Genomic DNA, 57,671 nt, shown 5'->3' on the forward strand with positions numbered 1-57,671 from the left:
GTGTCGGTCGGTTTTTCCGGCGCGACTGCCGACAGGCAGGCTCTTGGAATGGACGCCTATCGTGATTGTTGCCGCAAAATGGGGATACGGCCATAAACATTCGGTCGTTCTCTGAAAGACCGCCCCTTCAGGGCGGTCTTTCAATTGATCGCCGCGCCTCGTCGAGATCCTTCCCGCCTGCCGAACTTGCATAGTCATCGGACTCCGCAATGCACCTTCGAAGTTCCGAAGGCGCATAGCCGAAAGGCGTCAATTGCCCAATGCTGGCTCCCTCGGTGCGACCTAAGAAGTTTCAACCGGTCGCAAGAACTGTTCCGCCGATCCGACGGGGCATGGGATATGGCCGAAGGCGGTACACGCACATTTTGCGATCCGGATGGTTACGCGGCCGCGTTTGGCAACGTAGGCGTCAACCTCACGATTGCAGGCGCCGGAGACTTCAGGGCCCGGCTGACACGGTTGAAACTGAATCATCTGGAAATTTATCGGTGTTGCGAGAGTCTCCCCCGCATAGCCTATATCTCGCTGCTCCCCGGACGGACCTTCCTGTCGTTTCCAGTCGCCAACGCATCCCTCAGATGCGGCGGATTGGCCTTGCGAAACGGCGACATGGTCCTTCACAGCGGCGGCGAGCGCGTGCATCAACGCTCCAACGGTGAGTGCCAGTGGGGCTTGCTCTCGTTACCGTCCGAGCAACTCGCCGATGGCGGCAAGGCATTGACCGGACGGCTGATCGCGTCGCCACGCCTCAACAGGATACTCCGTCCTTCGCGCGCGACAACGTCAAGATTCCAGAGCCTGTTCAGGCAAGCCTGCCATCTCGCGGAAACCCGAAAGGAGTTGACCGAGCGCCCCGAGATCGCAAGAGCGCTGGAGCAAGAAATGCTTCACGCTGTCACCCATTGCCTGGCTGCCAACGAGGCGGACGACCATCCCAGGAGAAGACATCATCATGCCGCTGTCATGGTTCGCCTCGAAGAAACACTGCGCAAACGCATTGATCAGAAGCTCAACATGCCAACGCTTTGTGCGGAGATCGGTGTAGCCGAACGAACCTTGCGGATGTGTTGCGCCGAGTTTCTTGGCGTGAGCCCTACACGATATCTTTTGTTGCAGCGCTTGAACAAGGCCCGCGCCGCGCTGCGGTCTGCCGATCCTTCAAAATCGAGCGTTGCTGAAGTCGCCCGAAATCATCAGTTCCTGGAGCTTGGCCGCTTTTCGGTGACGTATCGCACCACTTTCGGTGAATCGCCCTCGACCACACTGCAACGCGCTCGGCAGCCTGGAGCACAGGATTCTGCCGCATCGTCCTGACGCATTCACCATTCCGGAGGCCGGACCGTCGGTCCAATGTCTGCGGGCGAAGGAAGACCCGGGGCCGGCGGCTGCGGCTGGCTGGCCGGCGGCAGCAGTTCTCCCCAGTTGGTCCGCGCCCGCATTTGGTCGCGCGTCGCAGCGGTCACGAAATAGCTGTCCTCCCGTATCTGCCATCCGCCCCCGAGCGCGCGGTAGATGGCGGTGGCACCGAGTGCGACATTGGACAAGGCTGTCGCCACGCTGCTCTCCGCCTGAAACAAATTCTGCTCGGCAGTGAGCACGGTCGTGAAATCTGTAGCCCCTTGCTCGTACTGTTCCGTACCAATTCTCAAGGCGCCGCGTGCAGCGTCGGCGCTCTTGCGCAAGTATCCGACCTGCAGGCGCGACTGCCGGAAGGCGGAAATGCCGTCGTCGACCTGCTGCTGAGCTTTGAGGACCGTGTTTTGATAGTCGACCAACAACTGTTGCAGCTTGGCATCTTGCAGACGCACGTTGTTGGTGATCTGCCCGTAGTTCAGGATATTCCATTGAAACGACGGACCGGCGGCATAGGTCACGCCCCTGGAGCTGACGAGTTGGCCCAGGTTATGGCCGTTGGCAGTACTGGCCGCGCCTCCGAACGTGCCGGTGATACTGATGGCCGGATAGAGCTGCGCCTCGGCCACGCCGATCTGGGCGTTCTGCGCCAGTGCGGCAAGCTCCGCGGCGCGAACGTCCGGCCGGCGACGGAGCAGATCCGCCGGGATGCCGACGGCGATCGTGCTGGGCGGTACTGGTATCCTGCCTCTCGACCGGGCGAGTAGCGCCGCCAGCGAGACGGGTGGGAGGCCGAGCAGCACACGGAGCGCGTTCTCTCCCTGTTGCAACTGGATGGTGAGCTGTGGAATCGCCGCTCGCGTCTGCTCGAGAACGTTAGTCGCCTGAAAGACGTCGCGTTCGCTGCTGCCGCCCCCGGTGTATTTTGCCTTCGCGATCTTGAGGCTTTGCTCCTGTTTGCTGATGTTGGAATGGGCGATCGCGATCAACTGCTCCGTGGTGCGGATACCGATATACGTTGCCGCGACATCACCCAGAAGGGTCACCAGAACGTCGTCGTAGCTCGCGATCGAAGCAAGATAGGCGCCATCAGCCGATTCAACACCACGCCGAAACCTGCCCCAGAAGTCCAACTCCCAGGCAGCCTGTGCGGCAAGCGAATCGGTCCAGAACTGCGTGGGTGTTGCGTTCGGAAGGGCAAGTGGCGTAGCAGCGCTGGGCTGGGTATAGATCAACGATCCCGTCCCCTGTTGCACCTGCGGATAGAACGAGCCGATGGCGATGCCCAGCACAGCACGGGCCTGGAGCACGCGGGTCCCCGCACTCAACAAAGTGAGGTTCTGGCCGTAGGCAATCCGGACCAACTCGTTCAGCGTAGGATCGCGGAACGTCTTCCACCAATCGCGATAATCCTGGTGACCCGATCTGATCGAGCCGCTCTTCGCGCTGAGAAACTCGTCGGCGATCGGGGCTGCCGGCGGAATGAAGTCCGGACCGACCGCGCAGCCAGCCAGCGGTAGAACTAGCGCTGCCGACAGGGCGCGACGTCTTGCTCCGCGTCGGACGAGGCGGAGAATCTCCATTGACGCAACCTCCCCCCAGTTGCTCACATGCCCCCTCTCAACCCTATCAATTTTGACAATCGCCCGTGCCGGGCGTTCACGGCGTTGACTACAAAATCGCGCGCTGAGGCATTAATGTCACATGCAAATTCGGCAAATCCATCCCGGGCCGCCAAACAGGCTCGGCCTAACTCTTGGCCACGGTCGGCACGACGTACAGCAGCCACTTCTTCATCCGAATTGCGACCTTGGAGATGATGTGGGTTGGCTTGCCCACGTGGGTGTAGATGGCGGCACTTCCCCCAGAGCCGATGGACAGATTGCGTGAGACGGCCGGATCATCGAAAAGAATCTTGACCGCATAGGCGCCGGTCGATCCGACCCTCGCCGCTGTCGGGATGTCTCCGCTGGTTGTGAATTGACCGCCACCGGAGGCAGGTATGACGGCGTCCACCTTTCCGGTGAACAATCGGCCTGGATAAGGATCGAGCACCAATTCCACGTCGTCACCTGGCTTTACATTCACGAGCCAGTTCTGAGGATATACGGCCCCAACGGCGATGCTTGAGGTGTCGACGAAGGTCCCGGCTGCTGCGAGCGGCATAGGCACCAGCATGGTCCCCGCTTGGACCTGCCAGTTCACCACGTATCCATCAGCCGGCGCCGTCATCCGGCACTGCGCGAGGTTGAAGCGCGCGTCCCCCAATTGCGCCTCTACAGCGGGTACGCCGCTCTGGGCCACGACCACGGCGAAGGCGGCCTGACGCGCCGCTGCTTCCGCCTGCTGCAGCGTAGACTGAGCAGCGACCAATGCGGCCACCGCCTGTTGCTCGGCAGCCTGTGCCTGCGTGACGCCAGCCGCGGCCTGCTGAACGGCGGCATCCGCCTCCTGGCGCTGCTGCTTGGCCTCGGCCACCTTAAGCTGGCTGATTGCGGCGACGTCAGCTCGCTGAATGTTCAAGGCGATCTGTTCCTGCGTCTTGGCCAGCTCAGCAGCCGCCTTTGTTTTGTTGAGGGCGGCTTGCGCGTTGGCGACGGCCGCTTTGGCTTGTTCAACCGCGGCTTGCGCCTGAGCGACTCCGTCCTTGGATTTCGCAATATTGGCATCCGCCGCTTCCGCACTGGCCTGCGCCTGCTCGACGTTCGCCTTCGATGCCTTGAGCTGCGCCTCAAGCTGATCAACCGTATATTGGTACGGCGCCGGATCGATCTCGAGGAGCAAGTCGCCTTTCTTCATCGGCTTGTTCGCCTCGGCATGCACGGCTCGGACCTGTCCTTTCACATAGGGGACGAGTTGGACGACGTATTGCGTCGTCACCAACCGTCCCGTCAGCGGCGCCGACACCGTCCATGCCACCACCACGCCGCCGATCAGGAGGACGCCGGCTAGGATCATGCCTGCGATGAGGTAAGGCCGCGGCTTCAGGCGCAATACCTTGAAGAGCACCAGCACGACCGCGGCATAGACGATGATCAGAAATGCAATCATTGCCGCATCTCCTCGTGGGCAGGGAGGCTGCGCAGTTGAGATTGCTGTTTGGTGGCCGCCTCTGGTTCGGCCACGTCCGGTGCATTCTGATCGTTTTGGGCTCTCGAAGCGGCCGATCCGGATGGCGTGATGAAGGCCCAGATCAATGCCAGCGGCCACAGCAATCCGCCCGTCGCGATGCCGATCCAGCCGGCGACGTTGACGGCAGAAGCCTGCGGATGCCCCCATTTCCGAGCGAGTCGACCCGGTAGTTGCCCCAAGCTGACGAAGATGATCACCGCCACCACGATCAGAACGGCAAACACCACAAATGCGAATGCGTCCAATACGCCAAATGAGGCATCCATTGTTGATCCACCTTCTGCCGCGACACGACCGTCAGCGGACGAATGGCGCTTAAGGCAACCCCTCGACGTTAGCAGCGCGCCAGCTCCTTCTTGTGCCTGCTGCAGTGCATCGGCGCGCGGAGGGTGCTCCGCTGCGAAGCGAACTCGACATCTCCCTGCTCTCGATTCTGAAGTTCACCGGAGCCAGGGACGGTGGCTATGCAACTTCGGCAAATTCGTTCCCCGGCTGCCCCTCCGGGCAAAATCCTAACTGCGCCAAAGGCGATCGAGAACCGCAGCCCTGACAAAGTTCGCGAGACGGGACCGACGGCCAACGCGCGACTTACTGATCAAAGTGGAGTGCTCAACATCGGGGCTCTCGACGAAGATCTTTCGAGCTTTCATGAATCGCCAGCTAAGCGGATTTCGCTTCTGAAAAATCATCTCAACATCCTGTTGCAGGTATCCGGACAGGACGATGGGCGGCCGAGCAAACACCTCCGGCAGCACCGAGGACAGATTGCTATCGGTCAAAACCTTCCATCGCGAGTGGCCACCCATGAGCGGTGACCGCAAGCTGAACACCACGCGTCCGATCCTGGTTTCGCGGATGGCATAGGAGCACATCGCACAAGGCTCAATGGTCGAATAGAGCGTGCAATCATCGAGGCTTGTCGCGCGGAGCTTCTTCTGAGCCGAAGCAATTGCAACCATTTCGGCGTGTCGCGTAACGTCTCCTTCGACTTTGACCATATTGAGGGATTCGCAAATGAATTCGCCCCGGCGCGCAATGACGGCCGCAAACGGGTACTCCCCGCTTTTGCCTGCGCATTGCGCGAGAGCAACGCAGCGACGCATCATGATCGCATCTGATTCTGAGTCAGACATTCTCATGGCGCGAACAGGCCTTTGCGCAATCGGAGCTGTGGGCGACGCTCGTTTGGTTGCGTGCCCGCGCTACGGGGAAATGCTCCGGCTCTCGATTGCATAATCGCACTCAAAAGTACGTCAGGACAATTTTCCTTCCGATAAATGATGCAAAGCTAGTTTTGGTTCGCAGTGCTGACTATGCAGATTCGGAATCTCGAAGGCCCGCAGCGAGGCGGGAAGCGCGAGTGGCTGAGCGGAAGTTTGTTGAAGAGGGATAAGCGAATTCCGCCGGAATCGCATAGCCGGATGCTAGGCTCGCGCCCAGAATGCCGGCTCTGTGTCCTCGCGAACCACACAGTTCAAAGCGGGGCGCAAGGTCGGCTGTGCCATCCTAGGCCGGAGCGACTGGCTAAGCGCGAACGCGTGGCGAAAACCGATGCGGATTTGCGGGGCCGTTGTTTCAGTGCAGTTCTAGCAAGGGAGAATGGCCAATGTTGCGAAAGGCTTTGATTGGCTTTGCAGCCACCGTCCTTGTAAGCGCAACCTTTGTCCCCGACGACGCGTTGGCCCGCGGTGGTTTCCGTGGCGGCGGATTTCACGGTGGCGGGGTTCGCGCGGCACATTTCCGAGGGGGCGCTGTAGCCGGGCGTAGCGTGGCTTATCGCGGCGGCGCCTATCGCGGGGCGGCTTATCGTGGAGCGGCTTATCGTGGCGTCGCCTGGCGCGGAGGATATTATCCCTATCGTGGAGCGGCGGTAGGAGCGGCGGCGGTGGGTGCGGCGGCGGCCGGTTATTACGGCGCCTACGGCTACAACAGCGGCTGCTATCGTAATGCCTACGGCGCTTGGGTCTGCCCAAATCAGTACTGACGCGCCCTCAATACGCTTCGGACGGCGGCACTACCATCGGCAGTTGCCGCCGCCACATCCGTCATCTTCGGTCGTTTGCGCCCGGAGTGACGCATTGTGGCACGCTCGATACCTAGTCTAACATAGGCGTAGCGTTCTATCTGCGTTGGGGCGGCGGCAAGCCTCGTTGCCAGATGGTCCCATTGTCGAACTGAATGACCATACCATTCGGTGAATAGACCGCGCCTTCGTTGAAGGCATCAATCCAGATCCGGCTTGTCGGCGAAAACCAGTCCGGCCATGCCTGGGCGGGGACGCCTCCTTCGGTCAAGAGATTGAGCGCAGCTCCGTTCTGCGTGATATGGGCAGGTAGGTTTCCCCGGCATCTGTCGACGCAAGTATAGATGCCGGTGAGATTGATCGATTGTGCCGACGCCCCCGCGCTGGCAAGGGCGGGCAGGATTGCAATAGCTAGCCACAAATGCCTCATAACTCACTCCATTGGTCAAATCGTGAGACTGGCCTAACTGCGGCGCTAGGCTCTCGTCCGGCCCCACTCCCGCCGCCGTCCATCGTTTTCAGTCCGTGTGCAGCGTTAGCGCAAAAGCCAAAAGTACTCTTGTTTGTCAGCAGGAGGCCTCAACTTACGAAATATCTAGTATCCAGCTTGCAGCGCCGTCTATGCAGATTCGGAAGCGTCAGGTGCCGATTTACTGTCGTTTGATTGCGCTCCTACTGGCTGCCAGCGGAGCCAGCCTGCGTTGGGATCGTGGCGCGCACAATGCAGATTCGGCACGTAGCCGCTGAACGAGCCGCCGCTAAGTAGACGTTCGGAGTGGGAAACGAGCTAATCCCGACGGCGCCAACTTTGGTGTTGGCCCCTCCCCCGCGAAAATCGGAATGCCTCGGGTCGCCCAGTATTTTTTGGAAGACTGCTTCTGAGACGCCGCATTGCGCTTGCCGGAATCGCATAGCGCATCGAGGCCCCTTCAGCCAATTTCGTGCGTGCATGGCGACTGAGTGCTCGCCTGATCCTGTATGGATCGGCAAAGACCGTCAGTGGGTGGATGGGGGGCGAAGGCTGCGGCCCGGTTTCGGCAGCCGACATCAAGGAAGCCAACTATGAGCCTGTTCAGAGCAATCTGGGGCGCTATTGTCCTGGCGTGTACGGCCACGACAATGGCGAGCATTCCTGCTTCCGCCCAGCAGGGGCAGAAGCCCAACATCCTCTTTATCATGGGCGACGACATCGGTTGGATGCAGCCCAGCATCTATCACCGCGGCCTGATGGTCGGCGAAACGCCGAACATTGATCGCATCGCCAACGAAGGCGCGATGTTCACGGACTATTACGCCGAGCAGAGCTGCACGGCGGGGCGTACAGCCTTCTTCACCGGCATGCAGCCGGTCCGCGTCGGCATGACGTTGCCAGAAATTCCCGGCAGTCCATCCTATCTGCGGCCTGGGACCCCGACGCTTGCCAGGTTTCTGCTCGATCTCGGCTACACCACCGGCGAGTTCGGCAAAAATCATCTCGGCGACCACACAGAATCGCTGCCGACGGCGCACGGCTTCCAGGAATACTGGGGTTACCTCTATCACCTCGACGCCATGCAGGGGGTGAGCTTCCCCGATATCAACAAAACCCCGACCCAGCAGACCCTCGCGCCGCCATGCAAGAACACGCCGATCCCTGGATTGTCCGAGGTCCCCGGCGCGGTGGATCCCAAGACCACGGTTTGCCTGACGCCGCCGCGTCCGGTGCTCGCGTGCACGTCATCCGACGGCAGTAGCGCCAAGCAAATGTGCAAGGACGAGGGACCGCTGACACTTGAGCGTTCGAAGACGGTGGACGAGGAAATCTCGGCCAAGGTCGTTGACTTCCTCGACCGCAACGATCCGAAGAAGACCAACAAGCCATTCTTCGTCTGGTACAACCCGGCGCGCATGCACATCACGACCGTGCTTTCGGACAAATACTTGGCGATGGTTGGCGAAGCTGGCGGCAAGGACTGGGGCGTCAACGAAGCCGGCATGAAGCAGATGGATGACAATATCGGCGTGGTGCTGAAGAAGCTCGAAGACATGGGCCAAGTCAACAACACGATCGTCGTGTTCACCACCGACAATGGCGCCGAGACCATCACCTTTCCGGACGGTGGCACCACTCCGTTCAAGGGCGGCAAGCTGAGCACCTGGGAGGGCGGCATGCGGGCTCCGATGGTGATCCGCTGGCCGGGCGTCATCAAGCCCGGCACGGTCAAGAACGAAATGTTCGCCGCCCTCGACTGGCTCCCGACGCTTGTCGAGGCCGCCGGCGGACCAAAAGGCAACGCCCTGAAGCAGCGGATTGAGGCCGGCCAGTATCCCGGTATCGTCAAGACCACACTCGATGGCGTCAATCAGATCGACTATCTGAGCGGCAAGTCTGACAAGTCGGCACGCGACCACTTCTTGTATTATTCCGGCAAGGAGCCGTCGGCCGTCCGCTACAAGAACTGGAAGATGTACTTCGCAATGGTGTCCGATGCACCGTCGGGCTTCATTTCCGGAGTGCTGCCCTTCCACTGGACCCAGGTCGTCAACGTCAAGCGCGATCCCTTCGAGACTTCCATTGGCCAACAGCAGAAGACGCTGTTCGGTATGGGCGGGGCGATTGCTTCTCCGTCTACCGCGTATGTCTATGACTGGAACATGCTGCCTATCGGGCAGCAGTTGTGGCTGATGCACCTTGAGACTTTCGTCAAATTCCCGCCGCTGCAGAATCCAGCGAGCTACAATCTGGAACAGGTCATGCAGCAGGTCAGGGAGATGAAGACGAGCAGTCACGCTGGTGAATAGAGGCGTGAGCAGACGCGACGACCATGCGGACGCCCCCACGGGCGTCCGCCCACCACCGGTGAAGCGATGCGTTTCCCATGCAATCCCTGAGAGACCACCAATCTGACCGATGTGAACGTTAGGAGTCGCTCATGACCAGAAGAAATCGAGCCGGTCACATGATCATCGCTCTCCTGCTCTGCGGAGTAGCGCCCGCGCTGGCTCAGACAACGCCTTCGACACCGCAGCACGTGCCGCTGCAGAAGACGATCGGCCAGGCCAGCCCGGACATCGTGCCGTCGTTGATCGTCATGAACGCCCGCGGCGCCAGCCTGCAGGGCGGGAAGCTGACGCTGACGGGCGTTGCGCCCAACTCCATCGTTTTTGCGGACCGCCCGGTGCGGGCGGCCGGGCATGCGCTGACGACGCACCTCTTGGAGGAATGGTCGCCCAGCAATGAAAGCGATGAGAGCTTCACCAAGGATCCGCCGAACGGCACCATCTCGGTATTCAACACGGACGGATCGAAAATCCGCGATGCCGTCGTCACGCTGAAGACTGCGAAGCTCGAGGGCGACAAGCTGACCTTCGACGTTGACGTGCTCGAAGGCGAGCTCACAGGCGGCGATGGGCCTGCGGCGCTCTTCATCGATCGTTTCGGCTTCGGTGGCTTCCATGCTGGCGGCTTCCACGCCGGCGGGTTCGGTGGCTTCCATGCCGGTGGATTCCGTGCCGGCGGCTTCGATCGCGTCGGGTATGGTCACGTCGGCGCTGTCGGCTACCATCCCTACGTCGCTCGCGGTGCCTGGTATCGCGGGGCTCCGTATGCAGCCGCCGCAGTTGGTGGGGCCGCGCTGGGTGCAGCGGCATTAGGCGCCGCGGCGGCCAATCCGTATTGCGGCTATTACCCCTACCCGCCTTGCTACTGAGGCAACGCGAAATGTGCCGGCTCTGCGGCACGTTCACGCCGGTGCTCTACGATAAGGCGAGGAAGAACGGTTGGAACGTGATCAGCATGAACGATTGGAAGCGCATCTTCGCGTTCGAATAGTACGCTTGGCGGCCCACCTGCGCTCTTCTTTCGTGCAACGAGGAAAATGTCTTAGAGGAGGATCGCAATGAGTGATCTCGTCGTAATCGCATTCCCAACTGAGGCGAAGGCGGAGGAAGTCAGACAGAAATTACTGGCCATGCAGAAGGAATACTTGCTCGAATTGGGTGATGCAGTGGTCGCCGTGAAGGACGCCAAGGGCCATATCAAACTGAACCAGATGATCAACACTACCGCCGCAGGAGCCGTCGGTGGCGCTTTTTGGGGTACGCTGATTGGCCTGATCTTTTTGATGCCGCTCGCTGGCGCGGCCTTGGGCGCCGCCTCCGGGGCTGTGGGCGGTGCTTTGACCGATGCTGGCATCAATGACAAATTCATGAAAGATACGGCGGCCGCCATCCAGCCCGGGACAGCGGCGCTATTCGTCCTGGCGCGGAAGGTCACAGCAGATAAGGTGCTCGAAGGCCTCAAGGGCGAAGGCGGTACAGTGCTGAGAACCTCGCTCGATCATACGAAGGAAGCGGCCCTGCAGACGGCTCTGGCCGGCGTCCAAGCGGCCGTGCCTGCTCCGCCCTCCTGAGTTCGACCTGTTCACGAACTAACTGGGTTCCCCTTGGGCCACATGAGGGCTTCGCGTCGAAGACTTTGGCGCCACCGTCAGATGGCGCGTGCCTTAGGCCCGCGCACAGATTCCCGGGATCTGACGAGGCGAAGGTCGGCTGGACGGTGATCAGCATGAAGAATGATTGGAAGCGAGCGTTGCCGTTCGAGCAGCAGCACCGTCTCCGCAAGTACGTTTCGAGAGCGGCCCTGTCATTTGGAATGCTTCATTGGCTTCGCGTGCCACAATTCGCGCTGTCGCGTTCGCTCATCACGGCTCAATGCAAATGCCGGCGGCGCTGCCTCGGATTTGTGCTCGCGCTCGTCATGCTCCTTTGTTGCTCAGCGGGGCAAAGCTACAGTTCCGACACTCTCGAATGTCCGGAAATCGGTCCGGGATCGGTTCCCAGTCTCATCGGAGACGCTTCCGGTGGCGCGCTCTTCACCACCGAAAACCGCGTCGATCTCGCCAACGAGATCAACGAGCAGATCAACAGGCTGCAAATCGCCAGCCCCGATATCTCGTGGTCCGAGGTGCAGAATGTCCTGATCGCCGCCTATTGTCGCGTCGTCGCCCGCGAGCCGGGCTCACCGCTGCCGAGAAATGGGACCGCATGCGCCGGTTCGACAGCATCCTGGAACGCCAGATCGCGGCGAACATGATGCCGGCGGGTACGCTGATCATTGCGAACGTTCCTCTTCCTCCCGACGTCTATCGAGAACTCAAGAGGCAAGCTGTTGTCTCCAGCCAGACGGCCGCTCAGTTGATGGCAGCCATCCTGACACGTGCTGCAGGCAGGTAGTCGATCACCAAGCAACAGCCGGTGCCGGGATCATCCACCTTGGCACTTCAGCTTTGCGAGATCGACGTTGACGTTGCATTGCTCGGCGATCGTCTTGACCGCTCGCGTGAAATCGGGGTCGTGCAGCAGATCCTGGTAGCTCATTCCGCGGACGGCCGCCCTGGAAGGCTGCGAAAGATTGACGACAAGCGCAATCGCGTTCATCGCGCCCAACAAACACAACAGTGCAATCAAGGCATTCTTGATTCTGTCTGACATTACCGATCTCCCGATTTCACATCGCCGCCGAGGGCAGCGAGACGCCACGCCTGCCCGCCGGCTGAGTGGGCAGATTAACATTTGCGATGCCAGCTCGATATTGCCCATCGGCGCCAATCCCCGCGGATCGCCCGCCATGGGGAGATCGTCACGCTCGGCCTGCTCGCTTGTGATGATGTGGGTCTAGCTTCACTGCGTATGCTAACATGGCGCACAAGAGCTTGGTCGCGCATCTCACCGCGCTGAATTCAGCCGAAATCGCATAGCCCGTCGGGAAAGTTTAGGCCAGCTTTCAGAATTCGCTGTCTGAGGCAACGCGAAGACGCGGGCTCGTTGGACAACGGCGCCAGCGGCGCCGGCCGATCGGCGGAGCTGGAGTCTGATTTGGAGGACCGAAAGAACAGGAGTGCCTGCAATGCGCAACAAGAGATGCACGATTCTCATTGGTGTCGCGATCGCCGCATCAATGCTGGCGCTGACCGCGGATCCTGCAGCAGCAAGAGGAGGCTTCGGCGGCGGCGGATTCCATGGCGGCGGCTTTCATGGCGGCGGATTTGCGGGAAGAGGTTTCGGCGGCGGTTTTAGAGGCGCCGGATTCACAGGAAGCCGCGCCATGGCCGTTGGTGGCTTTCGCGGCGGCGCTCTGGTCGCGCGCCCCGGCTGGGGCGGTGGATGGCGCGGCGGATGGCGCCCGGGCTGGGGCGGAGGCTGGGCTGGATGGCGGCCCGGCTGGCGCGGTGGCTGGGGCGGATGGGGCTGGCCGATTGCGGCTGGCGTCGTCGCCGCCGGTGTCGCCGCGAGTAGCTGGGACTACGGCTATCCATATGCGGGCTACGACCAGTGCTTGTTCTGGGACGGCTTCACCTGGGTGAACGGCTGCGATCAACCTTCTGGCTACTGGTGGTGAAGCAAGCCTGAGGGAGCGCGTAATACGCATCACAATCACCTAGGGGCGGCAAAACATGAAGCTTCTCAGCGGAATGTTCGCGGCAGCGCTCTTGATCGCGTGCATAGGAGCGTGCCAGGCAGCGGTTCGGATTGCAAATGACCGTGGGGGACTGATCGACAGCTACCTGGACAGTTATGAGGAGCTGGGTGCTTCCGGCCAAAGGGTGATGATCGATGGCCTTTGCGCGTCGGCTTGCACCATCGTGCTTGCAGCGATTCCGCGCGATAAGATTTGCGTAACCTCAAGGGCCAACCTCGCCTTCCACGCCGCCTGGGAATTCGGTGCTCACCGACGCGCCATCACGAGCCTCGAAGCAACCCGGATGCTCTTTGCGATGTATCCGGTACAGGTGCGGCGCTGGATCGCGCGTCACGGCGGGTTGACTCCGAGAACAATCTTCCTCCGAGGCAGACAGCTTCAGGCGATGTATCGCCCGTGCTGACTTGATGCAGAGATCTCCGCGCGGCGCTGAGCAAGCCATCGCCCAGCGCTGGGCCTGGAGCAAAACGAGCGAAGCCTGCTGTCATGCCGATTTCTGCGTGAGAATGGTCCTGCCGAAAGTGCATAGCGCATCCAGGGCGTTTCGACCAATTTCCTGTCCGCGAGGCGTCCGACCGATTGCCGACATGTGATCCTCCATTGATCACGATGCAAATCGGTTGGTGGGTGGAGTTGGGCGAAGGCTGCGGCCCGGGTTTCTGCAGTCGGCATCAAGGAAGGCTTCCATGAGAATGTTCAGAACGATCTGGGCTGCCATTGTCGTGTTGTGTAGCGTCACGACAATGGCGAGCATTCCCGCCTTTGCCCAGCAGGAGCGAAAACCAAACATCGTTGTGATCATGGGTGACGACGTTGGCTGGTTCAACATCGGCGCCTACCACCGCGGAATGATGTCGGGCAAGACGCCAAACCTCGACAAGCTGGCGTCTGAAGGCATGATGTTCACCGACTACTACGCCGAAGCGAGCTGCACGGCGGGACGCGCCAACTTCATCACTGGCGAGTTGCCGATCCGCACGGGGCTGACGACTGTCGGTCAGGCCGGTGCCGATGTTGGCATACCGGACCAGGCCGTGACACTCGCCACCGCCCTCAGATCGCTCGGCTACGCCACCGGACAGTTCGGCAAGAACCACCTCGGCGATCTCAACAAATATCTGCCGACGGTGCACGGCTTCGACGAATTCTTCGGCTACCTGTATCACCTCGACGCGATGTCCGACCCCTACTGGTACTCGTTCCCAGTCAACCAGGACTACTACAACAAGTACGGGCCGCGCAGCCTGATCCACAGCTACGCGACGGACAAGGACGACCCCACCGAGATGCCGCGCTGGGGCAAGATCGGCAAGCAGCGGATCGTCGACGAGGGGCCGCTGCCGCCGTTTCCCGACATGCAGAACGTGCCGAATATGCATGACCTACCGTTCCTGAAGGCGAAGTACGACATGACCACCTTCGACGAGGTGTTGGTCAAGGCGTCCAGCGACTTCATGGATAAGGCCAAGCGCGACGGCAAACCCTTCTTCGTCTGGCACAACACGACGCGCATGCACGTCTGGACATTCCTGTCGAAGAAGTACAGCGCGATGCAGAACCACGAGTCGAATTACGGTCTCGAGGAAGCCGGCATGGCCCAGCTCGACGACAGCGTTGGTGCCCTGCTCAAGCATATCGACGACATCGGCGAAACCAACAACACCATCGTCATCTTCACGACGGACAACGGCGCCGAGGTGTTTACCTGGCCGGACGGCGGCATGACGCCGTTCAAGTCCACCAAAGGGACCGCCTTTGAAGGCGGCTTCCGCGTGCCGGCCATCATTCGCTGGCCCGGCCACATCAAGCCCGGTTCGGTCGAGAATGGAATCGTCTCCGGGCTCGATTGGTTCCCGACATTGACCGCTGCAGCCGGAAACCCGAACGTTACCGACCAGCTTCTCAAGGGCGTGACGCTGGAAGGCCGCACCTACAAGAATCATCTCGACGGCTACAATCAGATGGATCTTCTGACGGGCAAGGGTCCCTCCGCTCGCCATGAGATCTTCTATTTTGCCGGTCCGCATTTGGGCGCAGTTCGCCACGATGATTTCAAGTTCCAGTTCTTCCAGCAGCCATACGGGTGGCCCGGCGAGAAGGACACGACCGACATGCCAGCCATCATCAACATCCGCCAGGATCCGTTTGAGAGGCTGCCCATCCTCCGAGGCGAGACGCTGAACACCGGGTCGCCCGGCTACTTCAACGACTTCATGGCCCGCGAATTCTGGCGCTTCGTGGTTGTTCAACAGGAGGTCGCCGAATTGGCGCAAACTGCGATCGAGTTTCCTCCCATGCAGGCGCCAGCGAGCTTCAACCTTGAAACCGTAAAACGGGAGATTGAGGAGAAGATCAAACAACATCAAGGGCAGTAATCGGCCCGGTCTTTCAACACGCGGGCGCTCTCAAAAAGAGCGCTCGCCCCATAGCGAACCGGCAGGGGCAGCCGGGAGCGAACTCGCGCTGGAAGCTTCCGATCCGTGCTTCAGCGCACTCGAAGGAGGCCGCAATGAACGGGGCATTCTTGTCACTCGTACTGGTCACTCAGCTTGGAAGTCCATTGGTGGTGCCCGTCGGAGATGTGGTGCCCGTTATCGACGTCGAAAGGACATGCAAAGAAACGGCGGCCACGGACAAGGCCATGAACCTCGATCTTCCCCAATCTGTCGAGAATTGCATGCGCGACGAGAACGCCGCGCGACAGCAGCTTGCTACTATCTGGTCAAATTATTCCGCGTCCATTCGTGACCGCTGCGCCGCCGAAGCGACGCTATTGGGAACGGGCAGCTACGTTGATCTATTGACCTGCATGCAGATGAACGACCCCGCGACGTTGTCGCCAGCGACGGCGTTGAAGGGCGCGAGCAAGAATCGAAACAGGAACTGACACCAAGCCGCCACGCATGCCGACGCAGTCCGCGGCGATCACTGGTTTCACCGCGCGGCGGATGCCGAGCCAAATCTGATCCTTCAATGCTGTCAGCGGCGGCGGAGGCATCGTCACCGGCGTTCCTCCCATCCGGCTTCTCGTGGGCGAGCTCATCCTTTTTCCCGTGCGAGATGTGCCAAAGCTCATCGCTTGGTTCAGCATTCAATTCAACCAGATGCTCAATTCGTCACAAAGATGGGCGTCACCTGCGCTTCTATTTTGTGAACCTCGGCCTCGGGGACGTAGGCGGTGTTGCCGCCGTAGGCTGAAGATTGAACGTCAGCCAGACATTCCAGCCTGCTGGCCGATTTTCATTGGCGAATTCGCCATAGGCCTTCAGGTTCAGGTATCCCTGCATGTCTCCGACCGGAAAAATATAACCAACCTGCGGTCCGACGCCGGCCACTCGCGAGCGGAAGCAGCCGACGCGATCACCGGAGCCGCTGTCGCAGCCAAGCTGCTGATAAAGGTAACCTACGAGGCCGACCTGCCACTGCTTGGTCAGGAATTGCGACGCACCCCAGTCGAGATGCATGTCGACGCCGCTTTGATATTGGGTGGAGGGGTTGACGAAGTTGTATGTGAATCCCAGCACCGCCGAAGCTTCATGCCCGGTCTTTGGGTCGAAATAGGTGTAGCCGCCGCCGGCGTCGATCGCCCAGTGCCCAAGCCCCAAATTCGCAAGGCGGGTCGACTGGTAGGCGCCGACCGGGAGGTCGGCGGTAATGTAGGTCATGTAGTTGTTGACACCGGCATTCCAGCGCAGCGCGAACTGCGGGACCAGATCGCCAAATGCAATGAGCGAGCTGTCGATGCTGTCGAAGCGCGAGAAGGGGATCGTGCCGCCGCCCGGGAGCGTCAAAGCTCCAGTCAGAGATCCCGCCAGCGACGTGGAGTTGGAGCCGTAGGCCGTCAGCAAGCTGGCGGAGGCCTGACCACCGAGCACCGGCGTCTCGAAAGTGTAGGTCCCGGCCAGAAGACCAAGATTCACGTTTGCATTGACGTTCGCGCTCGCGTTGACGCTCAGATTTGCGGGAATTCGGCCAATCGTGATCTCGCGTGCCCGCGCCACATCGCCGCCGGCAGAAACCGAGGTGTGATAATAGACCGAAGTTACCGACCAGCCCGGCGCCTGCTGGGGAACAGCCGCGAGGCTGCCAAAAAATCCGGGTATCCAAAAGCTGATGCCGTCTTCATCGGCTCGCGCTGCATCATTGGGGAACGCGAGCAAAGCGGCAATTGCTGCCGCGCCTAACCGCCAAACGAAACCAGCCGTCGATAGCGATTTCCCGCCCTTTATCTGCATCTGCCGATCCCCATTCTTCGCCCTCCTGTCACAACCGAAGAACAATCGGGTCGTGCGAGGAGCCGGAAAATGAGCAGATGCTACTACAGCGCGGCTATGCAGAATCGGCACATTCTCAGCTTGTGCATATTTTGCGGGAGACTGTACCTTCCTTGCCACAATTTCCGGATGTGTAGCTCGACGTTCTTGCCGTTTTTGCATGGCACATCTTGCCGACAGAGACGTTCGACCAAAGCGACCAGTTTTGCCGCTTTTGCGAAGGCACACCGAAATCGATTATCTTACGTTTGAGAGGCGGGGTCGGCGCCTTTCGACCTGACGACGCGCTACACCATCGAGGCCATTGCCGAGCGCGACCGCATCAGGTTTGAGGTCGAAGGCGTGGACTTACTCGACAAACGTCATCCCGCCGTGATCGAGGAGATCAGCCTGCGCCACTTCGCACCGCTGTTTCGTCGCCAAGGCGGAATCACGTCCGTGACATGGATCGAGGAAGCTCGCGTCGATGCCGCTAGGCGCCTACGTGAGTTTGGGCATGAAGCAGGCGGCCAGTCATTGCGGATTTGGATTTACTGACGTGCTCGTCGTGCCGGCGTTGACGCCGCTGAGTATCCCAAATGTTTCCGAAGCGCTTCATTGGCACGAGAGTCCGCTCTCGCGAGGCACGGACTGTCACGTCCCTCTGGCAACACAACGCCAGCGGGCTCCGACCGCTACTCGCAGAAAGTACAAAATCGCGGGAAAATCGGAGTCTGGCGTGCAAAATCGCAGGATTGGTAGCGGGGGAGCGCTACCGCCTTTCCCCACACTCACCGGAGCTGCGATACCTCATCCAATCTTTCGCATGACGCAGTCGAACACCCCTTAAGCCCGTGGTGAGCGCGGCAGCTCGACTTGAAAACCTTTGACTAGCCAGTCGAACAATAGGCCATAGACCACGGCAAGCGGGAGGCCGACAATGGCGGTCGCCGCCATCAGTGCCTGCCAGTAATAGATGTCGCCGCGGATCAATTCGGTCGGCACCCCTGCGCTCACGGTGCGACTCCCGGTCGAACTGACGAACACAGCCGCATAGATGTAGTCGCTCAGCGACAGCGCGAAGGCGAAGACGACGCAAGTCGTGATGCCCGGGATGGCAAGGGGCAGCGCCACCCGGAAGAAGACGCCGACGCGGCTCCAACCGTCGGTCAAGGCCGCCTCCTCGATCTCGCGCGGGATCGAGCGGAAGAAGCTGAGCAGAAGCCAGGTGCAGAACGGAACCGTAATCGTCGGATAGACAAGGATCAACGACCACACTGTATTGGCGAGGTCGAGCAGGGTCACGACCTCGTACAGCGGGATGAAAAGCAGCGTGGGAGGAATGAGATAGACGAGGAAGATTGCGATGCTCGAATGCTCACCCCAATGCCCCATCAGCCGCGCCAGACTGTAGGCCGCAGGCACCGCGAGCACCAGCGTGATGGCGACGACGATGACGCCGATGAACAACGAATTCCAGAGAAAGACCGGATAATTCGTCTCTGTGAACAGGAAGCCGATGTGGCTCAGCGTTGGGGGAAGATTGAACAGAAACGGATTGTTGGCCGGATCGTACAGATCGGCATTGCGCTTGAAGGCCGTGATCAGCATCCACGCCGCCGGGAAGATTGCGAAGGCGCAGAACAACAGCAGCGCAGCGTAGAAGCCGACCGTGCGAAGCGTTTGTCCCGTGCGCATTGGTTGCTACTCCTGCCCGCGATAGGCCATGCGCAAGGCGAGGATGGAGACGGCGAGCAGCACTGGAAACAGAAACAGCGCGATTGCCGCGCCCTGGCTCAGCGCCCCACCCTGGATGCCTTTGAGATAGGCCCAATATGGGAGAATTTCGGTCGTATAGCCGGGTCCGCCCCTGGTGGTTAGCGCCACCACAGTCATGTCACCGAAGATCACGAGAACTGTGAACAGGATGGCGACGATGAGCAGGATCGCCAGCGCCGGCAGGGTGATCTGAAACAAGACGCGGAAATAGCCGGCGCCGTCCAGTTCGGCCTGTTCGAACAGTTCGCCCGGAATGGCCGTGCGGCCTGCCATCACGATAATCGTGGACAGCGGCAGCGTGCGCCAGACATTGATGGTCACGACCGCACCAATACCAAGCCATTCGCGCCCAAGATAGAAGAGATTGTTGGCCGGACCGAGCATGGTGCCGGGGCCGAGCAGGCCGACCGCGCGAATGATCCAGTCGATCGGGCTGAACTCCGAATCGAGCAGCCAGAGCCAGCCGACGGCGGCGAGCGCCACCGGCATTGCCCAGGGCAGGATGAGCAGGATTTGCGCAAGTCGCTTGCCGGGAAAGTCGCGGGCGAGCAACTCCACCTGGAGGATCGTCAGGATCGTGAGAAGCACCAGCGTCGCCACGGTGATGATGATGCTGTTACGCAAAGCGAACATGAACGCGGCGTCGTAGACCACGCTGATGAAATTATCGAGGCCCACAAACTGTTGAATCGTGGGATTGCCGACAGTCGCCTCACTGAGGCTTAGCGCAATGGCAAGGAAAAACGGCACCGCGACAAGTGCAATCACATAGATAACGGCTGGCGCCAGCATGATGGCACCGACAACGCCATCGCGATCGGCTATTCCGATGCGCGCCTCCCGTTGCGGCGGCTTCCCGTATCCTTCTCTCCGCCCGCCGAAGCCTTCTTCGTTTCTCACGACAACTCCTCGCCGCCAGGCCATTCGGCACGTCGCGACGCAGTGTCTTTCCGCGTCGCAGGACCGCGCTTCAAATTGGCGCGGCAGCCGTGCGCATACCGGTTTGAATGTCGAAAAACCGTAGCAGTGAACGCGGCACCACGAATTCCTGCACCTCGCCGACCTTCACTTTGCCGATCGCTTCCTGCCGTAGCTTGCACAGCACCTTGGCGTTCCTGAATTCGCCATCCGCGTTGCCGTAGGCGAGCCATTCGGAGCCGAGAAACTCGATCCGCGTGACGCGCACCTGGAACGTCGCCACGTCGTCGGATTTCGCCACAGCCGCTCGCGGCGCGAGGTGCTCCGGGCGAAAGCCGACGATTGTGGCGCCGTGCTCCAGCAGGTTCATCGGCGGCGTGCCGATGAACCCGGCGACGAACGTGTTTGCCGGCTCCGCGTAGAGCTCGTGAGGCGAGCCGATCTGGCGCAGCACGCCGGCCTGCATCACCGCGACACGATCGCCAAGGCCGATCGCCTCGACCTGATCGTGAGTGACGTAGACGGTGGTGATGCCGGTACGGTCGTGCAGCTGGCGGAGTTCGGAACGCGCTACCGCCCGCACCTGCGCGTCGAGCGAGCTGAGCGGCTCGTCGAAGATAAAGAGAGACGGTTTGCGCACGATCGCGCGGGCCAGCGCCACCTTCTGTTTCTCGCCGCCCGAAAGTCGTGCCGGGCGGCGGTGCAGGAGGCCTTCGATGCCAAGTATTCCGGCTGCCCAGCGGATCAGACGCTCTTGCTCCGCCTTCACCGCGCCGCGCGCCTTGAGGGGAAACGCGATGTTGTCGGCCACTGACATGTGCGGATAGAGCGCATAGCTTTGAAAGACCATTGCTATGTTCCGCGCCCGCGGGGGCAGCGGAGTAATGAGCCGGCCGTTGAGAAAGACGTCGCCGGCGGTCGGCTTCTCGAGGCCGGCGATCGATCGCATCAGCGTCGTCTTGCCGCAGCCGGAGGGACCGACGATGGTGAGAAACTCTCCCTCCCGCGTCGTCAGGTCGATACCCTTGAGGGCCTTGAAATCACCGAAGTGTTTCGCCAGCTCTCTGACTTCCAACACGGCCACGGCGCTGATCCTCGCTAGTCCTTGCTGGCTTCCCGACCGCACCCGACGTAGCCAAGCCGTTTCCATTTCTCGACGATCTTCTGCATCTGGGCAGCGGTATCCTTGACGGCCTGCTCTGGTGTTTTCTCGCCGCGCGCCGCCTGCGCCATCATCGTTGACAGCAGGAACGTGTTGTAGACCTCACTCGTGGCTGGATTGGCGTAGCCGGGATAGCCGAGCCATGCGGTCCAGGCGAGCGCTCCCCTGAGCACCGAAAGCTTGTCGGGCGGGTCCGAGCCCCACGGATCGTGATCGATCCAGCCGCCCTTCTGTTCGAGCTGCGGTACCGTCGGCGGATAGGCAGGGAAGTCATAGAGTTTGCTGTAGTACGTATCGCTGCTGTAATTGGCAGCGAGGTCGAGCATGAACTTCTTCGCCGCCAGAATCTGGTTCTTGTCAGTCACGTATTTCGGAAGAACGTAGATGAACCAGACATGCGCGGTCTGGCGCACGTCGCCGTTCGGCCCCTTCAGCCCCGGCCTGAAGCCGGTGTCGGTCGCATTCTTCGGGTTGGATTCCTGAGCCGTCCGATAGAAGGAGATCGAGTTCTGGATGTAGGAGGCTCGCCCGGACACGAACGCCTGATTGTTCGAAGCCGCATTCCAGGAGAACACCTCCGGAGTTTCGGCAGCGTGGAAGAGCTTGGCCTGATACTTCACCGCGTCGAGTACCTGCGGCGAATCGAGCGTTACGTTGCCGCAGGCGTCCTGCACGGTGCCGCCGAACGACCAGATCAGCGAACGCGCATAGAACTCCGAGTCGATCTCGGGCGACATGCCGACGCCGACCGGAATTCCCGTTTTCTGATAGATCTTCTGGCCGCCCTTGAAGAGATCGTCATAGGTGGCCGGTCCTTGTGGATAGCCGGCATCCTTCCACAGCGAGATGCGATAATCGCCGGGATCGACGACCCAGCCCACGCAATAGGCGTACCACTGCTGTTTGACCGGGAGATAAGCCTGATGGGTGCACGGCGCGACGCCCGCGCCATAGGCCGCCTTGGCCGCGTCATTGACGTCGTCCAAGGGCTGCAGACCCTGGATGAATGCGGCTGGCGTCGCGTTCATCTGCATCAGCGCCGGCCCCTTGTTGGCGGCAATGGCGGCCGCAAGCGTCGAGTTCAGGTCGGCATAACTGATGTGCTGCACGGAGACGTTGACGTTGTGTGCGGCTCCCCATTGTTGAGCATAGGCATCGAACCACTTGTCGTAGCGCGGAACGAAATGGCTCCATTGCGTGATCGATAGCGTCGTGCCGGCCGGGAATTTCTCGGGAAAGGTCAGCGCCCCGTATTTTACCGGGAAGTGTATCGCCGACGGCTTGACGCCAGAAGTTGGTTCATCCGGCGTTTCCGCCGCGGACAGATTTGCACTCGCTCCGAGCACACAGAGCGCAGCAGCGGCGACCGACACCGCTAGGAGCGCTGGGCTATTCCACCGCTTGGCCATGGTTTCTCTCCCTTTGTCCGAAAAATTTTGGACGGGGATCGAACTCGCAGCCCCATTTGTACACGTTTTGTTCGATCGCTTTCCGCTCATAAAGCCCGTTGGACCATCAATTAACGGGGTTCGGCGGCAGGAGTTTCTGCGACGAAGGGCTAAGCCGCTGCATCTGGCGCGCAAACGCCGTACCGTACCTTGCGATCGCCACGGTAACGGGCACCCGCAGCTTTTGAGGCTCGTCGCATGATTCCCCGCCCGGGTGGTCCTACCGCTTGCGCCATTCCATGGTCCGCACGAAATGGTGAGCCTCCGCCATCCCCCTCTCGGCCAGGCGTGACATGGACCGCTTCCGCAGAGAATTTCTCACGCTAGCCAGCAAAGCCGCCGCGTCGATCGGGTGCGCGATGATCTCGCCCGATACAAGCGCGGCCGCCGCTCCGACTTCCGGTGCCAGCACAGTCTTCGACGCGCGCAGCTTCGGGGCGATTGGGGACGGCAAAGCCATCGATTCGCCGGCAATCAATCGGGCGATCGAGGCAGCGGGCAGCATGGGCGGCACGGTATATTTTCCCGCGGGTCGCTATGCGTGCTACTCGCTTCGCCTGAAAAGCGCAGTTGCGCTTTACCTTGATGAGGGCTGCGTGATCATAGCCGCCGACACCCCGCGTGAGGGGACAGCGTCAGGCTACGATCCAGCAGAATCGAACGGACCCTGGGAGGCGTTCCAGGACTTCGGCCATAATCACTGGCACAATAGCCTGATCTGGGGCGAGAGCATCCATGACGTCGCAATCTTCGGACCGGGCTTGATCTGGGGACGGGGGCTTGCCCGCGGACACGACGACCCCGACCTGCCGCTCGCCGAGGCACCAGGCGTGGGAAACAAGGCGATCGCCCTAAAGAATTGCCACAATGTCACTCTTCGCGACCTGTCGATGCTCGCCTGCGGACACTTCGCCGTTCTGGCGACGGGTGTCGACAACCTGACGATCGACAATCTGAAGATCGATACCAATCGCGACGGAATCAACATCGATTGCTGCCGCAACGTTCGCATCTCGAACTGCAGCATCAACTCGCCCTGGGACGACGCGATCTGCCCGAAAAGCTCGTTTGCTCTCGGCTATGCGCGCCCGACCGAGAACGTCACGATCGCCAATTGCTACGTTACGGGCGGCTTCCAGGTAGGCTCGCTCATTGACGGCAGCTTCAAGCCTTTTCCCGGCACTTACGAGGACCACGGCTGGCAGCGCACCGGTCGCATCAAGTGCGGCACTGAATCGAACGGCGGATTCCGGAACATCGCCATTTCAAGCTGCGTCTTTGAAAGCTGTCGCGGCCTTGCGCTCGAGACAGTCGATGGCGGAATTATGGAGGACATCACCGTGACAGGGGTCACCATGCGCGACATCCGCAACGCGCCGCTATTCCTGCGTCTCGGATCACGCCTGCGCGGCCCCGCCGGCATTACGGTGGGCGCACTCAAGCGCGTTCTGATCAGCAATGTCACCTGCAACGCGCCACTGAACGATATGCCATCGATCATTAGCGGTGTTCCAGGACATGCGGTCGAGGACGTCAAGATCAGCGACTGTTACTTTCTGCACAAGGGTGGCGGTACTGCTGAGATGGCGGAGCTTCAACCGGTCGAGCGGCCGAACGACTATCCTGAGCCTGTTCTGTTTGGCCCTTTGCCAGCGCAGCATTTCTACATACGTCACGCTCGCAATCTCGAATTCAACAATGTGGAGCTTCGAGCTGTCACCGCCGACGCGCGCCCGTCGCTTTGGCTCGGCGACTTGAACAGCGCCGATCTCACGCACGTCAAGTTTCCCAGTTCGATCGGTCCGACCGTGTCGTTCAATGACGTTTCCGATTTCCGCGCCTTCGCCAACCGCGGACTGAAGGACGTGTCGATCGAGGGTCGGATCTCACATATGCAGCTGTGAACAGAGGGCTCACGGCTTCGGCCGTGGTGCACGACACATCGAACAAAGCGTGAGAAATCGCAGGTTGGCGTGCAAAATCGCACGTTTGGTAGCGGGGGAGGGACGCGCTACCAGGCCCAGATTCGAAGCGAAATCCTGATATTTTCCAGCACGTTGGCCGGAATGTGGTAGCGGATTTGATGGTGTTACATCCCACCCGGATGTCTCACCCGCCCGCGCCCCGGAAAGGCTGCCAACGTGGCTCGTCCCTCCTACCTCGCCCGGCGCGGCGACGGTCGTTATTTCCTGCAGATTCGGTTGGGGAAGACGATCTCGATCGAGCTAACGACGTCGCTGGTGGCGAGCGGTGAATTTGTAGGTATCCTCCCGATATCGGTCGCGCGGCGGAAAGCCAGTCAGGCCGCACTGCGCGTCCTGCCGATCAGATCGGTAGGGCCGCGGGTTTCCGCCGAAGTCGTTTTTGTCAAGAACCGGACGCTCAATCCGCCTGTGGTGTCGTTCATCGATTGCGTGCGGAATGTCGTCAAGGCTTCCCGCCTTGAGTGACGACGCCGTTCAAGTTCGGCCGGATCGGCACCTTCCGCTGATGATGCTGTGGACGGCTCCTCCGCCGACGCGAGAGCGCCAAGGAGGGGCGCCGTTTGAGGCTCCCACGATTCGGAGGAGCAGCCTATGCAGTCAATTTCGGACGAGGGGCAGCGCAAGGCGCAATCTCAAGAGACCCCCTCTTGGGAACGCTCAACCTGGTAGGAGCTGAGCACGCCATTCCTGAGCTCGAGGGACCTGTCAATCGCTTGAACCCCTTCGCGCTCGTGGGTGACGAGCAGCAGTGTCTTTCCACGTTCACGGACCGCATTCGTAAGCATTACCATAACGCTTTCTGCGCTCTGGTCATCAAGGTTTCCAGTGGGTTCGTCGGCTAGGACGAGCGCAGGATCGTTCGCCAAGGCCCTTGCAACGGCAACTCGTTGCTGCTCTCCACCGCTGAGTTGAGAAGGATTGTGATCACTGCGATCGGCGAGGCCAACAACGTCGAGCAGTTCGCGGGCTCGAGCGCGATTGGCTCGCCCCACGGCAATCATCGGGAGCAGAACGTTCTCCAAGGCGGTGAGCTGTGGGATCAGATTATAGGACTGAAAAATGATCCCGACCTCCTTGGCCCGGTACTTCGAGGCCTGGGTCATCGATAGGCGACCGATATTGATCCCGGCGACAACAATGTCCCCCTGGTCCGGGCCATCAAGGCCTGCGATAAGATTCAGAAGTGTGGTTTTGCCTGATCCGGACGGACCGCTGACGCGCACGAACTCGCCTTGCTCAATGTCGAACGAGACGTCGCGCAGCGCGCCAATGGTGGAGCGCTCACCTCGATACGTCTTCGAGACTCCGCGCACCGATACGAATGGATCTTGGGTCATGAGCGTCCTTCCGACAGGCTTGTTGCCAGGGCATGTCGCAGAAGACGGCGGCCCGTTGGTGCAAAACCGACGATAACGGCCGCGATCCCGATCGCGACGATCGATCCAACGACCATCAGATCAAGCGCGGGCTGCGTAGTGCCAAGATCAGCCATCAGCGACGGTATCGCGAAGGACCGCGGCACAAATAGAATTGCGACCACACTACCAATAGCAGATCCAGCGGCGCCCAATACCAATCCGAACACAACAGCCGGTGCGATACCCACTGCAGGCGGAAACCCGAGCGTAATCAACGTGGCGTATTGCTTGCGGCGATCAACGTAGATGTCATGCAAGAGGTTTGCGGCGAATGTTCCGGCCAATAACACGGTTGCGACGCTCACGGCCGTGAACACCGCCAATGTCAGGACGAAATCACGCACCTTGCGTTCATATTGACTATATCGCTCTGTGACGAAGATGCCCGGCTCAAGCCGGAAGGCTTCCTGCAGTTTGGCGACAAGAGAGGGCACATCGGACGTGCTCCTTGCAATCACAAGCGCGTCAGTCAGTGTCGGTCGACCAAATATATCCTCGCTCGTCTGAATGTTCACGAACGCCCCGCTCGAAACGTCGGTCGCCTCAGGGTTCAGCGAAGGGGCTTCGGCCGATCTCGGCGGTGCTCCCCGCAATTCCAGTTTGTCGAAGATCCCGATAACCGTAAGCTCCAGATCCCCTCCATCCGCTTTGCGAATCGGGAAGGTGGCGCCGACGTCGACGCCAAGCGTGCGAGCCGACACCTGATCGAGAACTGCAGCCGCGCGATCGTCTTTGCGAAGAAATCGACCACTCGCGAGCTCGAAGCGGCTCACTTCCCGCTCGACATCCGGATCGATGCCAAAGACGTAAATGTTGAGAAATCCATCGCCGGAAACAACGTTTCGAAAAAGCGATTGTCGTCTGATAACCCGATTGCTGCCTGCCGCATGTTCCAGGTCAGCCGGATCAATCAGCGGCTCGTAAACCGGTATCGTAAGAGGCGGCAGATTTCCGCTACGCGGCGTTTCGAACAAGGCACGATTAAACCGGCTCTTCACGTGAATGATGTCGGGGCGGTCCTGGTGTATGGCTCCGTTTAATGCGTTCCTGGCACCTTCGACCACCATCAGTGACGCAGCCACAGTCGCACTGGCGGCCGCTAAAATCATAATCGCAGCTATTGCCTCGACAAACCGTCGTCCCATACCTCCGAAGGTGAGCTTCACCCAAATCATGCCGATACCCGCAACAGCTGCGCCGGGCGTTGCGCGAGCGGCCAGAGTAACGCCGGCACCGTCGCGATGCTTGACGCAGCAAGCGCCATGCCCACGGCAAGAGTGAACCCTGAAACGGTTCGCGCGAATGGCAGAATGGCTATCGCCGCTGCCGCAACCAGTATGCCAGCGGCAAGGACACCGTAGAGACGCAGCGCGGAATAGCGCAGCACTTGACTCCGCGAAAAGCCAACGGCTTGCATAATTCCAAACTCGCGCCAATGGCCAAGGACCCACTGGATTTGCAGACCCGCTGCCCCGGCTGCCACCAATACAAGCAGGAGAAAGACGAAGAACGAGCCACCCATCTCCAATTTCCTTTGCTCCCGGAGTGCCGCCTTAAAGTTGTTTCGCTCCGGCACTCTTAGACAGAAGGAGGCTTCACGGGCAGCGCCGCAGTCTTGTTTAAGGCCACGCTGGTCGAGCAAGGATATCGCGTCGCGTTCGACCGGAGGCACGGCGCGAACTGAGTTGGCGCGCACGACCAGTTCCTTCGGTATCACCTGCTTCGCGGGTGGCGTGCCGCGAGCGGCCAATTGCTCGTCGACAAATCCGAGAAATTCTTTCAACACCTGTCCGTTCAGGAGGATAGGCAACGTGGTTGCCATGCCCTCTGGCGCATCCGGGCGACGCACAGTGAGGACTTCGCTGCCTTGCGCAGCCAGGCGCCAGAATGGCTCAAATCGCCCCTGATCCGGTCCGACGAGCTCGAATGTGCCGATCAGGCGTAGCTTCTCGAAGCGCCGAACTATTGGCGGATTTGCATTCACATACATCAGATCGACGGTCGCTTCGGCACCAGGTCGAACTCCGACGTAGTCCGTGACTCCCGATGGGACAACGACCTCGTTGCGATCCGGCGGACGCACCGTTCCGGATCTTGCAAACAAGGGGGCTCCGAGAACCGCCGAGGGCGCCTTCGGATTCAGATCGTGGAAATTTACATAATAGTCGCGCACTGGATCGAATGACCCATCGATGCCTAGCACGGTCGTCTGGGCACCGAGAGATTCCTGTTGCTTCTCGTTTTCAAAGACCACAAACGCGGTGTCGGCCACGAGGCCGAGTTGCGTCCCGTTGTAGGGAGCCTCGACCGACTCCACGCCGGCGGCCGACCGTAGCGTCTGGACGAGGTTTGTGACTTCGTCTGCAGGCACACGCCCGAGCTCGATAACAAATGTCGCCGCTCCGGACGCTTCATATCCGGCCAGGAGCTCCGCCCGCCGAAAGCCTATCTGCCCTACAAAGAACGTGACTGCGATCAGTGCAAGCGCGATCGCTAGTGCGGTTACCGATGACCGCAGCCACGCCCTTCTCAGATCGACGAAGGCGAGCCAAATCAGCCCGCGATTCACGACTGCTCCTACCTCAGTTCGCGCTCGATGTCTTCGTGGAGCTCGCCGATCATGCCGGAAACGGTCGATTTCACCTTGGTGGCTGGCGCGCCACTCTTAAGCTGATTGCCGAGGGAATCGAACAGTAGCTGTTGCTCGCGAGCCTCGCGCGCTGAAATCCTCGGCGCAACGCTGTTCCAGGCCGCACGCGCTTCCCTGAATCGGGTTTCAGCCTCAGTCGCGTTGCCTGACGCATAAGCTGTATCTACTGCGCGTAACGAGGTCACGATCCTATCCACGGATTCCCGCCCCTGGGACTTCTTCTGCGCGACGGCGGCGCCGCTCCAGCCAGCACCATCAATTCCGAGGCCGATCGTCACTACGCCGGCCGCCAGCACTAGGCTAATCCATGTTCGGGCAGTTCTCATCGCATCCTCCTATAAGATGACAGTCAGCACGTCGACTGGAGCAGTCGTGGACTTCTAGTCGAGCCGCTCTGAAGTCGTTGAGAATTTCTTTCTTTGCAGCAGAACAATCGTGGCCTCCGGACGGTCGTCCTTCAGCTCTGGCATTGCACTCACAACAAGCACCTCCCCTGCTTCTCCTTTCGCCTGTCCTTTCGCCTTGGTCGCGGCGTCCGCCAGCTTGACCTTTGCCCTCTCCATTGCGGCCTTCTGCGATTTGGCGTGGGCAAGATCCTCGCCCTCGGTAATCGGCTCGACTTTGGCGATAGCTCCAGTCATGTGATCGACAATGACCTCGAAGAACTTTCCTTCTTTTGCCGTATAGACGGAGAGCTGGAGCTTGCCCTTATCCATCTCGAATTTCCCGGAAATCGGCTGGCCCTCCCGTTCGCTGGTCGTGAAGCCCTGCTGCAAGGTGACCTTCACGCCACTTAGGGCGTTTGCCAATTCGGCCTGTTCCTGGTCTGGGCCGATCGCAAGAGCCGATTGATGACTGGCAAGCGAGGTCGCCAAAGCCACGATGACGAACCCATAGGCGGAGGTCAGTAGCATTTGTCGTCTAGTCATGATCTCCTCCATTGATCGGGATGCCCAGCGATCAAAAGCCGCTGTCGCACAATTACCTATGTCGGTTCCGACGATTGAGCGGCCTGGTCACGCGACATTGTCGTCGCCAATTTTTCCGCCGGTCGGACGTCTCGAGGCCGCTTTAGAGCCAGCCCGCCCGTCCAATCAGCGATTGGATTTTGGTCGTGCTTCAGCGCTGCCACCACTGAAGAGTTTCTGAAATCCCTGTCAGGAAGGCTGCGACAGGGAGGAACCGGTCTATAATACTGGCTCAAGAGCAGCTCTCTGACGGAGCAGATCGTGCGTATCCTGATCATTGAGGACGAAACGAAAGTCGCTAATGCGTTGCGCGAGGGCCTTGAAGCAGAGCACTACGAAGTCACGATCGCTCCGACTGGAGAAGAGGGCTTCTTTCTCGCCAGCCAGCGTTCTTTCGACCTTCTGTTGCTCGATCTTATGCTGCCCCGCCGCGACGGTCTCGATGTCCTCGCGACATTGCGCAGGTGTGGCAATCAGACGCCGATCCTGGTCGTCACGGCTAAGGACACGGTCCAGGACCGGGTGATCGGCCTAGACCAGGGCGCTGACGACTACCTCACAAAACCCTTTGCATTCTCCGAGCTGCTTGCCCGCATCCGGGCGCTCCTCCGTCGTGGACGCATGGACCAGATCCTCAAGCTGCAGCACGAGGATCTTGAGATGGATCTCGTCACGCATAAAGTCTGCAGGGGAGCTCAGTCTCTCGACCTGACAACGAAGGAGTTCGACCTGCTCGAATACCTGTTGCGACACAGCGGCCGCGTCGTGTCGCGGGAGATGCTTGCACATGACGTATGGCATGCAACGGCCAGGGCGACGCCGCTCGATAACGTTATTGACGTTACGATAGCGCGGTTGCGCCGCAAGGTCGACGAGCCCTACGAGAGAAAGATGCTCCACACCGTCCGCGGCCTTGGGTACCTCTTGAACGGGAGGCAAGGATGAAGATCCGCCCGCCAAGCGTGCGCGCGCGGCTTACGTTCTGGCATGCTGGCGTGCTGACCCTGATCGTATGTGTGTTTTCCGCGGGCATTCTGCTTTTCGTCCAGGCTCGCCTCTACGCCGGCCTGGACGCGCAACTCAGTCACGAGATCGCGACCATCAGTAAGATATATCGCGAGGAGCCGGACGAACTGAGGGATTTGGCCCCCGACTGGGGCATTACACTGTTCCAGGTGGACGACGGCGGCGCCCGCCAGCAGAGCGAGGCATGGGAACGAGAAGGACTATCGCGTGCGCTGCAAAGAGGCGAACCGACGTCGCCGCTGTCTTGGACCGCGCCAGACGGTCGTCGCTATCGCGTCCAGAGTGCCTCAGAATCGTCGTATCACGTGGCCGCCGCGATTGACGAGACCTCGCTGCGGGACACGCTCTGGACACTCGCAATCATCCTCGCGACTGGCATTCCGTTCGCCGCGGGCCTGGCGATCGCGGGAGGTTACTTCCTTGCGGGCCGCGTACTCTCCCCGGTCGGCGCCATGGCGCAAAAGGCTCGGGAGATCACCGCTGAATCGCTCGCCAAACGGCTTCCGGTCGATAACGCCGAGGACGAGTTCGGGCGGCTCGCGACAGTATTCAACGACACGCTATCCCGTCTGCAAGACGCGTTCGAACGATTGCGCCGTTTCACGGCCGATGCTTCGCATGAGCTGCGCACCCCACTCACCGCGATGCGCAGCGTGGGCGAGGTGGCGCTACAGAACCCGCTTGATGCTGTTGCGTATCGCGACGTCATCGGCAGCATGCTGGAGGAGGTCGACAGGCTCACGCGGCTCGTCGAGAGCCTTCTGATCCTCACGCGGGCCGATTCGGGCAAGGTCCAGCTGGCTCCCGAGGCCGTGGACCTCGGAGCGTTGACAGGACATGTTATCGATCAGCTCCGGGTGCTCGCCGACGAAAAGCACCAAGACCTCAGGTTCCGAGCTCCCGTCCGAGTCCATGTTAGAGGAGACGCCGCGCTCATTCGGCATGCGCTCATGAACCTGATACACAACGCGATCAAATACACTCCAAATGGCGGCACGATCAGCGTCGAAGTGAATGCGGCCAGCGGGCGGGCCATGATCGAGGTACGAGATACGGGACCGGGAATTCCTGCCACGCACCAGGATCGTATTTTCGATCGGTTCTATCGCGTCGACACCAGCCGCTCGAGGGAAGCGGGCGGGGTTGGACTGGGGCTCGCGATCGCTCGATGGGCGGTCGAGGCGAACGGCGGCCAAATCGAGCTCGCAAGCGATGTGACAGATGGAAGCTTGTTCCGGATCATTCTACCCGATGCTTCATTCGGGGTCAGCGACGATCGTCAGTTTCCGAATGAGCTGCGCGGAGGGAAACAAGAGATCGCGTCACCGTGAAACGGTCTGCCGCAGGCCGGTGCCATCACTCCAGAAATTCATATGCGGCCTCAATCGATCAGCGGTTGTGGGCGCCTTCGAACCGAAACGGAACAGCGAAGGTCAACCCAGCGCGAATTTCGTTAAGCGGATGAGCGTTGATAGCTGCGTGGCGGTACGCCACATCGAAGGACAGCTTATCGCTAACCTGCCAAATTAAGCCCACCAGCCCCGACACGGTCTCCGCCAAGCCGAACTCCTTCTCGTAAAAGACTTCTGCGACCGGTCGCAGCTTCCACTTCGACGGCCCTTCGACGATGGTGCCAACGAACACATCGGCGCGGTGCTCCCGCGTCAGCAAGGTTTCCACGTTGAAGTGAACTGTGCCCCAATCCCGGCGCTGGGAGACGATGCCCGCCCAACTAAGGCCAGCACCGCTACTACCCGTGCTGTTCGGCAGAAGCACGCCGAATTCCGTCGCCACGCTCGGTCCGGACTTTTCTTGAAGGCTCCCGGGCACCACGACATGCTTAAGGAACGCGCCGGCATCCATGAGTTCGGTGGGGCCGGAGGGCGAGAGGGGCGTCTCACCTCGCCCTTCGAAGACCGCCTCCCATCCTTCGCTCAATCCGATGTTCAGGACGGTCCACGGCGCAATAAGCGTGCGCGTATCCTGCTTATGTTGAACGCCCGCCGGCTGCAATTCGATCTCGAGCTCGCCAGGTGCGGCGACAGCCGCATCCGTGCCGTCAAACGGCCGATATGCGAAAGCAGGCCCAGAGCACACACTGCCGGCGAGAGCGATTAAGGAAACCGCAACGCACCGCATAGACGTCGACTTTCTGACGATCATGATCGGCGCGCCCTCATGGCGACGGGCGAAACACGAAAATAGCAGCTACGTCATCCGCTTTAGCCGGAGCAGCCACCAGCAGGCGATCGAGCTCAGGCACAAAAAGTGAAGTTCTTGCACCAGCTGCGGTGGGTATGCGATCAATTTGCCGGTAGGTGTCGCCATCCACGGCAAGCACGTCGACAAAACCATCACCGCAACTGACGTAGACCCGATCGCGCTTTGCGTCGAGGAAGACATCGTCCACATCTCCGCAGGTCGACACTCCCCCGACAAAAGCTCCATCGCTCAAAGACACCACTGCGAGTTCTGCCGGGCGCCGAAAGGCTACAAGAAGAAGCTGATGGGCTTAATCGAGCACCATGGCAAAATTCGCACTCCGACCTTCCGTAGGCCAAGATGCAACCTTTTGACGTGAGGTGCGATCAATAACATCGATCGTGCCAGCACTAGGCACGTTGACGACAATCCGGGCTGCGTCGAATTGAAAGCTCTCCGCGTTAGGCGCGGACGGTTACATGCCGTGGGATCGCCGATGTCACCTATACCTCACAACAAAGGAAGCCTACGAATCAGTCATCGTCATCGTCGTCGACGGCCGGTAGCCGACCGGTTTGCGAATTGACGGCAATCTTCGTAGTCTGCCCATCCTTCGACCCGATAGCCTCAAAATACTGCCCATCGCGCACGATCTGCACATTCGACCAGCCGTCCGCTTGGAGCTTTTGCCGTACCTGATCCTCGGTGACCGGTTGATCTCCCGCTATGAAGGCTGGGCCCTTGCTCGGCTCCGCGGTCACTACGGCTATGCCGGCTATGCCCATCAGCAACAGACCACCACCGGCCAGTATCCATCTTCGATCCATCGCAATTCTCCTCTTCGCGGTTTCAATTGCTCGAGCTCCCCGCCGACGATCATCAGTCGTCGGGCTGGGGCTCTTCCCAGAACGCATTGCGGATCTCTGAACCGTCCTGACCAAGTTGATCTTGCCCTTCTCTCAGGGCCTCACCACTGAAGAGTTTCTGAAATTCCTGTCAGGAAGCCACGGCGCAAGATCGCCTTCCTTGCAGCGCCGTCCGCTCTCGCAGGTCGCGTCAAACCTCTCGACCGGAGTGCTCTCAGCGTTTGTCGTCGGGATGCGCTCGCCAATCGCGGCCGACCGTTTGATGGTTCTCGTCCATCTTGTCCACGCTCCCTGCGCGATTGGTGTCGTTGTCCTGGGCTTTCCAGTCGCGGCCAATCTGCACTTCCTCTCCGCGCGCCCGCTCTTCCGTACGCGAGTGCTCGGCTTGTTGAGGAGTTTGGTCCGGCTGTACCGGAACCATTTGCGCCTGGTTGGTTCTTCCCATCTCCTCAGCGCTGGCGGAGCCGAGGCCACAGGACAGCAGTAGTGCCGTTATCACCGCGAGACTGCGCATGCGTTCCTCCTCCATTTGGACGAACGCTAACGATTTTCTTCAGCTCCGGTTCGAAGGTTCCGCGCTGCTTCGCTGCGTCGGCCCCAAGGCGAGTAGCCGTCAGCGACCACAAGCGGACTCGTCATTTCTCTGATGGGCGGCACATCCCGATCTGAAAAGACGACCTATCCGGCAACTGACGAAACACGGCATAGGTATTCCTATTGACGGTTCGTAAGACGCCTCGCTCGTGCCAGCTAACGGCGCGGCTAGTCACTTCCGCCGATACGACTCCTCTTCCAGTTTTGATGGTTCTGTTCGTCAAGTCGGCTTCGAAACGCGCCGCTGCCTCTTGACCGCCGATCGAGCAGTTGAGCTTGAGCGTCTCGGCATTTTGCATCGGCGACAGCCAGCGCGTCGGCGCAGAGCAGTCCCGCCGTAGCAATTGTCACAGTCAGTGCACCCATCGGTTACTCCGTCCTAAGCACGCAATATCGGGGTTGGGCGTTCAAACCATGATTGCGCTCGGCTGCTCAACTTATTTCGTCGTATCCCGTCATTTTCAGTCAGATGGCTTCCCGCCTGAGCAGGCGTCCCCTCGATCGGTCTGAGCAACCGGCGTGCACTGGCTTCCGATCACCGGACTGAGACGCCAGCTTTTTGAGCTGCGGAAGCGTTCGATGGCCCGCGCCTCGCGCCGCCAGAGATCGCGAGCGCGAATGAAGCAATGGATCAGCGCGGTCAATTCCTACGTCTACCCGTGCATGATCACGTCACGCACGAACGCCTGGTCTTCGAATCCCGTCGTGTGCCCCGTGGGCCATGCACTATCGAGTTTGAAGGCGAGTGTTGGTGTGATAGCCGCTCAAAAGCGCCGTTGATGCGGGCCTCTTCGACGTAGCTGGCCCTGCACCGGGTAGTTGAGATAGCTGAAGTTTGGGGAGGATGAGTTCATCGGCGACACCCGAGCATGCGCGAACGATCCCCAGAGGAGCGGCGCAGCGAGCATCCATCGGATAATCCGGCGATGTTAAGTGGTCGCTGCCTCGGGCGACAAGCCCTGCCTGGATTGGATCTCTCCGAGTTCGGCCAGGTAACGGTAAATGATTGGCGGCACGCGTTGACACGCCAATTGAGTTCTTCCGGCGTTCGGGTTAATGTCTTTCTGGGGACGTAGCGGCCTCGCCGTGAAGTGGGTTATCCCATGCAAGAGCTGTTCGCTTGGTGATGGAGCGAACACATGGATGGGATATCTCTTGAGATTCCGCTGTTCATTATTGCGACCTTTGCCGGTGCCCTCGTCGCGGGTCTCTCGGGCTTTGCATTCGGCCTAGTCGCCGCCTCGATCTGGCTTTACATCCTGACTCCCCTGCAGAGCGTCAGCTTAATCATTGCCTTTGGGCTGATCGTGCAGGCCTACTCCGTTTGGAAACTGCGGAGTGCGCTGGATTGGAGACGGCTCTGGCCGTTCATCCTTGGTGCAGCACTCGGCGTGCCGGTCGGCGTATCGATATTGACCTGGGGCGATCCTCGGCACGTCCGCGCTGGTGTCGGCGTGTTTCTCGTTCTCTACAGCCTCTATGCGCTATTTCGTCCTGCGATCGCGCCAGTAAAAGCAGTAAAAGCACCGGGCGCCGCGGCCGATGCCGTTGTCGGATTCCTCAATGGCGCGTTGGGCGGCATCACGGGGCTCGCCGGAATACTCGTCACGATCTGGTGTGGACTGCGCGGCTGGCCCAAGGATGTTCAGCGTGCCGTGTTTCAACCAGTCGCCGTGGCGACGTTCCTGGTTAGTGCGTTGTGGATCGGTGCCAAAGGCGTACTCGGCGCGGATACGGTCGGGCTTTTTCTGATCGGCCTGCCAGCCCTGTTCGCCGGTACCTGGCTTGGTCTCAAGTTGTTCGGCCGGCTTGATGAGGCTGCATTCCGCAAGATCGTACTGGTGTTGCTTCTGGCTACGGGCGCGGTCCTGATTGTCTAGGGTTCGCCTGTGGAGTGCCCCGCCCTGCTGGACACATGACGAATACGCAATCACATCGATCAATGAATCCGGAGTAGTTCCATGTCTAAACCCTCAACTCGCCTCGGCCGGGTCGCTATCCTCTGGCGGGGCGATGAAGAAGCGCGCCGCAGTGCCGCGCCAGAGACCAGCCGGTTCAGGAATGTCTTCGCCGCGCTCAAAGATATCGGCGTCGATGCCGAACCGGTGGTCTATGAGGACGATGTCCGCGACGCCGTCAGCGCACAGCTTGCCACGTTCGATGGCGTGCTCGTCTGGGTCAACCCTATTCACGAGGGGCGCAACCGTGCGAACCTCGACGCGCTGCTGCGCGAGGTCGCGGCGCGCGGCGTGTGGGTGAGCGCCCATCCCGACGTGATCCTCAAAATGGGCACCAAGGAGGTGCTCCATCGTACTCGCACGATGAGCTGGGGCTGCGACACGGCCCTGTATCGAACGGCCGAGGCGATGCGCGCTGAATTGCCGTCACGGCTCGCCGCCGGGCCTCGCGTCATCAAGCGCAACCGCGGCAACGGCGGTCAAGGTGTGTGGAAGCTCGAGGCGCTGGCCGGTTCTAGCAACCGACTTACGGTACGCGTGCTTGACGCAACGAAGGATGTATCAGAGGTAGTGACGCTGAACGATTTTCTCGACCGGTGCATCGCGTATTTCGAAGACGGCAGCGTGATCGATCAGCCGTTCCAGACGCGCCTGAGCGAGGGTGTGGTGCGTTGCTACATGGCAGGCGATCGCTGCGCTGGCTTCGGCCACCACAAGGTCAAAGCCCTGGTCGAGGCACTGGCCGCGCGCGCCGAAGCCGGCCCGCGGCTCTACACGTCCAAGTCCCACCCGCGCTTCCAGCGCCTGCGCCGGCTGATGGAAGACGAGTGGACGCCGCAGCTTATGTCCTCGCTAGATATTCCGATAAGCGATCTCCCGATGATCTGGGACGCCGACTTCATGCTCGGCCCGCCCGGCACCGACGGAACCGACAGCTACGTGCTCGGTGAGATCAACGTCAGTTCAGTCTTCCCGATCCCGGATGAGGCACCGGCGGAGATCGCCCGCCGAGTTGCCGATCGCTTGCAGTCGAAGCTCTGAGCAGTCAATCGTTACCGTACCGCGTCAGTGACTAGCTGGCCGCCAACAACGGTATCCGGACCACCCCACATGGGGGCGATCACGTCGTGTCTTAAAGGGGTTTTGGAACTTAGGGACCGACTTTAGAGTTTTCATCAGTTTCCCATCTGGAGGAGTGCCATGCGGAAAACGATTCTGGCTCTGACAGTCATTTTTTTGGCGCCTACGGCAGTGATGGCGTTGACGGCCAGCCGAGAGCAGGTCGGAGCCCCTGAATTGGGAGCAACTGGGGCTGCCATTCAAAAGCGCCAAGTCGCTCCCGGCGACGTCGCCGGAAGCGGTCACGGAGGCATCTTGGGAGGCAATGTGATCCTCGCCAAGGGTGACAAGTCTGGTACCGGTCCTGGTCGTGGCGGCCACAAGGGCGCCCACAAAGGTGAGCACAAGGGCGGCCAGAAGCATGATAAATCCTAAGCGTGTCTTTTAGGTCGTCTGTCGTTTTGCGCAGTCACAAGCTTCGCGCGGCAAACCTGAACACACGCCACCGCCGACACGGTGCCCTAGTCCGTGCACCGGCGCCGGATAGCCGGGAAACACGCTTGGCATCGGCGGCAGGTTGCCGACGTAGCGATTGATCACGCGGAAGAGCGCGAGGATGCTGCTAAGCGCGGCCCGAGGATAGTGCCATCTATCGCGAACTCGATCCTGACGTTATCCGGATCGCGCGCGATCCCACGCCCTCAACTTCGTGTCGGCGTCCCGACCAAACATTCCCATCGTGCAAGGCGATGCCCGGCTGATGACCGCAAACGCACCCGATGGCGGTTACGATATTATTCTTATCGACACCTCTCTCGGCGCCGCAATTCGGATGCACCTCCTCACCAATGAGGCGACGGCGGTCTATCTGCGCAAGCTCAAGCCAGGTGGCATCGTGGCTATGCACGTGTCGAACTATTACCTCTATCTTGCAACCGTCGTTGCCGGCATCGCCAACGCAAACGGCGCGATCACGCGGCTCTATGACGGCGGCGACGTTCCGGAATATGCCAGCGAGCAGAAGTGCGTCCCTACAGTCGCCGCGGTGGCGCGCAAGGATTTCGACGCACTCGCGAACTCGAGATTTTGACAGGTTCTGCCACCCGATCCCGCTCGTCACCTCTGGACCGACCTAACGTGTTGGGAGCTCTTATCCGCCGGCTGCGACAAATGCAGTGAGTTTCGGGGAGTTGCGGGAGCTGCTGTGGACGCCGAGTTGCTGGAACTAATTTGGGAATCGGGCATTGCTATCCAGGCATGAGTGGGAGGGACGGATGGGCGCAAGTCCGGTATCCCGCTCTCGTTGGAGCGCGGCAGCGTTGATCGCAGCTGGTTCGGTAACGAGCCTCTTCGCGTTGAGCTTCGCCGTGAACGGCGCGGCAGATGATTCCCGATTGCTGGCCGACGCGCAGCAGACTTTTCAGCCATTGCCTAAAGACATGGCGACGTCGGAGTTCCCGATCACGCCCGAGCGCGTCGAACTGGGTCGTATGCTGTTCTTTGATTCCCGTGCCTCGTTAGATGGCACTGCGAGCTGCGCTCGCTGTCACGAGCCGTTTCTCTATGGGACCGATGGACTGAAGAAACCTCACGGTGCGCGGGACACGATCAACCCGCGCAATGCGCCAACTGTGCTTAACGCCGCACTGCAATTTAATGCGCATTGGCGCGGCGACCGGAAAAACGTCGAAGACCAAGCAACCCAAGCGTTAGTCGGGCCGACAAGTTTCGGCAATCCCGACTATGACTCCGCGATGAGAAACATAAAGGCGATTCCCGGCTATTCGGAGATGTTCGCCAAGGCATTCCCGGGCGAAGAGGATCCCGTAACGCCGGAGAATTGGGGCAAGGCAATCGGCAGCTACGAGCGCACACTGGCTACTCCGTCTCGCTTCGATCAATATCTTTCGGGCGATGCCCAGGCTCTCTCAAGCGCCGAACAGCGCGGGTTGAGAACGTTCCTCGAGACTGGCTGCGCAGCTTGTCATGGTGGCCCAGCCGTCGGGGGCGGCATGTTCCAGAAATTTGGGATCGCCGAAGATTATTGGAAGGAAACTGGAAGCACCGAGATCGACAAGGGCCGCTTCGACGTCACCCATGATGACGCGGACACGTACGTGTTCAAAGTGCCCAGCCTGCGCAATGTTGCAATGACACCGCCTTATTTCCACGACGGAGCGGTCAATACCCTGCCAGAAGCCGTTGGCATTATGGCCAAGGTGCAGCTGGGAAAGGATCTTGCTCAGCAGGATATTGCGGACATCGTTGCTTTCTTGGGAAGCCTAACCGGCCAGTTACCGGACAATTTTCGCGAAGTGCCTGTGCTGCCCCCCAGCGCCTTCGCAGCAGCGGGGAATCAATCGACCGGAGACAGCAAGCACTGAGCCGCACGGAACGCCTGGCCTGATCCGCCAGGTCACCCAACACGAGAGTGAATTATGATACGCACCATTCTCAGCATGCTGATTTTGATCAGCTGCGTGCAGAGTGCAACCTGTCAAGATCAGCGCAGCAAAGCGTCGAGCGATGCAGTTCGCGGCGAGGGTCCGGTTCGGAGCGCTTGTGGGGCAGAGATCGAGAAATTCTGCCGCGGCGAAGAGCGAGCTGGCCGCTGTCTGCGAGAGCAGAACCCAAATGAGTTGTCAGAAGGATGCAAGGCCGCATTGGCGAGGCGGGGATCGCAATAGCGTAACGCCAATCAGCTTGAAAAACCATTCTTTAGGTCTTCGGTCCGTCCATATCACCACGCTCGGACTTCTGCCTGCGCCCGACGCCACGGCCGTGGCGCGACGATGATCCCTTCCCGGCCAACCCTGCGTCCTCCTCATCCGGCTGGTGCTGCTCGGGTCGTTGCCCCAATTCGCTGCTGTGTGGCTGTACAGCTGCTTCGCTTGAGGCCTTCGAACCCGACTCGGCGATAACACGCAGCACGATCACCGACACGAAGCCGCTGAGCACGCCGGCGATCAGATTCGGCACCAGCTTGACGGCGGGAAAGAGGTAGATTTCTGCCCGGGCGCCGAGCAGCAGCACGACAACAAATTCGGTCGCGGTGCGCGCGATGGCCGCGAAGAACCCAAGCACGCAATAGCCGAGCGCCCACGGTGGCCATCGCCGCACCAACGGCTCGCCGATGTCAATAACGAGGCCAGGTGCGACGTGCTTGAATATTTCCAGAACGCCGAACCGGCCGTCGCCCTGAAGAAAACCGATGATGCCCATGATCGAACCAGCCGCAGTGGCGCCCCACCGGGCCTGAGTCAGGCGCGCGGCGAGAACATACAGCGGAAACAATAGAAACGTCTTGTGCCCCGATGCGAATGGCAGACCCGGCAGGATCTTGAGCATCTTGAGTGACGCCATGCACAAGGCGATTCCCGCAATGACCGCGACATCATGAGCAAATTGAGCTTCAACCCGCGGATCGACATCGGAAGCTGCATGGGTTTCCGCAAGCGCAATGTTCTGTCGGATGATGTCGGCAAACGCGCCAATGTCACCTCGCAAGACCTGCCGCAAAAAAGCAAAAACTCCGGGCCTGGATGTGCGGCCGCGTGCGCCGCCCCGCCCGCGCCCCGTTCCGTGCGGGCCTTCGAGCAGAGCAAGAGTCCGGTCGAGCGCATGCACGAACAGCGGTGGCAATCGGAATGCATGCAGGCCATTGACAAAATCGCGACCGCTCCCGGTCAGGCGCACGACAGCCGATGCCAGCAGGACGGTCACGATCTGGAGACACATCAGCGCCGCTTTCTCGAGCCCGCTCATGTTGATCGTTAGCGACCAGCCAACCCATGGAACGGGCCACTCCGTCAGCACGTCGCTTGCAGATGGGCTCTCGGGCGGCAGCAGGGCATACATGCCAATCAGGAAGACGAACAGCCACTTGAGCCGCAAGGCCATGCGTGTGACATCTCGCAGACCGACTCGGCAGACCAGGAGAATGATGGCCTGGATTCCTGCAAGGCTGGGAATCACAAACCAGCGCGCCGGCGCGGTCAGCGAAAGCGCCGGCACAGCGAACGCAACAACCGTCACCGCGAGGAGGTACGAGACCTTCAACACGGCGGTCCTGGTAGGGGTCTCGTGCTGCATCTCGGTCACGCCGCGTCACTCCTCAGCCAATCCAGCGATGGCAATGAACGACGCGCTGGATCACGCTTGATCGGGACCGCTCCGATGTGCGTCTCGTTACCCATCACTTAGCCTGGATACCTCCCGCTGCGCCCGCGTTGGTACGCGTGCGCGAGGCGCGGTGTTCAAATCTGCGCTTTTCGACATCGGGCCGCAGGCGGTCGAGTGCCAAATACACGACGGGCGTCGTGAATAACGTCAGCACCTGGCTCACCAACAGCCCACCGATAATTGAGATGCCGAGCGGCTGCCGCAGCCCGGAACCGACACCCAGCCCGACCGCCAGTGGCACCGCCCCAAGAATCGCTGCGATGGTAGTCATCAGGATGGGACGAAATCTCAGACTACACGCCTCGAAAATCGCCTGCTCCGGCGAACGGCCGTATTCGCGCTCAGCGACGAGCGCATAATCGATCAACATGATCGCGTTCTTCTTAACGATGCCAATGAGCAGAATGATTCCGATCACGCCAATGAGATCGAGCGGGCGCCCAATCGCCCAGAGCGCCAGGATGGCGCCGACCCCGGCTGACGGGAGGGTCGACAGGATCGTCACGGGATGGATAGTGCTCTCGTAGAGAATACCGAGCATCACGTACACGGCGAAAAGCGCCACGGCGATCAGCACGGGCTGCGTGGCGAGTGAGTCCGTGAATGCTCGTGCATTGCCTTGAAAACTGCCCTGGATATGGCTTGGCGGGCCGAGTTCGCGGACCACGCGCTCGACGATCTCTGTACCCCGCTGGATGGGTAGGCCGGGCCGCATCGAGAACGTGAGCGTCACCGCCGGGGCTTGCCCTTGATGGGCGACGGCACTCATTTGGACGCCATGCTCGATTCGAACGACATTCCCCAGCGGGACCTGCTTGCCGCCTGGCCCCGCGACGTACAGCTTCGCCAACGAAGACGGGTCTTCCTGCAGCTCAGGAGCGGCCTCAAGGACGACGTGATACGTGTAATGGGGAGCGTAGATTGAGGATACAAGACGCTGGCCGAAGGCATCATAGAGAGTCTGGTCGATATCGTTCGGTGCCACCTGGAGCCGCGCGGCCGCGTCGCGGTCGATGACAAGCATCGCCTGCAAGGCGCCTACCTCGAGATCGGTCGTTACGTCGCGAAGATCCGGGAAGTCATTCAGACGCTCTACAAGGCGCCCTGCCCATATCTCCAATTCACCCAGATCTCGTCCCGTGATGGTGTACTGATATTGTGCCTTGGAGATCCGGCCGCCGACGCGCAACTCCTGGACAGGCACCATATAGAGTGCAACTCCCTGCACCTCGCGCGTCGCTCGGCGCAGGCGCGCGATGACGTGATCCGTGTCGAGACCGCGCTCGGCATGTGGCTTTAAGGCGATAAAGATGCGGGCCTGGTTCGAACTGGTGCCTGATTGACCGGTGTAGCTCCCCACCCTCGCGACCGCCGGATCATTGAGAAGGACGCTCATGAGCGCCCGTACCCTCCGCGTCATCGCTTGGAATGAAACGGTCATCGGCGCTTCAGCGATGGCAACAATGGCGCCCGTGTCTTGCTGAGGGAAAAATCCCTTTGGCACTTGGATCCAGAGAACAGCGGTGGCGAGGACGGTTGCCCCCATCGCGGCGAGAGTCGCGTTGCGATGTTGCAGGACGACCACGAGGGCGGCTTCGTATGCGGCGAGAAGCTTCTCGAAAATGAGATCAAACGCGGGTTTCCCCGTTCCCCTGCGCGCATGACCGAGATAGGCGCTCATGACCGGAATCAATGTCAGGGACACCATCGCGGAGATCGCGATGGCCAGCGCCAGCGTGACGGCAAACTCGCGGAATAGCCGCCCGATCATGCCCCCCATAAACAGAAGCGGGATCAAGGCGGCGATCAGGGACACACTGATCGAAACGACGGTGAAACCGATCTGGCGAGCGGCTTGGCGCGCTGCCTGGAGCGGCGACTCGCGATTTTCCATCCGACGGCTGATCGCTTCAATGACCACGATGGCGTCATCGACAATGAACCCTGTTGCAACCGTGAGCGCCATCAAGGACAGGTTGTCGATGCTGTAACCGAGCAGATACATCGCACTGAAGGTACCGGCAATCGACAGCGGGATGGTAATTGCTGCGGCCGAGGTGGCCCAGAGCCGCTGCAAGAACAGGAATACTGTAGCCACAATAAGTCCGAGGCTGATCAGGAGGCAGAGTTCTATCTCGTGCACGCTGGCGCGGATCGTCTCCGTTCGATCGCTCATCACCGACAGATCAACGGCCGGCGGGAGCCATGCCTGTAGTGTCGGAAGAAGCGCGCGGATGCGATCCACCGTCTCGATCACATTGGCGTTGACCTCCTTGAAAACGAAGACCAGCACGGCCGGCTGATTGTTGAACCACCCCGAGGTGCGGACGTTCTCGACGCTGTCGACGACCGATGCGACCGCATCGAGTCGGATCGGCGTGCCGTGGCGGGTGGCGACGATCACTGACTTATATTCGTCGGCCCAGCGCATTTGATCGTTGACGCGAATGACATATGAGCCGTCCGTTGCGTCGATGCGTCCCTTGGGTCCCGTTGCGTTGATGGCATTCAAGGCGGCTCGCACATCCTCAAGACCGAGTCCCATCGAGGCAATCGCAGCCGGGTTGACCTGCACACGCACGGCAGGCTTCTCGGAGCCGTTGACCGTGACTTGACCCACGCCCTCTACCTGGGAAAGCTGTTGCGCCAGAATCGTTTCTGCCGCCTCGTAGACCACGCCAGACGGAAGCGACGTGGATGTCAGCGCCAAGATCAGGACCGGCGCTGCCGATGGATTATTCTTGCGCCAGGTTGGTGGGTGCGACATACCCGCCGGAAGATCGGGTGCTGCCGCGTTGATGGCTGCTTGCACGTCGCGAGCCGCGGCGTTGATCGGGCGGTTAAGCTCGAACTGGGCGACGACGGTGGTGATGCCGAGAAGGCTCGTGCTGGTGAGCTCTGTAATACCGGCGATTTGCCCGATGCGCCGCTCCAGCGGCGCGGCGACGGCGGTGGCCATCGTCTGCGGTTCGGCGCCCGGAAGTTCCGCCGTTACCATGATGGTCGGATAATCCACCTGCGGCAGTGATGCCACGGGCAGAAATCGAGACGCCAGTGCACCGCTCAGCAGCAGCGCGAGCATCAGCAAGCTGACGCCGACGGGTCGTCGCAGGCACGTTTCCAGATAGCCCACCATGAACTCCGATCGTTTTGGCTCGTGCTACCTCATTCCGCAGCTCCCGGACTCATTCGCAAGCGATGGCGAAGCAGCGCCCGGACTTGGTCGAGCGCAACGTAGATGACCGGTGTCGTGTAGAGCGTCAGGAATTGGCTGAGCAACAAACCACCGATGATCGCAATGCCAAGTGGACGGCGCAGCTCTGATCCTGGACCGGTCCCGAGCGCGAGAGGAATGGATCCAAGAAGGGCCGCCATAGTCGTCATCATAATTGGACGGAAGCGCTTGAGCGAGGCCTCGAAGATCGCCTGCTCCGGACGCAGCCCTCGCGTCCGCTCCGCATCCAAAGCGAAATCGATCATGATGATCGCGTTCTTCTTAACGATCCCGATGAGGAGGATGATAGCGATCACCGCGATCAGTGACAGGTCGTTTCCCGTGATCATAAGCGCTATCAAGGCGCCGATTCCCGCGGAAGGTAGGGTCGACAGGATCGTAATCGGGTGAATGGTGCTTTCGTAGAGCACGCCGAGTACAATGTAGACAGCGACCACGGCGGCGAGGATGAGCCAAACCTCACTTGCGAGTGAGGCTCGGAACTCGGCGGCCTCACCGGCGAATGAGCCGATGACGGAATTGGGCATGCCAATCGCCGCCTCTGCTTCGCGCAAGGTCTGCACCGCCCGTCCGAGTGAGACACCCGGCGCCGGGTCGAAGGAGAGCGTGACGGACGAAAAAAGGCCCTGATGTGTGATCGCAAGTGGCGCGTTACCAAGCCTTACCGTGGCGAAGCTTTCGAGCGGAACCTGTGCGCCCTGACTCGATGGCACGTAAAGGCGTCCCAAGTCAGCTGGATCGAGCTGGAAGTCCGGCGCCACCTCTAATACGACGTGATACTGGTTCTGCTGCGTATAGATGGTCGAGACTTGACGCTGCCCAAAGGCATCGTAAAGCGTATCGTCTATTGTCTGCGAGAGCACTCCAAGGCGTCCGGCCTTGTCGCGATCGATAACCACGTCGGCAGCGAGGCCGCCCGGCTGTTGGTCGCTCGCTACGTTCTGGAGCAACGGCGTCAAGCGCAGTTTTTCGAGCAACCGCCGTGCCCACTCGGCCAACTCCACCGGGTTTGCGTCGACCATGATGTATTGGTACTGCGTTCGACTGGTGCGCGTCCCAATCTGAATTTCGGGTGCGGGCTGGAGGTAGACCGAGAGGCCCTCCACCTCCGCCATAGCGGTACGGAGCCGCCCTGCGATTTCGGCAGCCGTGTCGGTCCGTTGGTCGCGTCGCTTGAGCACGATTGTCATGCGCCCGGTGTTCGGTGTCGCATTGACAAGTCCGACGCCAACGAACGAGTCAACGCCACCGACATCTCGATCGCGGCGGGCGATCTCAGCGGCCTTCATCTGCAGCCGCACCATCTTCTGAAACGAAATTCCGGGCTCCGCATCCGTCGTCGCAACGATGACACCCGTGTCCTGGACAGGCAAGAAGCCCTTAGGAACCAGCACGTACAGCGCCACGGTAGCGACCAGTGTCGCCGATGCAACCGCGAGAGTGGTTGCCTTTTGCCGCATCACCCACGCGAGGCTTCGTTCGTAGAGCGCTAGGCTCGTCGCGAATGCCCGCTCAGAGGCACGCAGGAACGCGTTGCTGGGCTGCTCCTGCTCCCTACGCAAGAGGTGCCCGCACATCATTGGGGTGAGCGTCAGCGATACGATGGCCGACACAACGATGGTAACCGACAGTGTCAGCGAGAATTCCCGAAACAGTCGCCCGACGATTCCCTGCATAAACAGAAGCGGGATGAACACCGCAATAATCGAGACCGTCAGGGAGATGATGGTGAACCCGATCTGACGTGCGCCCTCATAGGCGGCTTCCAGCGGTGCCTCTCCAGCCTCGATATGGCGCACGATGTTCTCGATCATGACGATCGCGTCGTCGACCAGGAAGCCGGTCGCGACCGTGAGCGCCATGAGGGAGAGATTGTCGAGGTTGAATCCCGCCAAATACATGACGCCGAACGTACCGATGATCGAAAGCGGGATGGCGACGCTCGGGATAACCGTCGCCCAGAAGCGACGGAGAAACAGAAAAATCGCGAGCACGACCAATCCGACGGTGAGCATCAGCGTGAACTCGACATCGGCAATGCTGGCCCGAATGGTCTCAGTGCGATCACTCAGGATCGTCAACCGAATGTCTTGCGGCAGGGCCGCTCGCAGCCGCGGCAGAAGCTCGTGAATCCGGTCGACCGTCTGGATAGTGTTGCTCCCGGGCTGGCGCTGAATGTCGAGTATGACGGCTGGTCGACCGTTGAACCAAGCGCCGACTTTCGCGTTCTCGGCCCCATAGACCGCGCTACCGACATCGCCTACGCGGACGGGAGCTCCGTTTCGGTACGCAAGGATCACGTTTGTATAGGCGTCAGGTGCCAGAACCTGGTCATTAGCCCCTATCATGAATGCTTGGTGGGGGCCGTCGAAGCTGCCCTTAGGTTGATCAACATTCGTGCGACCCAGGGCTGTACGGACCTGTTCCAGGCTTAGACCGTATGCCGCGAGCTGGACTGGGTTGACCTGGATCCGCACCGCAGGCTTCTGCCCGCCCTGGATCATCACCGCGCCGACGCCGGTTACTTCGCTCAGCTTCTGCGCCAGCACCGTATCGGCGAGATCCTGGACTTTCGTGATCGGCTGCGTGTCGGACGTAAGCGCCAGGATGAGGATCGGCTGGTCCGCCGGATTCACTTTTTTGTACACTGGCGGGTATGGAAGGCCACTTGGCAGCGAAGCTGCAGCTGCGTTGATGGCCGCCTGTACGTCCTGCCCAATCGCGTCAATGTCCCGGTCAAGGACGAATTGCATGGTGATCACGCTGATTCCAAACGAGCTTGTCGACGTCATCAGCGACAAACCTGCGATCTGTCCCAACTGCTGCTCGAGCGGCGTCGTGACCAGCGATGCAGTTGTGTCCGGGCCTGCACCGGGAAGCTGTGTCGAGACTTGGACCGTCGGAAAGTCGATCTCCGGCAATGAGGAGACTGGAAGCAAACGAAATCCAAGCGCTCCGGCAACAAGGATCGCGACACTTATCAATGAGGTCGCGACCGGACGGGCGATGAAGGGCGCGGACACGCTCATGGCGGCCGCCGATGCCGCCGATTCGGCGCTGCTTCTGGACGCGTTGGGGACGTGATCTGTGGGGCGGAGATGCCGCTTTCGGCGTCAGCCGTAGCCTCAGTCGGAGTCACACTCGCGCCCGGCCGCAGTTGCTCCTGGCTGGTGACAACGACTTTCTGACCAGGTTCGAGGCCGGATTCGACAAGTGCCACGTTGCCTTCGATCTGGCCGACTCGGATCGGTCGCATCTCGACCCGGTTCTCGGGATCGACCATGTAAACAAACGTGCCGCTTGAATTACGCTGGACGGCGGCACTGGGCACGACGGTGCCGTCCTTGACGGTGTCGAGCCTTACACGGACGTTGACGAACTGCCCCGGCCAAAGCTTGCGCTCGGTGTTGGCGAAGGTGGCCTTGAGTCTGATCGTGCCGGTCTGAGGATCGATGCGATTATCGAGAACCGCAAGGACGCCCTCTTCCCACAATCTCTTCCCGTCTGCATCAAGCGCCGCCACCGCAACTTTCCCTTTGGCGAGCGCGCGATTCACCGTCTCGAGATGCTGTTGGGGTAGAGAAAAGGCGACCGAGATCGGCTCCAATTGCGTGATGATGACTATTCCACTCGACTCCCGCGCGCGAACGAAATTTCCCGCGTCAATGAGCCGAACTCCTGTGCGCCCGGAAATCGGCGCCCGGATGCTGGTGTATTCGAGTTCCAACGCGGCGGCATCGATATTCGCCTGGTCCGTCTGCAAGGCCGCTTCCAGTTGCCGGACCACCGCCCGCTGGGTGTCCACGGTCTGCTGCGTTGCAAACTGACCAAGCTTGACAGCGCGATCGAGATCGAGCTTCGCGTTGGCCAGTTGAGCTTCGTCCTTCGCCTTTATGCCTTGGACCTGGCTGAGCTTGGCCTCGTAGGGACGCGGGTCGATCTGGGCCAGCAGATCACCAGCCTTTACCTCCTGACCTTCAGTGAATTCGACTTTCTGGAGGAGACCGTCGACTCTCGCTCTCACCGTGACAGTATTGAAAGCTTCAACGGTGCCAATGCCGTCAACATTAACCGGCACATCCTGACGGACCACTGGAGTCGTGACGACGTCGATCGGCCCACTGAAGCGATGCCTGCCGCGGCCACCGCCGCCTCCTCCTCCGCCTCCGCCGCCGCCTCCACCCCCGCCACGATAGGCACTTGCTACATCCGCATCGTCGCGAGTACGGGTAGCCCCGGCCTGGTCATATGCGTACCACGCGGCCGCGGCGGCCGCGATCAAAAGAACGCCCCCGGCGCGGATCGCATTCAACATGGGGGATCATCCACCTGCGCATACTGTAGGCCCGCCTGGGGAAATTGGCAAAAATTGCGCTAGGAGCTTGAAGAGCCTCTCAAGCGTTATCCTTGGTGGTTTTGAAAGGTTCCCTTTCCATCGAGGAGGTTACGTATGCGTTGCCTATCCATCCTCGCCTCAGGCTTCTTATTCCTCTGGCTTGGCGTCGGCGGTGCCGACGCCGCTCCCGGCCCGGCTCGGCTGGCGCAGCCGGAGGCGTCCCTCACCCAAGCGCAGTACTATCCCGGCTGGCGGCACCACCCTGGCTGGCGTTGGCGGTACGCTTACGCTCAGCGGTACGCTTATCCGGGTGGGCACCGTTATCGGGGCTGGCGTTGGCGGCACCCCGGTTGGCGTTGGGGCTATTAGCGTAGGGACATCGCAGGAACTCATCTGCGGTCCTGCGGCTGAAAGGTCCTGTCAGTCTGTGTTTCGGGTCGCACAGACGGGGTGACCGCCATGTAGAAGGTGCCGACTAGCATTATTGACGCGATCAAGCTGGCAAGCACCTTTTTAGCAGGTGTCGCGTCCGACCTCCGCAGCAGAAGGATCGACCAGAGTAAGAGAGACATCGCGTACGCAGCGCCAGCAAAAGCAGCGTATGTCGCGAAGAACCGAAGACTGGGCTCAAAAGTTTCAGTCGAAAAGAACGTGAACGCCGCATAGAGCAGGACGCAAGCGGTTAGCAGCGACAGAGCTTGCAGCGCAAAGCGCCGAACGAAGCCCGTTCGTACCCCAAATATCATTAGCGAGAACCAATAGAACTCCTCGGCTAGAATGACGAAGAGCACGGCCGCTCCACCAATTCGGACCGGGTCCGGCGTTTGGCGAATAAGGGTTTGAACTGCGGCAATCAGAGCGGATCCTGCGGTCCAGGCCATGAAAGCAATGAGCGCCATCGCGGCCGCGATTGCCCAGACCAGCGTAGAGCTCCGCGATCGCTTCGCTAAATTTTCTGGTCCCGAGCCTAATCCCTGAATGGCTGACCGGCCGCTCTCCGCTTTCGAGCGGTTGCTTCGGTAGCGAGCTTCCCTCACTTCTTCGGCTTGCTTGGCTTCGTCAAAAATGTTCAGCTCCGATACTGGGCGCCAGCGCTGCGTTTCATGGTCCAGGAACAACGACCGGGGTTCGACCGCGCCGGATCGGATGGCCACGATCCAGTCTGACAAATCTGACATGGTTCGCTCGACGCCGTCCGCGCCGATCACTCGATATGCGGTGCCCGCCGGTAGCTCAGGGTGGGCGATTGCACCTGGGCCCTTCGAAGCCTTGACCATTTATGTCTTCCCCGAATGGGTTCGGGAGCCGCTTGCGTTTGCAACGTTTGGCTTTGGTGAAAGTTACTCAGGGACGCTGTCACAAGGCGAGAGCATTCCGGCTGGAGGGTCCGTGCCTAACACCCATGTCAGAATGCCTGAACGCGTGCGCCGGAAACCCGCCTCTCAGCCGTGCCTACGTTCGGGGGCGAAGATCCGAAGCGCCACGTGCCTTTTGCTTTGCGCGGCTCTACTTGCCCTAGTTTACACTGGCAATGCGCGACCGGCTCAGGCCCAGCATGCGGACGTGCTCGTCTTTGCCGCGGCCAGCCTGAAAACTGCCCTCGACGAGATCAACACCCAATGGCACGAACGCACGGGCAAACATGCCGCAATCTCGTACGCCGCGAGCTCAGCGCTCGCCAAGCAAATCGAGCTGGGAGCGCCAGCCGACCTCTTCATCTCTGCCGATGAGGATTGGATGAACTATCTCGCCGAACGCAAGCTGATCAAGCCGGAAACGCGTTCGGATCTCGTCGGCAACCGCCTTGTGCTTATTTCGTCAAAAGGCACCGACCTCCATGTGAATATCGCGCCCGGATTTCCCTTAGTGTCGCTTCTTGGACAGGGACGCCTCGCGATGGCCGACACGGACGCGGTCCCGGCCGGAAAGTACGGCCGGGCGGCTCTAGAGGCGCTCGGCGTCTGGCAGTCGCTCAAGGGCCGCATCGCCCAAGCCGAAAACGTCCGCGCCGCGCTGATCATGGTCTCTCGAGGCGAAGCCCCGCTCGGCATCGTCTACGAATCCGATGCAGCGTCGGACCCAAACGTATCGCGCGTGGGGACCTTCCCGGAGAACACGCACCCTCGCATCGTTTATCCGATCGCGGTCACAGCCAGTTCGACGAAGCCGGCCGCGGGTGCCTTCGTCGATATGCTCAAGACGCCGGAGGCGCGCACTAAGTTTGAGAAGGAAGGATTCACGACACTGAAGTGAGGCCAGCCATGCTCACGCTAACGCCCGAAGAACAAGTCGCCGTCGAACTAAGCATACGGGTTTCTTTGTGGGCGACCGTGACGAGCCTGCCGCCGGGGGTTGTCGTAGCCATGCTGCTGTCTCGGGGACAATTCTGGGGCAAGCCGATCTTGAACGGAATTGTGTTTCTGCCCCTGGTTCTTCCGCCCGTGGTTACAGGCTATATCCTCCTTCTCTTGTTTGGCCGGCGAGGACCGCTCGGCGCCTTCCTCGCCGACAACCTTGGAATAGTGTTTGCCTTCCGGTGGACCGGCGCAGCGCTCGCTTGCGCCGTGATGGGATTCCCACTCTTGGTCCGAGCGCTGCAGTTGTCCATAGACGCAATCGATCGCGGGCTCGAGGACGCGGCCGGAACGCTCGGCGCCAATTCCGGCTGGGTCTTCGTGACGGTGACCTTGCCGCTCATTTTGCCGGGCATCATCGCTGGCACAATTCTTTCGTTCGCGCGCGCCATGGGAGAGTTCGGCGCGACCATCACCTTCGTTTCAAATATTCCGGGCGAAACCCAGACGCTTCCTTCGGCTATCTACACGTTCACACAGGTACCGGGTGGCGACATTGCCGCGTTCCGCCTCACGGTGATTGCGATTGTGGTATCGATGTCCGCTTTGCTCATCTCGGACGCAATCGGCTACTTCGTCGGACGGCGTATCGGAGTGAAGCGATGATCCAAGTCGACGTACAGCACCGTCTCGGCTCGTTCGAGCTCAACGCCCACTTTATCAGTGACGGGCGGATCACCGCGCTCTTTGGCCAGTCCGGCTCCGGCAAGACGTCGCTGGTCAACATTATTGGCGGCCTTATTCGCCCTGACCGCGCCTATATCTCGTTGAACGGCGACGTTATCGTCGACACAAAGCATAAGGTGTTTGTGCCAAAGCATCGCCGCCGGGTCGGGTATGTTTTCCAGGAGGGGCGGCTGTTCCCACATCTTACCGTGCGCCAGAACCTCCTATACGGCTGGTGGTTCACGCCGGCGAGCAAACGCATTGGCCAGCTTGCACCGATCGTCGACCTGCTCGGGATCGACCATTTACTTGATCGTCGTCCGGGCTCGCTTTCCGGCGGCGAGAAACAACGAGTCGCGATAGGACGGGCCTTGCTGGCTACGCCACGGCTGCTGCTGATGGATGAGCCGCTCGCTTCACTCGACGAAGCGCGGAAGGCTGAGATCCTGCCTTATCTGGAGCGCCTGCGCGACGAGACCGAAGTGCCCATTATCTATGTCAGCCATTCGGTGCCGGAAGTTGCACGTCTGGCGAGCACTATGGTCGTGATGACAGATGGTGTCGTCGTAGCGACGGGACCGACCTCCGATATCATGGCGCGCCTGGATCTGGTCCCGTTCACCAATCTTGTGGAGGCAGGGGCTGTTCTCGAAGCCGAGATCCTCGAGCACGACGAGCAATTTGGGCTGACCGTATTGGGCCTCTGCGGAGGCAGGCTCTGGGTTCCGCGTCTCAACGAGCGCATTCCTGGCAGCAAGGTCCGGGTGCATATCCGCGCTCGCGACGTAATGATCAGCACGCGCCGCCCTGAAGGACTTAGCGCGCTGAATGTATTGCGCGGAGTCGTTGCGGAGCTCGCTCCGCAGCGTGGGCCTATCCTGGATCTGCGTCTCGATTGCGGCGGGCAGGCGATCCTAGCGCGTCTGACGCAGCGGTCGGTCGAGACGCTTGGTTTGACGCCAGGCACGCCGGTTTACGCGGTGATCAAGACCGTGGGGTTCGATAGGCAGACGCTTGGGGCCGCCTTCCCTCAAGCCAATGGCGCCGACACGACAGCCATTCCGATGTGAGGCCGGAACCACTACGGCTTCGCGGTGGTTGTTGCGTTCAGCGGAATTGCCGGTTGAACGAGCAATATGGGAGGAAGACCCAAATGCCGATCCCGCGCTTTCAGAGAGCAGTGGCGCTCGTGCTGATTTTCGCCACGACGACCCTTGCAGCCGTACCAGCCGTTGCACAGGTCCGCGCCACACTGAAAGGCCACACCTTGGCTCTCGCGTCGATCGACTATTCGCCCGATGGGCGGTATGTCGCCACGGGCAGCTACGATAAGACGGCGAGGATTTGGGATGCAACGACGGGCGCCGAGATCGTAACGCTCAGAGGTCATGAGGCAACGGTCGAGGCAGTCCGTTTCTCGCCCGACGGCAAAACTCTGGCGACAGGAAGCTATGACAGCACTGTGAAGCTTTGGGACTGGGCTTCGGGGCGCGAGTTGGCCACGTTCAGGGGCCACACGAACATGATCCGGTCCCTTGCTTTCGCACCTGATGGGAAAACCATTGCCTCCGGGAGCCACGATAACACGATCAAATTGTGGGACGTGGCCACTGGAAAGGAGCGCGCTACGCTTCGACACAATGGCGCTGTGCGCTCATTGGCATTCAGCCATGACAGCAGGATTCTTTCCTCTGGCAGCAACGACTACACCGCCAAGCTGTGGGATGTCGCCACCGGCCAGGAGCTCACAACGCTCGAAGGCCACGAGCATGGTGTCCGCGGCATTGCATTCTCGCCCGATGACACCACGCTTGTCACTGGCAGCATGGATACGACCGTGCGGCTTTGGGATGTCGCCCGGCGCAAGGAGAAGGCGATACTTGAGGGCTCGACAAGCGAGGTTCTGTGCGTCGCGTTTTCACCGGACGGCAAGCTTGTGGCCGCCGGAAGCGTAGACAATTCGCTGCGGATCTGGGACGCCGCAACTGGCGAAGATCTCGTTGTGCGATGGAGCGGGGTCGGTGACCGCGTCCGTGGAGTGGCCTTCTCGCCGGATGGCAAAACCCTCGCGACGGCGACGATGGATCATCTCGCCAAGATTTGGGATGTTGATCAATTGTTGAAGTCCGGCATCGAGCCCGCACCTGAGGAGATCGGGCCGAAGGGTGAGGAACGGGCATCGCTGAAAGGGCACAAATCTTTCGTGACCGCTGTGGCTTTTACGCCCGACGATCGGATGCTCGCTTCAGCAAGCCACGATAAGACGATTAAATTGTGGGATGTTGCGACGGGCAACGAGCTTCGGACTCTTGCCGGCCACAGCGGCGCAGTTGTTACGCTCGCGATCTCGCCCGACAGCAAAATCCTCATGACAGGTTCTTACGACCGCACCGCCAAGCTCTGGGAGCTGCCATCTGGGAAGGAGATCGCCACACTCGCGGGCCACACGAACATCATCCGCGCCGTGGCTTACGCGCCCGACGGAAAGACGGCGATTTCTGCGGGCTACGACGAAACCATCAAGCTCTGGGATATCGGCAGCCATCGAGAGATCGCCACCCTCACGGGCCACACCGGCGGCGTGAAGGCGTTGGCATTCTCCCCCGACAGCCGGCTGATCGCGTCAGGCAGCATCGACGGTACCATAAAGCTTTGGGATGTCTCCTCGGCAAAGGAGGTGGCCACTATCGATGTGCATACTGGGCCGGTCCACTCAGTGACATTCTCCCCGGATGGCAAGCTGCTGGCATCAGCCGGTGCAAGTAATGATGTACAGCTCTTCGAAGTTGAGACGCGCAAGGAGTTGGCGCCGTTCAAAGGCCACACCGCCTGGGCCCGTTTTTGCGCGTTCTCGCCCGACGGCAAAATGCTCGCATCGGCTGGCCTCGATAACACAGTGCGCCTCTGGGATGTCGCAACCCGCCGGCAAACGGCCGCGCTCAAAGGACATCTCAGGCGCATCCACTTCGTCACGTTCTCGCATGACGGAAAGATTGTGGCGACCGCCGCCATGGACGGCACCATCAAACTCTGGGACACACCGAGGCAGGTGCCGCCACTCGCCGGATCCAGCGTTACAGCACCCGGACGGTAATCACGAAACCGCGCCCTCTCGACAGGAGACGCAAGATGGAAAACCAAACCTTGGATCGACTAACCTCTGCGCTCGTGGTTGGCAGCGACACCGACGAAGCGGAGATGGCGCGGCTCGATCGACAGCCGGTGATCCAGATCCTGCCGGATGCGAACGTCGTCAAGATTGGCGGACAAAGCTTCATCGATCGCGGTCGTGAGGCCGTATTTCCGCTTGTAGACGAGATCGTCGAAAACCTTTCCAAGCACAAGATGATCATCGGCACTGGAGCCGGCACCCGGGCCCGCCATGCCTACAGCGTTGGGCTCGACTTGGGCATGCCGACCGGAGTGCTGAGCGTGCTCGGGTTCTTCGTGAGCATCCAGAACGCAAAGATGATCCACTATTTGCTCGCCAAGCATGGAATTCCATCCATCGAGCCAGCTCAGTTCGCCCAGATGCCACTTTACCTCGCCGAGCGCCGAGCTTGCGTTTGCGTCGGTATGCCCCCGTACGCCTATTGGCAGCCCAACCCCGAGATCGGCCGCATTCCACCGCACCGGACCGACGCCGGATGTTACCTCATAAGCGAGACCTTGGGCGCCTGCTCAATGATCTACGTCAAGGATGAAGAGGGCCTTTACACGGCAGACCCGAAGAAGGACTCGAAGGCCAAGTTCATTCCAAGGATTACGGTCGACGAACTCATTGCGCTTGATCTTGTCGACGTGGTGTTGGAGCGGACCGTATTCCAGCTCATGAAGAATGCCAAAAACCGCCGCTCGGTTCAGGTGATTAACGGCTTGAAGCGGGGCAACCTCACGCGCGCACTCAACGGCGAGCAAGTCGGAACCGTGATTACGGCTTGAAGGGAGGTTTGCACCATGACCAAAGTCCCTGAGAATCGGGAAATCCCGATCGACAAGCGTCGTCACGTCGAATCGATGCTGATGCGCGAGAGCCTGCTCGATAAGCAGGTCATGTCATCCACTGAAACCCCAGTCGTGCCAATGCTGCCATTCTGCCACGTCATCAAGATTGGCGGACGCTCCATCATCGACCAAGGGAAGAAAACCGTTTACCCGTTAGTCGAATCTCTTGCCAGAATACTCGAAAACTTCAAACTCGTGATCGGCACCGGTGGCGGCGTGCGCAGCCGCCATGTGACTTCGATCGGCATGGATCTCGGCCTGCCGACCGGCGTGCTGGCCCAACTCCGGATCATCGACGCGCTCGGAAATGCGCATCTCCTTGGTACATTGCTGGCACCATACGGCGTCGTCGCCATTCCACCCGAAATTCTCGGGCACATGCTGCCCTTCTTCATCAGATCGGCTCCGGGCGTGATCTGCAATGGAGACCCCCCGTTCTCAATTTGGGAGCAAACACCCCGCTTAGGGCGCATCCCGCCGCATCGGACCGATGCCGGTACTTTCCTGTTAGCAGAATGCTACGGCTGCGCCACACATACCCTGATCAAGGACGTGGACGGCCTCTACGACGCCGATCCAAAGCTCAACCCAGATGCCAAGTTTATCAGCGAGATCACGGTCTCCGAACTCAGAACGCTCAACCTGCCGACGCTTCCCTTCGATCGTGTCCTGATCGATCTGCTCGCCAACGCTCGCCAAGTCAAGAAATTCCAGATCATCAACGGGCTCAAGCCCGCGCTGCTAGAGCGAGCGCTGCTGGGTGAACATGTGGGGACACTCGTCCGCAAGGACTGATCAGGCCCGCCAGTGTCGGCGAAACGAGAAGCGACCCGAATCTGGCTCAAGCAAGGATGAATCGGCTAGTGGACTGGACGTCAGGGCGCACAAGATACATCAACCAGTCTAGTTTGCAGACGGCACTAATCCCTCTCGACCGGAATCGAGCGGTGCACGTTCGGTCGCAGAGCTGCTTTCTGTGCAAGCCGGGAGCATCGATGCATGATGCCAACCGACCTTGCATCCGCGGCCCCAGCCAGGCTCCTCCTTGACCAGCATAGCAGAATGGCAGGAAATGCAGCAGCCATACATGGCTTTTAAGCTAAGTTCCGCGTCCGAATTGCTTTCGCACTCAATTGGCTGTTTCCGATTTATTCCCCTGGACTTCGGGATTTTTTTGCCGTCGAGACTGTTGATACGACTACCCAGCCGCGTAATCTTGGACAACGAAGTCGGAGGGGGAACATGCGCCAGACTTCACCGCATGCGGCCTTTCGCCTAGCTGCCGCTATCCTCGTCGCCTGCAGTTCGGTGGCTACCACGGCCGACGCCCAGCAAGCAAAGATCGCAAAAGCCGACACGCAGATCGATGCGCTGGATCCCGACATCAAACTCTTCCTCCGCGAGAAGATGGCGGAAGGCAACGCAACTTTTACGGACGACAACGTCATCCTTTTTCTGCACGGGGCGACCAGCCCTTCGATCTGCGATTTCGATCTTTCCTATCAGGACTACTCCTGGGCCGATTGGTTGGTGAACCAGGGATACGTCGTCTATATGGGAGATTATCGCAACTATGGCGGCTCGACTCGCGAGGCTGCGATGGACGATCCGCCCGCAAAAAATCAACCTCTGACGCGCT

52 protein-coding genes and 1 pseudogene (2 of these 53 running past the window's edge) are annotated in these 57,671 nt (G+C 60.4%); 26 read left to right on the plus strand and 27 right to left on the minus strand.

Annotated features, from left to right (window positions below):
• Positions 1-96, plus strand: partial view of a hypothetical protein gene (locus MTR72_RS02610; RefSeq protein WP_280966187.1) — the final stretch only. The gene continues 144 nt to the left of window position 1, outside the view; the window shows 96 of its 240 coding nt (coding positions 145-240); its start codon lies off the left edge, out of view; it ends in the stop codon at positions 94-96.
• Positions 97-339: 243 nt separating this feature from the next.
• Positions 340-1,314: an AraC family transcriptional regulator gene (locus MTR72_RS02615; protein WP_280966188.1), complete on the plus strand. Its 975-nt coding sequence runs from the start codon at positions 340-342 to the stop codon at positions 1,312-1,314.
• A gap of 5 nt (positions 1,315-1,319) precedes the next feature.
• On the opposite strand, the gene MTR72_RS02620 is transcribed toward MTR72_RS02615, so the two are convergent.
• The 5 genes from MTR72_RS02620 to MTR72_RS02640 all read right to left on the minus strand — a co-directional run bounded on the left by MTR72_RS02620 (position 1,320) and on the right by MTR72_RS02640 (position 6,938).
• Complete coding sequence (locus MTR72_RS02620) at positions 1,320-2,936, minus strand: efflux transporter outer membrane subunit (protein WP_341510049.1); 1,617 nt, start codon at positions 2,934-2,936, stop codon at positions 1,320-1,322.
• Between the two features lie 166 nt (positions 2,937-3,102).
• Positions 3,103-4,404, minus strand: a complete 1,302-nt coding sequence (locus MTR72_RS02625) for an HlyD family secretion protein (protein WP_341510050.1) — start codon at positions 4,402-4,404, stop codon at positions 3,103-3,105.
• Entirely contained in the window at positions 4,401-4,751 is a 351-nt protein-coding gene (locus MTR72_RS02630; protein ID WP_280966191.1) for a DUF3302 domain-containing protein, read from the minus strand. The genes MTR72_RS02625 and MTR72_RS02630 overlap by 4 nt, the downstream gene beginning before the upstream one ends.
• A 246-nt stretch (positions 4,752-4,997) precedes the next feature.
• Complete coding sequence (locus MTR72_RS02635; RefSeq protein ID WP_280966192.1) at positions 4,998-5,618, minus strand: nucleoside deaminase; 621 nt, start codon at positions 5,616-5,618, stop codon at positions 4,998-5,000.
• A 987-nt stretch (positions 5,619-6,605) separates the two neighbouring features.
• Complete coding sequence (locus tag MTR72_RS02640) at positions 6,606-6,938, minus strand: hypothetical protein (RefSeq protein WP_280966194.1); 333 nt, start codon at positions 6,936-6,938, stop codon at positions 6,606-6,608.
• A 689-nt stretch (positions 6,939-7,627) separates the two neighbouring features.
• Between MTR72_RS02640 and MTR72_RS02645 the strand changes: the two genes are divergently transcribed.
• From MTR72_RS02645 to MTR72_RS02660, 4 genes are all read left to right on the plus strand, one after another.
• Positions 7,628-9,289: an arylsulfatase gene (locus tag MTR72_RS02645; protein WP_280971090.1), complete on the plus strand. Its 1,662-nt coding sequence runs from the start codon at positions 7,628-7,630 to the stop codon at positions 9,287-9,289.
• Positions 9,290-9,420: 131 nt separating this feature from the next.
• Complete coding sequence (locus tag MTR72_RS02650) at positions 9,421-10,197, plus strand: hypothetical protein (RefSeq protein ID WP_280966195.1); 777 nt, start codon at positions 9,421-9,423, stop codon at positions 10,195-10,197.
• A gap of 189 nt (positions 10,198-10,386) precedes the next feature.
• Positions 10,387-10,899: a DUF1269 domain-containing protein gene (locus MTR72_RS02655; RefSeq protein ID WP_280966196.1), complete on the plus strand. Its 513-nt coding sequence runs from the start codon at positions 10,387-10,389 to the stop codon at positions 10,897-10,899.
• Between the two features lie 634 nt (positions 10,900-11,533).
• The gene (locus MTR72_RS02660; protein ID WP_280966197.1) at positions 11,534-11,722 is read left to right on the plus strand and encodes a hypothetical protein; all 189 of its coding nucleotides are present in this window, start codon (positions 11,534-11,536) and stop codon (positions 11,720-11,722) included.
• Between the two features lie 30 nt (positions 11,723-11,752).
• Here MTR72_RS02660 and MTR72_RS02665 read toward each other — a convergent pair whose 3' ends face one another.
• Positions 11,753-11,980, minus strand: a complete 228-nt coding sequence (locus tag MTR72_RS02665) for a hypothetical protein (RefSeq protein WP_280966198.1) — start codon at positions 11,978-11,980, stop codon at positions 11,753-11,755.
• Positions 11,981-12,395: 415 nt separating this feature from the next.
• Between MTR72_RS02665 and MTR72_RS02670 the strand changes: the two genes are divergently transcribed.
• The 4 genes from MTR72_RS02670 (at position 12,396) to MTR72_RS02685 (ending at position 15,855) form a co-directional block, all read left to right on the plus strand.
• Positions 12,396-12,887, plus strand: coding sequence for a hypothetical protein (locus MTR72_RS02670; protein WP_280966199.1), 492 nt, complete (start codon positions 12,396-12,398; stop codon positions 12,885-12,887).
• Positions 12,888-12,942: 55 nt separating this feature from the next.
• Positions 12,943-13,371: a hypothetical protein gene (locus MTR72_RS02675; protein ID WP_280966200.1), complete on the plus strand. Its 429-nt coding sequence runs from the start codon at positions 12,943-12,945 to the stop codon at positions 13,369-13,371.
• A gap of 340 nt (positions 13,372-13,711) precedes the next feature.
• Positions 13,712-15,343 carry an arylsulfatase gene (locus MTR72_RS02680; protein WP_341510091.1) on the plus strand — a complete coding sequence of 544 codons (1,632 nt, stop codon included), beginning with the start codon at positions 13,712-13,714 and terminating at the stop codon, positions 15,341-15,343.
• Positions 15,344-15,477: 134 nt separating this feature from the next.
• A complete protein-coding gene (locus tag MTR72_RS02685; protein ID WP_280966201.1) occupies positions 15,478-15,855 on the plus strand; it encodes a hypothetical protein in 378 nt (125 codons plus the stop codon).
• A 256-nt stretch (positions 15,856-16,111) separates the two neighbouring features.
• Here MTR72_RS02685 and MTR72_RS02690 read toward each other — a convergent pair whose 3' ends face one another.
• From MTR72_RS02690 to MTR72_RS02715, 6 genes are all read right to left on the minus strand, one after another.
• A complete protein-coding gene (locus MTR72_RS02690; protein WP_280966202.1) occupies positions 16,112-17,203 on the minus strand; it encodes a SphA family protein in 1,092 nt (363 codons plus the stop codon).
• Between the two features lie 864 nt (positions 17,204-18,067).
• A complete protein-coding gene (locus tag MTR72_RS02695; RefSeq protein ID WP_280966203.1) occupies positions 18,068-18,919 on the minus strand; it encodes a carbohydrate ABC transporter permease in 852 nt (283 codons plus the stop codon).
• Between the two features lie 6 nt (positions 18,920-18,925).
• A complete protein-coding gene (locus MTR72_RS02700; RefSeq protein ID WP_280966204.1) occupies positions 18,926-19,900 on the minus strand; it encodes a carbohydrate ABC transporter permease in 975 nt (324 codons plus the stop codon).
• A 70-nt stretch (positions 19,901-19,970) separates the two neighbouring features.
• Positions 19,971-21,002, minus strand: coding sequence for an ABC transporter ATP-binding protein (locus MTR72_RS02705; protein WP_280966205.1), 1,032 nt, complete (start codon positions 21,000-21,002; stop codon positions 19,971-19,973).
• A gap of 14 nt (positions 21,003-21,016) precedes the next feature.
• A complete protein-coding gene (locus MTR72_RS02710; RefSeq protein WP_280966206.1) occupies positions 21,017-22,489 on the minus strand; it encodes an ABC transporter substrate-binding protein in 1,473 nt (490 codons plus the stop codon).
• Positions 22,490-22,748: 259 nt separating this feature from the next.
• On the minus strand, positions 22,749-23,033 hold the full coding sequence (locus MTR72_RS02715; protein WP_280971185.1) for a hypothetical protein: 285 nt from the start codon (positions 23,031-23,033) through the stop codon (positions 22,749-22,751).
• Here MTR72_RS02715 and MTR72_RS02720 point away from each other — a divergent pair.
• Positions 23,002-24,432, plus strand: coding sequence for a rhamnogalacturonidase (locus MTR72_RS02720; RefSeq protein WP_341510092.1), 1,431 nt, complete (start codon positions 23,002-23,004; stop codon positions 24,430-24,432). The two genes, MTR72_RS02715 and MTR72_RS02720, sit on opposite strands and share 32 nt — an antisense overlap.
• A gap of 237 nt (positions 24,433-24,669) precedes the next feature.
• Positions 24,670-24,978, plus strand: coding sequence for a LysR substrate-binding domain-containing protein (locus tag MTR72_RS02725; protein ID WP_280966207.1), 309 nt, complete (start codon positions 24,670-24,672; stop codon positions 24,976-24,978).
• 167 nt (positions 24,979-25,145) lie between these two features.
• Here the strand turns inward: MTR72_RS02725 and MTR72_RS02730 are convergent, their stop codons facing one another.
• The 5 genes from MTR72_RS02730 to MTR72_RS02750 form a co-directional block, all read right to left on the minus strand.
• Positions 25,146-25,850 (minus strand): ABC transporter ATP-binding protein, encoded by a 705-nt coding sequence (locus MTR72_RS02730; protein WP_280966208.1) that lies wholly within the window; start codon positions 25,848-25,850, stop codon positions 25,146-25,148.
• Positions 25,847-27,097, minus strand: a complete 1,251-nt coding sequence (locus MTR72_RS02735) for an ABC transporter permease (protein ID WP_280966209.1) — start codon at positions 27,095-27,097, stop codon at positions 25,847-25,849. Before MTR72_RS02735 ends, MTR72_RS02730 begins: the two co-directional genes overlap by 4 nt.
• A gap of 5 nt (positions 27,098-27,102) precedes the next feature.
• A complete protein-coding gene (locus MTR72_RS02740; protein WP_280966210.1) occupies positions 27,103-28,500 on the minus strand; it encodes a hypothetical protein in 1,398 nt (465 codons plus the stop codon).
• Between the two features lie 8 nt (positions 28,501-28,508).
• On the minus strand, positions 28,509-28,877 hold the full coding sequence (locus MTR72_RS02745; protein WP_280966211.1) for a hypothetical protein: 369 nt from the start codon (positions 28,875-28,877) through the stop codon (positions 28,509-28,511).
• Positions 28,878-28,961: 84 nt separating this feature from the next.
• Positions 28,962-29,510 (minus strand): hypothetical protein, encoded by a 549-nt coding sequence (locus tag MTR72_RS02750; RefSeq protein ID WP_280966212.1) that lies wholly within the window; start codon positions 29,508-29,510, stop codon positions 28,962-28,964.
• A gap of 300 nt (positions 29,511-29,810) precedes the next feature.
• On the opposite strand from MTR72_RS02750, the gene MTR72_RS02755 reads away from it, so the two are divergent.
• Entirely contained in the window at positions 29,811-30,494 is a 684-nt protein-coding gene (locus MTR72_RS02755) for a response regulator (RefSeq protein ID WP_280966213.1), read from the plus strand.
• Complete coding sequence (locus tag MTR72_RS02760; protein WP_280966214.1) at positions 30,491-31,906, plus strand: sensor histidine kinase; 1,416 nt, start codon at positions 30,491-30,493, stop codon at positions 31,904-31,906. The genes MTR72_RS02755 and MTR72_RS02760 overlap by 4 nt, the downstream gene beginning before the upstream one ends.
• Before the next feature lie 58 nt (positions 31,907-31,964).
• Here the strand turns inward: MTR72_RS02760 and MTR72_RS02765 are convergent, their stop codons facing one another.
• From MTR72_RS02765 to MTR72_RS02780, 4 genes are all read right to left on the minus strand, one after another.
• Entirely contained in the window at positions 31,965-32,738 is a 774-nt protein-coding gene (locus MTR72_RS02765) for a hypothetical protein (protein ID WP_341510051.1), read from the minus strand.
• A 13-nt stretch (positions 32,739-32,751) separates the two neighbouring features.
• Positions 32,752-32,985, minus strand: coding sequence for a hypothetical protein (locus MTR72_RS02770; RefSeq protein WP_280966216.1), 234 nt, complete (start codon positions 32,983-32,985; stop codon positions 32,752-32,754).
• A 325-nt stretch (positions 32,986-33,310) separates the two neighbouring features.
• Positions 33,311-33,604: a hypothetical protein gene (locus MTR72_RS02775; protein ID WP_280966217.1), complete on the minus strand. Its 294-nt coding sequence runs from the start codon at positions 33,602-33,604 to the stop codon at positions 33,311-33,313.
• Positions 33,605-33,857: 253 nt separating this feature from the next.
• Positions 33,858-34,157, minus strand: coding sequence for a hypothetical protein (locus MTR72_RS02780; protein WP_280966218.1), 300 nt, complete (start codon positions 34,155-34,157; stop codon positions 33,858-33,860).
• Between the two features lie 1,219 nt (positions 34,158-35,376).
• Here MTR72_RS02780 and MTR72_RS02785 point away from each other — a divergent pair.
• The 3 genes from MTR72_RS02785 (at position 35,377) to MTR72_RS02795 (ending at position 37,689) form a co-directional block, all read left to right on the plus strand.
• Positions 35,377-36,117: a sulfite exporter TauE/SafE family protein gene (locus tag MTR72_RS02785; protein ID WP_341510052.1), complete on the plus strand. Its 741-nt coding sequence runs from the start codon at positions 35,377-35,379 to the stop codon at positions 36,115-36,117.
• 81 nt (positions 36,118-36,198) lie between these two features.
• Positions 36,199-37,236, plus strand: coding sequence for a Cj0069 family protein (locus tag MTR72_RS02790; RefSeq protein ID WP_341510053.1), 1,038 nt, complete (start codon positions 36,199-36,201; stop codon positions 37,234-37,236).
• Positions 37,237-37,395: 159 nt separating this feature from the next.
• Positions 37,396-37,689 (plus strand): hypothetical protein, encoded by a 294-nt coding sequence (locus MTR72_RS02795; RefSeq protein WP_280966222.1) that lies wholly within the window; start codon positions 37,396-37,398, stop codon positions 37,687-37,689.
• Positions 37,690-37,785: 96 nt separating this feature from the next.
• Here the strand turns inward: MTR72_RS02795 and MTR72_RS02800 are convergent.
• Positions 37,786-37,872, minus strand: a pseudogene (locus tag MTR72_RS02800) (SOS response-associated peptidase); the annotation flags it as partial.
• Positions 37,873-38,014: 142 nt separating this feature from the next.
• On the opposite strand from MTR72_RS02800, the gene MTR72_RS02805 reads away from it, so the two are divergent.
• Positions 38,015-38,344: a hypothetical protein gene (locus tag MTR72_RS02805; RefSeq protein ID WP_280966223.1), complete on the plus strand. Its 330-nt coding sequence runs from the start codon at positions 38,015-38,017 to the stop codon at positions 38,342-38,344.
• A gap of 184 nt (positions 38,345-38,528) precedes the next feature.
• A complete protein-coding gene (locus tag MTR72_RS02810; RefSeq protein WP_280966224.1) occupies positions 38,529-39,638 on the plus strand; it encodes a cytochrome-c peroxidase in 1,110 nt (369 codons plus the stop codon).
• A gap of 334 nt (positions 39,639-39,972) precedes the next feature.
• Here the strand turns inward: MTR72_RS02810 and MTR72_RS02815 are convergent, their stop codons facing one another.
• The 5 genes from MTR72_RS02815 to MTR72_RS02835 all read right to left on the minus strand — a co-directional run bounded on the left by MTR72_RS02815 (position 39,973) and on the right by MTR72_RS02835 (position 50,284).
• Entirely contained in the window at positions 39,973-41,355 is a 1,383-nt protein-coding gene (locus MTR72_RS02815; RefSeq protein WP_280966225.1) for an energy-coupling factor transporter transmembrane component T, read from the minus strand.
• A 94-nt stretch (positions 41,356-41,449) separates the two neighbouring features.
• Positions 41,450-44,572, minus strand: coding sequence for an efflux RND transporter permease subunit (locus tag MTR72_RS02820; RefSeq protein WP_280966226.1), 3,123 nt, complete (start codon positions 44,570-44,572; stop codon positions 41,450-41,452).
• A 29-nt stretch (positions 44,573-44,601) separates the two neighbouring features.
• Positions 44,602-47,700, minus strand: coding sequence for an efflux RND transporter permease subunit (locus MTR72_RS02825; RefSeq protein ID WP_280966227.1), 3,099 nt, complete (start codon positions 47,698-47,700; stop codon positions 44,602-44,604).
• Positions 47,697-48,986 carry an efflux RND transporter periplasmic adaptor subunit gene (locus MTR72_RS02830; RefSeq protein ID WP_280966228.1) on the minus strand — a complete coding sequence of 430 codons (1,290 nt, stop codon included), beginning with the start codon at positions 48,984-48,986 and terminating at the stop codon, positions 47,697-47,699. The genes MTR72_RS02825 and MTR72_RS02830 overlap by 4 nt, the downstream gene beginning before the upstream one ends.
• Before the next feature lie 410 nt (positions 48,987-49,396).
• Positions 49,397-50,284: a hypothetical protein gene (locus MTR72_RS02835; protein WP_341510054.1), complete on the minus strand. Its 888-nt coding sequence runs from the start codon at positions 50,282-50,284 to the stop codon at positions 49,397-49,399.
• A gap of 133 nt (positions 50,285-50,417) precedes the next feature.
• On the opposite strand from MTR72_RS02835, the gene modA reads away from it, so the two are divergent.
• From modA to MTR72_RS02870, 7 genes are all read left to right on the plus strand, one after another.
• Positions 50,418-51,260 carry a molybdate ABC transporter substrate-binding protein gene (gene modA, locus MTR72_RS02840; protein ID WP_280971093.1) on the plus strand — a complete coding sequence of 281 codons (843 nt, stop codon included), beginning with the start codon at positions 50,418-50,420 and terminating at the stop codon, positions 51,258-51,260.
• A gap of 8 nt (positions 51,261-51,268) precedes the next feature.
• The gene (gene modB / locus MTR72_RS02845) at positions 51,269-51,967 is read left to right on the plus strand and encodes a molybdate ABC transporter permease subunit (protein WP_280966230.1); all 699 of its coding nucleotides are present in this window, start codon (positions 51,269-51,271) and stop codon (positions 51,965-51,967) included.
• The gene (modC, locus tag MTR72_RS02850) at positions 51,964-53,097 is read left to right on the plus strand and encodes a molybdenum ABC transporter ATP-binding protein (RefSeq protein ID WP_280966231.1); all 1,134 of its coding nucleotides are present in this window, start codon (positions 51,964-51,966) and stop codon (positions 53,095-53,097) included. Before modB ends, modC begins: the two co-directional genes overlap by 4 nt.
• Before the next feature lie 53 nt (positions 53,098-53,150).
• Positions 53,151-55,121 (plus strand): WD40 repeat domain-containing protein, encoded by a 1,971-nt coding sequence (locus MTR72_RS02855; RefSeq protein ID WP_280966232.1) that lies wholly within the window; start codon positions 53,151-53,153, stop codon positions 55,119-55,121.
• A 35-nt stretch (positions 55,122-55,156) separates the two neighbouring features.
• Positions 55,157-55,969 carry an amino acid kinase family protein gene (locus MTR72_RS02860; protein WP_280966233.1) on the plus strand — a complete coding sequence of 271 codons (813 nt, stop codon included), beginning with the start codon at positions 55,157-55,159 and terminating at the stop codon, positions 55,967-55,969.
• A 15-nt stretch (positions 55,970-55,984) separates the two neighbouring features.
• Positions 55,985-56,827 carry an amino acid kinase family protein gene (locus MTR72_RS02865; RefSeq protein ID WP_280966234.1) on the plus strand — a complete coding sequence of 281 codons (843 nt, stop codon included), beginning with the start codon at positions 55,985-55,987 and terminating at the stop codon, positions 56,825-56,827.
• Between the two features lie 612 nt (positions 56,828-57,439).
• Positions 57,440-57,671 carry the 5' portion of an alpha/beta hydrolase gene (locus MTR72_RS02870; RefSeq protein WP_341510055.1) on the plus strand. Its footprint extends 686 nt past the window's final position, so 232 of the gene's 918 nt are visible here — the first part of the coding sequence; it begins with the start codon at positions 57,440-57,442; its stop codon lies off the right edge, out of view.

This window comes from Bradyrhizobium sp. ISRA442, assembly GCF_038085055.1.
GTDB lineage: Bacteria > Pseudomonadota > Alphaproteobacteria > Rhizobiales > Xanthobacteraceae > Bradyrhizobium.

What these genes read in the sequence shown, in the direction of transcription:
- MTR72_RS02685 (WP_280966201.1), top strand. Translation starts at nt 15,478, where the DNA reads ATGAACGGGGCATTCTTGTCACTCGTACTGGTCACTCAGCTTGGAAGT.
- MTR72_RS02775 (WP_280966217.1), bottom strand. Translation starts at nt 33,604, where the DNA reads ATGGATCGAAGATGGATACTGGCCGGTGGTGGTCTGTTGCTGATGGGC.
- MTR72_RS02690 (WP_280966202.1), bottom strand. Translation starts at nt 17,203, where the DNA reads ATGCAGATAAAGGGCGGGAAATCGCTATCGACGGCTGGTTTCGTTTGG.
- MTR72_RS02860 (WP_280966233.1), top strand. Translation starts at nt 55,157, where the DNA reads ATGGAAAACCAAACCTTGGATCGACTAACCTCTGCGCTCGTGGTTGGC.
- MTR72_RS02655 (WP_280966196.1), top strand. Translation starts at nt 10,387, where the DNA reads ATGAGTGATCTCGTCGTAATCGCATTCCCAACTGAGGCGAAGGCGGAG.
- MTR72_RS02715 (WP_280971185.1), bottom strand. Translation starts at nt 23,033, where the DNA reads ATGCTGCCCGCTGCCTCGATCGCCCGATTGATTGCCGGCGAATCGATG.
- MTR72_RS02765 (WP_341510051.1), bottom strand. Translation starts at nt 32,738, where the DNA reads ATGATCGTCAGAAAGTCGACGTCTATGCGGTGCGTTGCGGTTTCCTTA.
- MTR72_RS02750 (WP_280966212.1), bottom strand. Translation starts at nt 29,510, where the DNA reads ATGACTAGACGACAAATGCTACTGACCTCCGCCTATGGGTTCGTCATC.
- MTR72_RS02785 (WP_341510052.1), top strand. Translation starts at nt 35,377, where the DNA reads ATGGATGGGATATCTCTTGAGATTCCGCTGTTCATTATTGCGACCTTT.
- MTR72_RS02630 (WP_280966191.1), bottom strand. Translation starts at nt 4,751, where the DNA reads ATGGATGCCTCATTTGGCGTATTGGACGCATTCGCATTTGTGGTGTTT.
- modA (WP_280971093.1), top strand. Translation starts at nt 50,418, where the DNA reads ATGCCTGAACGCGTGCGCCGGAAACCCGCCTCTCAGCCGTGCCTACGT.
- MTR72_RS02805 (WP_280966223.1), top strand. Translation starts at nt 38,015, where the DNA reads ATGACCGCAAACGCACCCGATGGCGGTTACGATATTATTCTTATCGAC.
- MTR72_RS02650 (WP_280966195.1), top strand. Translation starts at nt 9,421, where the DNA reads ATGACCAGAAGAAATCGAGCCGGTCACATGATCATCGCTCTCCTGCTC.
- MTR72_RS02625 (WP_341510050.1), bottom strand. Translation starts at nt 4,404, where the DNA reads ATGATTGCATTTCTGATCATCGTCTATGCCGCGGTCGTGCTGGTGCTC.
- MTR72_RS02730 (WP_280966208.1), bottom strand. Translation starts at nt 25,850, where the DNA reads ATGACCCAAGATCCATTCGTATCGGTGCGCGGAGTCTCGAAGACGTAT.
- modC (WP_280966231.1), top strand. Translation starts at nt 51,964, where the DNA reads ATGATCCAAGTCGACGTACAGCACCGTCTCGGCTCGTTCGAGCTCAAC.
- MTR72_RS02710 (WP_280966206.1), bottom strand. Translation starts at nt 22,489, where the DNA reads ATGGCCAAGCGGTGGAATAGCCCAGCGCTCCTAGCGGTGTCGGTCGCC.
- MTR72_RS02660 (WP_280966197.1), top strand. Translation starts at nt 11,534, where the DNA reads ATGCGCCGGTTCGACAGCATCCTGGAACGCCAGATCGCGGCGAACATG.
- MTR72_RS02670 (WP_280966199.1), top strand. Translation starts at nt 12,396, where the DNA reads ATGCGCAACAAGAGATGCACGATTCTCATTGGTGTCGCGATCGCCGCA.
- MTR72_RS02620 (WP_341510049.1), bottom strand. Translation starts at nt 2,936, where the DNA reads ATGGAGATTCTCCGCCTCGTCCGACGCGGAGCAAGACGTCGCGCCCTG.
- MTR72_RS02760 (WP_280966214.1), top strand. Translation starts at nt 30,491, where the DNA reads ATGAAGATCCGCCCGCCAAGCGTGCGCGCGCGGCTTACGTTCTGGCAT.
- MTR72_RS02790 (WP_341510053.1), top strand. Translation starts at nt 36,199, where the DNA reads ATGTCTAAACCCTCAACTCGCCTCGGCCGGGTCGCTATCCTCTGGCGG.
- MTR72_RS02615 (WP_280966188.1), top strand. Translation starts at nt 340, where the DNA reads ATGGCCGAAGGCGGTACACGCACATTTTGCGATCCGGATGGTTACGCG.
- MTR72_RS02635 (WP_280966192.1), bottom strand. Translation starts at nt 5,618, where the DNA reads ATGTCTGACTCAGAATCAGATGCGATCATGATGCGTCGCTGCGTTGCT.
- MTR72_RS02835 (WP_341510054.1), bottom strand. Translation starts at nt 50,284, where the DNA reads ATGGTCAAGGCTTCGAAGGGCCCAGGTGCAATCGCCCACCCTGAGCTA.
- MTR72_RS02645 (WP_280971090.1), top strand. Translation starts at nt 7,628, where the DNA reads ATGGCGAGCATTCCTGCTTCCGCCCAGCAGGGGCAGAAGCCCAACATC.
- MTR72_RS02865 (WP_280966234.1), top strand. Translation starts at nt 55,985, where the DNA reads ATGACCAAAGTCCCTGAGAATCGGGAAATCCCGATCGACAAGCGTCGT.
- MTR72_RS02795 (WP_280966222.1), top strand. Translation starts at nt 37,396, where the DNA reads ATGCGGAAAACGATTCTGGCTCTGACAGTCATTTTTTTGGCGCCTACG.
- MTR72_RS02680 (WP_341510091.1), top strand. Translation starts at nt 13,712, where the DNA reads ATGGCGAGCATTCCCGCCTTTGCCCAGCAGGAGCGAAAACCAAACATC.
- modB (WP_280966230.1), top strand. Translation starts at nt 51,269, where the DNA reads ATGCTCACGCTAACGCCCGAAGAACAAGTCGCCGTCGAACTAAGCATA.
- MTR72_RS02780 (WP_280966218.1), bottom strand. Translation starts at nt 34,157, where the DNA reads ATGCGCAGTCTCGCGGTGATAACGGCACTACTGCTGTCCTGTGGCCTC.
- MTR72_RS02665 (WP_280966198.1), bottom strand. Translation starts at nt 11,980, where the DNA reads ATGTCAGACAGAATCAAGAATGCCTTGATTGCACTGTTGTGTTTGTTG.
- MTR72_RS02825 (WP_280966227.1), bottom strand. Translation starts at nt 47,700, where the DNA reads ATGAGCGTGTCCGCGCCCTTCATCGCCCGTCCGGTCGCGACCTCATTG.
- MTR72_RS02810 (WP_280966224.1), top strand. Translation starts at nt 38,529, where the DNA reads ATGGGCGCAAGTCCGGTATCCCGCTCTCGTTGGAGCGCGGCAGCGTTG.
- MTR72_RS02695 (WP_280966203.1), bottom strand. Translation starts at nt 18,919, where the DNA reads ATGCGCACGGGACAAACGCTTCGCACGGTCGGCTTCTACGCTGCGCTG.
- MTR72_RS02830 (WP_280966228.1), bottom strand. Translation starts at nt 48,986, where the DNA reads ATGTTGAATGCGATCCGCGCCGGGGGCGTTCTTTTGATCGCGGCCGCC.
- MTR72_RS02640 (WP_280966194.1), bottom strand. Translation starts at nt 6,938, where the DNA reads ATGAGGCATTTGTGGCTAGCTATTGCAATCCTGCCCGCCCTTGCCAGC.
- MTR72_RS02820 (WP_280966226.1), bottom strand. Translation starts at nt 44,572, where the DNA reads ATGGTGGGCTATCTGGAAACGTGCCTGCGACGACCCGTCGGCGTCAGC.
- MTR72_RS02675 (WP_280966200.1), top strand. Translation starts at nt 12,943, where the DNA reads ATGAAGCTTCTCAGCGGAATGTTCGCGGCAGCGCTCTTGATCGCGTGC.